A 56,905-nucleotide genomic window follows, 5' to 3' on the forward strand; every position below is an offset into this window, starting at 1 on the left:
GCTTGCGTGCTTACGTGGTTGCGGGCTTGTCGAAGCCGTCCCCGAAGGTCGCCGCTCCTCTTACCGGCTTGCCGACGACCGCCTAGCGCCCGCTCTCAACGAGCTCCTCGAAGTCGTCCTGTCGGTGGATCCGGCCTGCTGCACCGGCGAGAGCTGCCGTTGCGCATGACGACGACGCTCACCCCGGACCACCGGGACACGCTGCAGCGCCGCATCCGCTGGATCGTCGCAGCAACCATCGGCTACAACCTCATCGAGGCCGTTGTCGCCATCACCGCGGGCACCATCGCATCCTCCGGAGCGCTGGTCGCGTTCGGGCTGGACTCCACCATCGAGGTGCTTTCCGCCGCCGCGGTCGCCTGGCAGTTCACCCGGCACGATCCGGACCGCTGGGAGAAGCCCACCCTCCGCGTCATCGCGCTGGCGTTCTTCGCACTGGCTGCCTATGTCATCACGACGTCACTGCTGACTCTCATCGGCCGGGTCGAGGCCGAACACAGCACCTTCGGCATCGTCATCACCGTGCTCAGCGTGATGATCATGCCCTTCCTATCTCTGGCCGAACGACGCGCCGGCCGGGAACTCGGCTCCGCCACCGCGGTCGCCGACTCCAAGCAGACCCTGATCTGCACGTATCTGTCCGCAGCAGTCCTCATCGGTCTGCTCCTCAACACCTGGTTCGGCTGGTGGTGGGCCGACGCGATCGCCGGATTCGTCATCGCCGGATTCGCAATCCGCGAGGGCATCGAAGCCTGGCGCGGCGACGCATGTGCCACCTCTGTCGGGATGCTCCTCGAAGACGACCATGACGAGCAGGGCTAACGCCACCGGACTCGACGCGAGCGCATTGAAGCGCTGAGGACTACGCCGCGAAGCCCGGGACGCAGTCCCGCGCCATCGCTACGCTCTCGGCATCGAAGAGTGGATCGACTCCGCTGCCCTCGGGGCGTTCGGTTTCGAGGGGCGGATCTTCGGCGGCCGTCGGCGGACGCAAATCGTGTCCGAAAACCGCTAGCTCCAGTCGTGACATGAGCCAGCCATGTCGCAACAGGCCAGTTCCACACGGACGGCGATCCGCGGAAAATCAGGCCTCAAAAGGGGTCGAAATCGGCCTTAACTGTGCCAGTAGGTGTGTCACGCGACTTCGACGGGCGGAAAATCCCTTGAAAACACTGGGATCGGAGCGGCGGAGGATAGGGGATTCGAACCCCTGAGAGCTTTCACTCAACACGCTTTCCAAGCGTGCGCCATAGGCCACTAGGCGAATCCTCCGTGGCCCCGGAGGGCCGCAGACCATCCTACCTGGTCGCGGACGTGCTCCCCGCGTAGACGCTGCCCGGCCGCACGATGAGAGACCGCGGCGCCACGATGGCCAGAATCCGGCGCGCGGGGGGAGAGCCGGCGAGCAGCTCCGCGCTCACCGCGAGCGCGGCATCCGTCGCGACAGCGCCCATGCGATAGCCGCGCACACCCGGCGGGGCATACGAGGCACGCTCGATCGCGGTGACGAGCGTGATCATGCTGTCGGCTGAGACGCCGTGCTGCTCGACCAGGCGATGCGCGAACGCGCGCGGTGTCTCGGTCGCCGGCACAGCGATGCCGACGTCGATCGCGGCGTTCTGCAGCAGCGTCCACGCGGAGCCCGCGTCGCCCCCGTGACCCGCTTGGATGAGCTGCCGCCGGCGCACCTCGCGGAGCACAGCCGGAACCGCGAGGAGCAGTGCGATGGCGGTGATGATGCCGAGCATCGGCAAGGGGTTCGCGCCGGTGAGCGATCCGCCGCCGATCGCGTCGGCGCCCTCCTCCGTTCCGGTGTTCCGGTCGGCGGGAGCAGTCGAGGACGGCGCCGGAGTGGCGCCAGGGATCGGCGTGTCGGCATCGGCGTCCGTTCCGGGAAGGCCGGATGCGGGCGAGAAGGCCGTCGGCATTCCGAGCCCGGTGGTGGGCTCGAATGCCACCCAGCCGATGCCCTCGAAGAACACCTCGGGCCAGGCGTGCAGCTTCGAGCTGGTCACCGAGTAGACGGTCTCGGAGTCGACCACCTCGCCGTTCGCGACCCCGGGAAGGTAGCCGACGACGATGCGACTGGGGATGTGCAGCGTCCGGGCCATGAGCGCGAAGGCGGATGCGAAGTGGATGCAGTATCCCTCGCGCTTCTCGAGGAACTCGGCGACCGCCTCCGTCCCGCTCCCGTCGAAGCCCTCCTCGACCGGAGCATCGAGGGAGTAGCGGAAGTCGCCGGTGCGGAACCATCGCTGCAGCGCGATGAGCCGGTCGTAGTCGTTCGACAGCCCGGCCGTCACCTCGGCCGCGAGCTCGGTGATGATCGCGGGCGTGTCGGCCGGAAGCTCGGTGGTCTCGTCACGCTGTTCCGGGCCGGTGGAGCGGATCGCGCGGATCTGCTCGAGCGTCGGACGTGGCGGGCTGGTGACGACCTCGTACGTCTGCCCCTGCGACGAGGCTGACTCGGCGACGATCGTGCGGTTGTACGGCACTGCCGCCCAGTCCCCGTCGAGGCCGGTCACCTCGGTCGCCGGATAGGCGACAGGCAGCCAGGTCGATGCCAGATTCACGATCTCGACCGTGGTGATGTACTCGCCCAGGCGCACGTCGGACGCCACGCTGACCTCGCCGAGGGCGAGTTCGCTCTCGAGCGGAACCGTGCGCACCCGGTCGGGCTCCCACACGCCGCCCTCGAAGCGGGAGAGCGTGGTCGCCCTCAGATACGGCGTCACCGGCGCGTTGCTGCGCACCCGCAGCACCTCCACCTCCTGTGGGCGTCGCAGGTCGTCGCCGAGCTGAAGCGTCGCGTCGATCCCGGCACCCGGCCCGACGCCGGATCCCGGACGGACGCCCGGCTGCGGCAGCAGAGGAGTCGCCACGACGGCGACGACGATCGCGATGGCCCCGATGCCCAGTGCGGTCGCGGGAACCCCTGCGGTCCGCTCGGCATCCCGCTCCAGCGGCTTGTCCCGCGATCGCGTCTCGGCGCGCAGGAGGAACAGGATCGAGACGGCGATGATCACGAACCCCATGACGTCCACGCGCCCTGGCACGGCGATCGCCGGGATGAGGCCGACCGTGACGATTCCGACGGCGGCGAGCAGCGGCATCCGTGCCGTCAGCACCACGTGATCGACGATGATCGCGAGCAGTCCCATGGCGCCGACGATCAGCAGCCCCAGTGCGAGGGTCTCCTCGAGCGGGGCGGCCCCGAGCACGATCGACTGCATCGCGTCGTCGAACAGCTCGGGAAGCCGCCTCAGCGTCTCGGGCGTCGGAACGATCCAGAGCAGCGCCGTCTCGCGCAGGAAGACGATCGTCATGAACAGCACCCACACGCCGGCCTCGATGAGGCTCACCGCGACGGCGGGAAGGCGATAGCGCCGTGCGATGAAGCCCGCCGCCAGCACCAGCGCGGCGATCGCGACGGCGCCGAGCAGCCAGCCGCCCGGCTTGACCACCCGGACGACGGCGAGCAGCGCCGCGATGAGGGAGGCGAAGAGCGCGACCGTGAGGACGGCTTCGCCGCCGCGGCGACGCGGGTGCGACTCGGCGGCGTCAGACGCTGACATGGCTCGCACCTCGGCTGGTGGCGTTGGACCACGGCACGGCGAGGTCGCCCTCGGGATCGATCGCGCCCACGCACCACCCGGAGTCGGCGGCGCGTTCGAGGGCGTCTCCCAGGGGAGAGACGGCGAACACCATCGGCAGGGAGCTGTGGTGGGCGATCGGTCCGATCGCCTCGGCGTCGGCGGGGTCGAAGCGGCCGACGATGAGGATGACCGGTCCGGTCATGACCCCGGCGAAGAGCTTCGGCAGGCGGGCGAGGGAGTCGTCGCGCCGTGCCGTCAGCGTGGCGAACCCGCGGAGCATCGCCTCGACCTCGACCATGTCGCCGCCGTCGATGCGCTCGGCCAGCACGGTGCCGTCGGAGTCGATCACCTCGACGGCGTAGCCGTCGTGCACCAGGCGGGCCACGGCGGAGACGCACGCCGACACCGCGGCCTCGAATCCCGGGTCCGCCCCGGGAGCCTGGAGAGCCTCGGTCGCCCAGCGGAGCGCGCCGCGGTCGAGGACGACGCTGGCCTCGGGCGTGGACTCCTGCTCCTCCTGCCGGACCATGAGCTCGTCCCGGTGCGCACTCGCGCGCCAGTGGATGCGTCGCATCGAGTCGCCGGGAACGTAGGGCCGCGCGACGAGGTTGTCGGCGCCCTGCCCCAGCTGATTGGTCGTGGTGTGCAGCGTGCCGCCGGTCGCGCCGGCGAAGTCCGTGAGGGGCGGCAGGTCGACGAGGGCCGGCGCCACCGTCACCGGCGTGCGCTCGCCGAAGACGGTGCTGCGCCGGGCGAGCCCGAACGGATCGGTCGAACGGACCGCGAGGGGCCCGATCGAGTGGACGCCGCGCCGGACACCGGCCACCGCGTACGACAGCTCGACGACGCGCTCACCGCCGCGAAGCCCCGAGCCCATGCTGGGGAAGACGCCGTCCGATCGACCGCGCAGGCCCTTCGGCAGAGCGTCGTGCCAGGTGCCGGGCGGCGTCGGGACCGCGGTCCGCACGCCGACCCGCACGGTGACGAGGGACTCGCGTCCGACGGTGACGACGTCGGGCGCCAGCGAGCGCGCCACGACGTCGGATCGGCGCGTCAGGAACAGCGAGGCGATCGCGGCCAGGAGCACCGCCAGCAGCAGGAGCCCGAAGTAGACGAGCTCCGCGATGCCGAACTCGTTCGCCAGCACGAAGCAGATGACGGCCAGGATGAGCGCACCCGTGCCTCGCACGGTGAGCGGCCACAGGCGTCTCATGTCGTCACTGCCGGGGCGCGATGGGGACGCGCACGCTCGCGGCGATGCGCTCGAGGATCGTCGTGATGGCGTCCGCCGCGCCGCGCGCACGCGCACCGCCGGCAGACCGCGTCGGGATGAGCCGATGGGCGAAGACGGGCACGAGCAGGGCGGTGATGTCGTCGGGGATCACGAAGCTGCGCCCGTCGAGGGCCGCCCACACCTTGGCTGCCCGCACCAGCTGCAGGGTCGCGCGCGGGCTCGCGCCGAGCCGCAGTTCGGGATGCGTGCGCGTGGCGTGGGCGAGCGCGACGGCGTAGTCCTCGATCGGCGGAGCGACGTGCACCGCGCGGGCCCACGCGATGAGGGCGGTGACCAGCTCGCCAGAGACGACCGAGCTCAGCTGATCGAGCGGATTGAGCGTGTCGCGCTGGCGCAGCATGAGCGCCTCGGAGCGCTGATCCGGATAGCCCATCGAGATGCGCATCATGAACCGGTCGCGCTGCGCCTCGGGAAGCGCGTAGGTGCCCTCCATCTCGAGCGGGTTCTGCGTGGCGACGACGAGGAACGGCTCGGGCACATAGTGGGTGTGGCCGTCGACGGTCACCTGGCGCTCTTCCATCGCCTCGAGCAGCGCCGACTGCGTCTTCGGGGAGGAGCGGTTGATCTCGTCGGCGATGACGATGTTGGCGAAGATCGCCCCCTGCTTGAACTCGAACTCGCGATCGACCGGATTGAACACGCTCACGCCGGTCACGTCTCCCGGCAGCAGGTCGGGCGTGAACTGGATGCGGCGGACCGTGGCGTCGACGGAGGCCGCCAGTGCCCGCGCGAGCATGGTCTTGCCCACACCGGGCACGTCCTCGATGAGCAGGTGCCCCTCGGCCAGCAGGCACACGAGCGAACTGCGCACCGCTTCGGGCTTGCCGTCGATGACCCGGCTCACAGAAGCGAGGATCGCGTCGGTCGTGCGTGCGAACCCCTCGGCCGTGATCGCTCCGGTCGCATCGGCCACCGCGGTATCGGCCATCGAGACTCCCCTCGGGGCGGGCCCTACGGGTCGGACCGGCCACTGGCGTGCGGGCATCGACGCCCACACTCGTCGATCGTAACAACGAGGAGGGCGCAGCGGGCCGGGGAACCGGGTTAGACTTGTGGCAGCTCTCCGCGAGGCGGCATCCAGGCCAATTCCCCCAGGACGGAAACGTAGCAAGGGTAACCGGGCTCTGCCGGGTTCGCGGAGAGTCTTATTTTTGCCCGAACGGCCCCTCCAGCACGGCCCACTGCAGCAGCATGATGGTCTTCGCATCCTGGATCCGGCCGTCCCGCACCTGGGCGAGCGCCTCCTCGATGCCGAGTTCGAGCAGCTCGATGTGCTCCCCCTCCTGGGCGAGACCGCCGGTGTCGCCGGTGCGGTCCGAGCCGTCGTACGGCGCCGCGAAGAAGTGGATGCGCTCGGTCACCGATCCGGGGCTCATGAACACGTCCCACACATGGTCCAGCTCACCGATCTCGACCCCCGTCTCCTCGGCGGCCTCCCGCCGGATCGCCGTCGCGGGATCGTCGTCGTCGAGCAGTCCGGCGGCGGTCTCGATCAGCATCCCGTCGGGGTGTCCGTTGACGTAGACCGGATACCGGAACTGCCGCGTCAGCAGCACCGTGCGCCGCGCCGGGTCGTATAGCAGCACGGTGGCGCCGTTGCCGCGGTCGTACGTCTCGCGCTGCTGCGTCTCCCACTTCCCCGACGGCGTGCGGTACTCGAGGGTGGTCCGTCGCAGCACATGCCAGGCTGCGGCGACGAGCTCGACATCCGTCACCCGCACGTCGGGATTGCGGTCGAGCGAGCGGCCGGTCCGGTCGAGGCCCGTCCTGCCACGCTGGTCGGGAACGTCGATGCCGGGGCGGCCGGGGAGGGGATCGGTCATAGCGGGGGAGCCTACCGACCGCATCCGCGAATAGTGTGGGGCCGTGGCGCAGAGCATCTTCATCACGTCGGCAGAGGGTCACTCGGGCAAGTCCACCGTCGCGCTGGGCGTGCTGGACGCGCTGAGTCACGCGACCGCGCGCGTGGGGGTGTTCCGCGCGATCGCCCGCTCGACCGCCGAGCCGGACTATGTGCTCGAGATGCTGCTCGACCACGACGGCGTCGACCTGCCGTACGACGAGTGCATCGGCGTCACCTATGACGACGTGCGTCATGATCCGGATGCCGCGCTCGCGGTCATCGTCGAGCGCTACAAGGCCGTCGAGGCCCAGTGCGAGGCGGTCGTGATCCTCGGCAGCGACTACACCGATGTGGGCAGTCCGGCGGAGCTGGCCTACAACGCCCGCATCGCCGCCAACCTCGGGGCGCCCGTGCTGCTCGTGCTCGGCGGCCGGTCCTCCGAGGGCGCCACGCAGCCCGAGCAGCTCGGCTCCTCTCTGCCCCGCACGCCCGCGGAGATGGGGCAGATCGCCGATCTCGCGCTCACCGAGCTCGCCCACGGCCGCGCCGAGCTGTTCGCGGTGGTGGCCAATCGCGCGGATCCGGGGTTCGTCGCCGAGACCGTGGACGAGATCCGCCGGGTCGTGGCCGCCGCTGCGCGCCCCGGGGGCGCCGTCGTTCCGGTGTGGGCGATCCCGGAGGACCGCTACCTCGTCGCGCCGTCGATGCGCGGCATCCTGCGTTCCGTCGACGGCGCACTGCTCTCGGGCGATCCCGACCGGCTGACCCGGGAAGCGCTCGCGGTGGTGGTCGCCGGGATGTCGATGGTCAACGTGCTGCCGCGGCTGCTCGAGGGCGCCGTGGTCGTCATCCCGGCCGATCGCACCGAAGTGCTGCTGGCGACCCTGCTGGCCAATGCGTCCGGCACGTTCCCGTCGATCTCGGGCGTCGTCCTCAACGGCGGGTTCGAGATCCCGGAGCCGGTCACGCGGCTGCTCGACGGTCTCGGATCGAACGTCCCCATCGTGACGACCGAGCTCGGCACGTACGAGACCGCGCTGCGGATCATGAGCACCCGCGGCCGGCTGGCGGCCGACTCGCAGCGCCGCTACGACACGGCGCTGGCACTGTTCGAGCAGAACGTCGACACCGACGAGCTCCTCGCCTCGTTCGGCGTGGCCCGCGCGACGGTCGTCACGCCGCTCATGTTCGAGTTCCAGCTGATCGAGCGCGCGCGCACCCAGCGCAAGCGCATCGTGCTGCCTGAAGGCGACGACGACCGCGTGCTGCGCGCTGCAGCGACGGTGCTCAAGCGCGGCATCGCCGACCTCACGATCCTCGGAGAGCCCTTCGAGGTGCGCGCCCGAGCGATCGAGCTCGGCATCGACATCCAGGCCGCGGAGGTCCTCTCTCCCTTCGATGCGGTGCACGTCCACAAGTTCGCGGAGGAGTACGCGCGCCTGCGCGCCCACAAGGGGGTGACGCACGCCCAGGCCGCCGACACGGTGACCGACGTCTCGTACTTCGGCACGCTCATGGTCCACTTCGGCATGGCGGACGGGATGGTCTCGGGGGCCGCCCACACGACCGCGCACACGATCCGCCCGGCCTTCGAGATCATCAAGACCGCTCCCGGCGTCTCGGTCGTCTCCAGCGTGTTCCTGATGGCGCTGGCGGACCGCGTCCTCGTCTACGGCGACTGCGCGGTGATCCCGGATCCCACCTCCGACCAGCTCGCCGACATCGCAATCTCCTCGGCCGCGACGGCGACCCAGTTCGGCATCGACCCCCGGATCGCCATGCTGTCGTACTCGACGGGGGAATCCGGTTCAGGCGCGGAAGTCGAGAAGGTGAGGGATGCCACGGCTCTGGTCCGCGAGCGTGCGCCCGAGCTTCTCGTGGAAGGTCCGATCCAGTACGACGCGGCCGCTGACGCCGCGGTCGCGGCGGCGAAGATGCCGGGATCGGCGGTGGCGGGCCGCGCGACGGTGTTCGTGTTCCCCGACCTCAACACCGGCAACAACACCTACAAGGCGGTGCAGCGCTCGGCCGGCGCGGTGGCGATCGGGCCGGTGCTGCAGGGCCTCAACAAGCCGATCAACGACCTCTCCCGCGGGGCGCTGGTGGACGACATCGTCAACACCATCGCCATCACCGCGATCCAGGCTCAGGGGCTCACCGCATGAGCGTCGTCCTGGTCGTCAACTCAGGATCCTCGTCGTTCAAGTACCAGCTGATCGACATGGACACCGAGTCCACGCTCGCTTCGGGCCTGATCGAGCGGATCGGGGAGCGCACCGGCAGCGCCACCCACATCGTGAGAGCGCAGCCCGCGAACGGCCCCGCAGCGACGATGCTCGACGCGACCTACGTGCGGGAGCTTCCGATCCCCGATCACACGGCGGGATTCCAGGCGATGCTCGACGCGTTCGACGCGGACGGGCCGTCGCTGCGGGATCGCCCCCCGATCGCCGTCGGGCACCGGGTGGTGCACGGCGGTGCGCAGTTCATCGAGCCGACCCCGATCACACCGCTCGTGGAAGCGGCCATCGACGAGCTGTCGGTGCTCGCGCCGCTCCACAACCCGGCGAACCTCGCCGGGATCATCGCGGCGAAGAAGGCGTTCCCCGACGTGCCGCACGTCGCGGTGTTCGACACGGCGTTCCATCAGACGCTCCCTCCGGAGGCCTACACCTACGCGATAGACGCGGAACTGGCGGCATCGCACCGCATCCGGAGATACGGATTCCACGGCACATCGCACAAGTTCGTGAGCGAAGCCGCCGCCGCGTTCCTCGGCCGGCCGCTCGCCGAACTCCGGCAGATCGTGTTCCATCTGGGCAACGGGGCCTCCGTGACGGCGATCGACGGCGGCCGGTCCGTCGAGACCTCGATGGGCTTCACGCCGCTGGAGGGTCTCGTCATGGGGACACGCTCGGGCGACATCGACCCGGCGGTGCTGTTCCACCTCGCGCGGCGCGAGGGGATGTCGATCGACGACCTCGACGATCTCCTCAACAAGCGCAGCGGCATGCTCGGGCTGACGGGGTCCTCGGACCTGCGCGACATCCGCGAGGCGATCGCGGGCGGCGACGTCCAGGCGCTGCTCGGCTACGAGGTCTACGTGCATCGCTTGCGCGCCTATGCCGGCGCCTATCTGGCCCAGCTGGGCGGGGTCGAAGTGATCTCGTTCACGGCCGGGGTCGGCGAGAATGCGCCGCTGGTGCGCTCGGAAGCCCTCGAGACGCTGGGCTTCGCCGGGGTCGAGATCGACCACGAGCGCAATCTCGCGCCGGGGCGCGGCATCCGGATCATCTCGACGGATGCGTCGGCCGTGACCGTCCTCGTGGTGCCCACCGACGAAGAGCTGGAGATCGCCCGGCAGACGCTGACTGCGGCCCACGGCTGAGCCCGTCCTCGATAGCCTTAAGAGATGCCTACGGACGCTCTGCCCGATCTCACCGCCTACGACGCCGTGCTGTTCGATCTGGACGGCGTGCTGACTCCGACCGCGGAGGTGCATATGCACGCGTGGCAGACGATGTTCGAGGAGCTTTTCGCGGCGTGGGAGATCACCCCGCCGTACACCGAGCGCGACTACTTCGATCACCTCGACGGGAAGAAGCGGTACGACGGTGTCGCCGCGCTGCTGCGCTCGCGCGACATCGAGGTGCCGTGGGGCGACCCGTCGGATCCGGTGACGGCCGACACGGTGTGCGGGATCGGCAATCGCAAGAACGTGGTGTTCGAGCGGGTGCTGCGCCGGGACGGCATCGCCGCGTACCCGGGCTCGCTCGCCCTGCTCGATGCGCTGGCCGCGGCCGGTACGCGGGTGGCGGTGGTGTCGAGCTCGAAGAACGCCGAGGAGGTGCTCGACGTGGCGGGCATCCGGGACCGGTTCGACGTGGTGATGGACGGTGTCATCGCCGAACGCGACCACCTCGCCTCCAAGCCCGCCCCGGACGTGTTCGTCGAGGCCGCCCGGATGCTGGATGTCGACCCGGCGCGGTGCGCCGCCGTCGAGGATGCCCTCAGCGGCGTGGAGTCCGCCGCGGCCGGCGGGTTCGGCCTCGTCGTCGGGGTCGACCGCGGCGCCGGTGCCGAAGCACTCCGGGACGCCGGAGCCCATGTCGTCGTCAACGACCTCGAGGAGTTCACCGCATGATCGATCGCGACCGGTTCCCCGTCGACCCCTGGCGCCTCATCGAGAGGTCCAACGACCTCGCCGACGGCGGCGTCGCCGAGACGCTGTTCGCGGTCGGCAACGGCTACCTGGGGCTGCGCGGCAACCACGCCGAAGGGCGTGAGGCCCACGAGCACGGGACGTTCATCAACGGCTTCCACGAGACCTTCCCGATCCGCCACGCCGAGCAGGCGTACGGGTTCGCCGAGGTCGGGCAGACCATCATCAACGCCCCCGACGCGAAGGGCATGCGCGTCTACGTCGACGACGAGCCGCTCTCCCTCGACGTCGCCGACGTCCGCGAGTATGAGCGGGTCCTCGACATGCGCGAAGGCGTGCTGCGACGCCGCATCCTCTGGGTGACGCCTGCCGGCAAGCATGTGCGGGTCGACGACGAGCGGCTGGTGTCCTTCGACGAGAAGCATCTCGCGCTGCTGTCGATCGAGGTGACGGTGCTGAACGCGGATGCGTCGGTGACCATCAACAGCCAGATCCTCAACCGTCAGGACGGCGAGGACGTCTACGGCGGCACACCGCCCCGCACCCGGGCAGGGTTCGATCCGCGCAAGGCGGAGCGCATCAAGGATCGCGTGCTGCAGCCGCAGGAGTTCTGGCAGGATGCCGCGCGCTCCGCGCTGTCGTATCGGGTGGCGCAGTCCGGCATGACCCTCGCCGTCGCCGCCGACCACTACGTCGACACGGCGAATGAGTACGACGAGCGTCGCCTGGTCGAGCCGGACCGCTCGAAGAACGTGTTCCGCGTGCAGGCGAAGTCCGGCGCTCCGGTGCGGATCACGAAGATCGTGGCCTATCACACGTCGCGCGGCGTGCCCGCTCGCGAGCTCGTGGACCGCTGCCGCCGTACCCTCGACCGGGCCCGGACGCAGGGCGTGGACGGCATCCATGCGGCGCAGCGGGCGTGGCTGGATGCGTTCTGGGAGCGTTCGGATGTGCGTATCGGCGGGCACGACGATCTGCAGCAGGCGACCCGCTGGTGTCTGCTGCAGCTGGCGCAGGCGTCGGCGCGTGCGGACGGTCTCGGGGTGCCGGCGAAGGGCATGACGGGGTCGGGGTACAGCGGGCATTACTTCTGGGACACCGAGATCTACGTGCTGCCGTTCCTGGCGTACACCAGCCCGCTCGCGGCGCGCAACGCGCTGCGGATGCGGTACCTGATGCTGCCCGCCGCCCGCGGCCGCGCGTATCAGCTGAACGAGGCCGGGGCGCTGTTCCCGTGGCGGACCATCAACGGCGAAGAGGCCTCGGCGTATTACGCCGCCGGCACCGCGCAGTACCACATCAACGCCGACGTCTCCTTCGCCCTCGCGAAGTACGTCCGCGCCACCGGCGACAACGAGTTCCTCCACCGCGAGGGCGTGGACATCGCCGTGGAGACCGCCCGACTGTGGGCGACGCTCGGGTTCTGGCGGTCCGTGGACGGCGCCGGGGAGGAGACCTTCCACATCCACGGCGTCACCGGCCCGGACGAGTACACCACGGTGGTCAACGACAACCTGTTCACCAACGTGATGGCCCGGTTCAACCTGCGCTTCGCCGCCCGCACCGTGCGCGAGATGGCCGAGATCGACGGAGAGGTCTACCGCAAGATGGTCGACCGCCTCGGCCTTGACCCCAGTGAGCCGGACGCGTGGGAGCGCGCCGCCGAGGCGATGCACATCCCGTTCAGCGAGGCCCTCGGCATCCACCCGCAGGACCACGTCTTCCTCGAGCGCGAGATCTGGGACCTGGGGCAGACTCCGGCGGACCGCCGTCCGCTGCTGCTCCACTTCCACCCGCTGGTGATCTACCGCTACCAGGTCCTCAAGCAGGCCGATGTGGTGCTGGCGCTGTTCCTGCAGGGCAACCACTTCTCCGACGAGGACAAGCTCGCCGACTTCGAGTACTACGACCCGCTGACCACGGGGGACTCGACGCTGTCCGCGGTCGTGCAGGCGATCCTCGCCGCCGAGGTCGGGTATCAGGACCTGGCGCTGGAGTACTTCCGGCAGTCGATCTTCGTCGACCTCGCCGACCTGCACCACAACGCCGCCGACGGCGTCCACGTCGCCTCCGCGGGCGGTGTCTGGACCGCGCTGGTCTCGGGATTCGGCGGCATGCGCGACCACTTCGGCGAACTCTCCTTCGACCCCCGCCTCCCCGCGGACTGGCCCGAGCTGTCGTTCGTGCTGCACTGGCACGGCACCCGCCTGACCATCACCATCACCCGCGACCAGATGACCGTGGTCGCGAGCGACGGCGACCCCGTCGGGTTCAGCGTCCGCGGCACCGGCTACGTCGTCGGAGCCGGCGAAGAAGTCACCATCACGCTCCACGGCCAGGGCCCCGTCATCCCAGGACGCCCGTCGCTGCGCCAGATCACCGACGTGCGCCGCGAGGACGGCACCTACCTGTCGGCGTCGGTCCCGACCGTGACGTCATCGATGCCGATCATCACCGGGGCGGCAGACCTCGAGCACGGCGTCGATGCGTAGCCTCGACGGCCCCGTCGGCATGTCGCGGGCACGCCGTAGGCTGTGGGGGTGACCACCGCCCTCTACCGCCGATACCGGCCCGAGTCGTTCGGCGAGATGATCGGCCAGGCGCAGGTCACCGAGCCCCTCATGACCGCACTGCGCGGCGACCGCGTCGGCCACGCCTACCTGTTCTCCGGACCCCGCGGTTGCGGCAAGACGACATCGGCGCGCATCCTCGCCCGCTGCCTCAACTGCGCCCAGGGCCCCACCGACACCCCGTGCGGCACGTGCGACAGCTGCGTCGAGCTCGGGCGCGGCGGGGGCGGGTCGCTTGACGTCGTCGAGATCGACGCGGCGAGCCACAACGGCGTCGACGACGCCCGTGACCTGCGCGAGCGCGCGGTCTTCGCCCCGGCGCGCGACCGGTTCAAGATCTTCATCCTCGATGAGGCGCACATGGTCACGCCGCAGGGGTTCAACGCGCTCCTGAAGCTCGTCGAAGAGCCGCCGGACCACGTCAAGTTCATCTTCGCCACGACCGAGCCCGAGAAGGTCATCGGCACGATCCGGTCGCGCACGCACCACTACCCGTTCCGCCTCGTGCCCCCGGGCGCGATGCTCGAGTACGTGCAGCAGCTGTGCGAGCAGGAGGGCGTGCAGGTCGAGGCCGGCGTGCTGCCTCTCGTCGTGCGCGCCGGCGGGGGATCGCCTCGCGACACGCTTTCCCTCCTCGACCAGCTGATCGCGGGGTCAGAGGACGGCAAGGTCCGCTACGAGCGGGCCGTGTCGCTGCTCGGGTACACGCACGCGGAGCTCCTCGACGAGGTGGTCGACGCCTTCGCCGTCAGCGACGCCTCCGCCGCCTTCGCGGCCATCGACCGTGTCGTGCAGACCGGGCAGGACCCGCGCCGGTTCGTCGACGACCTGCTCGAGCGCCTGCGCGACCTCATCGTCGTCGGTGCGACCGGCCAGGGGGCCGCTGCCGTGCTCCGCGGCGTGTCGGCCGAAGATCTCGTGCGCATGCAGCGGCAGGCCGACGCGTTCGGTGTCGCGCGCCTCTCGCGCACGGCCGACCTCGTCATCGCGACGCTCGACGACATGACCGGGGCCACATCGCCCCGCCTGCAGCTCGAGCTCATGGTCGCCCGGGTGCTGACGCGGGGTGGGGACCCCGCCGCCGTTCAGCCGCAGCCGCAGGCGGCCGCCGCTCCGGTGCCCTCGGTCGTGAGTCGCCCGGCCGCACCGGTGGCCGAGGCTCCTCCGACCCGTTCCGCCGCTTCCGCGCCCGAGCCGTCGCCCGCCGCCGCGGCCGTCAAGGCATCCGTGGAGGCCGCCACGGCGGAGTCCGCCGGCGCGCCGCCCGCACCCGCCGCGCTAATCCCGGCACCCGAGCCCGCGCGTGCCGCCGAGCCTGCCCGTGCGCCTCAGCCCGGCCCGATCACCGTGGACCGGATGCGCGACGCGTGGCCCGAGGTGCTCGCCCGGCTCGAAGACATCAGCCGCACGTCGTGGCTGCTGGCCTCGACCGCCGACGTCGCGGGTCTCGACGGCGACGTCCTGACGCTCGCGTTCTCGAGCCAGGCGGACGTCGCAAAGTTCAAGCAGCGCGCCGCCGGTGGCGGCCCCAGCGAAGACCTGCGCCAGGCGATCCTGGCGGTGCTCGGCTTTCGGGTGAAGTACCTCGCGAAGCACGAGGGCGGCCCCGCCGACCGGCCGGCCGCACCGCCTCCGGCGCCTGCGGCGCCTTCAACCCCGCCGATCGCGGGATCGTCCGGTCCTGCTCCGTCGGCACCCGCCCCGCGCGCTCGCGCCGCAGCGCCCGCGGCGGCAGCGCCGGTGACGGAATGGGCCGTCGCGCCGATACCAAGCGACGCGGACGCTCCGCCGCCCGACCCGGGCCCCGCGGCGCTGGCGACTCAGCAGTTCGCCGTCGACGACGAGCCCGAAGACGCTGCCCGGACGCGCACGGCCACACTGGCTCCTGCGCGCGAGGGTGAGGTGCTTCCCGCCGGCGACGTCGAACCCTCGGTCGAACGCGACGAGGATGCCGAGCTCGGCAGCGCATCCGAGCCTCCAGCCGATCTCCCCGTTCCGCCGGTCGTGGCTCCGCCGCTGCCGCGGACGACCCCGCGGAGCGACGGCGTTCAGCGCTACGGCGAGGCCGTGGTGCGCCAGGTCCTCGGCGCGAACTTCGTCCGCGAAGAGCCGTACGAGCCCCCGACGAGGTTCAGCTAAGCCATGTACGACGGCATCGTCCAAGACCTCATCGACGAATTCGGCCGGCTCCCGGGCATCGGCCCGAAGTCGGCGCAGCGCATCACCTTCCACATCCTGCAGACGCCCAGTTTCGACGTCTCGCATCTGGCGCAGCTGCTGGCCGAGGTGCGCGACAAGGTCCGCTTCTGCGAGGTCTGCGGCAACGTTTCCGAGCAGGATCGCTGCTCTATCTGCCGCGACCCTCGGCGCACGCCCACCCTCATCTGCGTGGTCGAGGACGCCAAGGACGTCTCCGCGATCGAGCGGACCCGAGAGTTCCGCGGGCTCTATCACGTGCTCGGCGGTGCGATCAGCCCGATCGCCGGCATCGGACCCGACGATCTGCGCATCACGCAGCTCATGCAGCGCCTCGCCGACGGCACGGTGCAGGAGGTCATCCTCGCGACGAACCCCAACCTCGAGGGCGAGGCGACGTCGACGTACCTCAGCCGCCTGCTGCACACGCTCGAGATCAAGGTCACCCGCCTCGCGTCCGGCCTGCCCGTCGGCGGCGACCTGGAGTACGCCGACGAGGTGACCCTCGGCCGGGCGTTCGAGGGCCGGCGCACTGTCTGAGGTCCGCCGTACATTGGCGGTCGAGCGCATCGCGCCCGCGCTCCACGCCCTGCAGGCTGAATCCATGTGGAGAATCCCGTGACCGCTCTCGTCCAGCGCTTCGACGCCCGCGCGTGGATCCTGTTCGCCGCGATGGCGCTGCTCTGGGGCATCCCGTATCTGTTCATCAAGGTGGCGGTCGACTCGTACTCGCCGGCGGCCGTCGTCGCGGGGCGCACGCTGCTCGGCGCGCTGCTCCTCGTGCCGTTCGCACTCCGCCAGCGTGCGCTGCGCCCGGCCCTCGGAAAGATCGGCTGGGTGCTGGCCTTCGGCGCCATCGAGATGGCGGGCCCCTTCCTGCTCCTCGGACACGCCGAGCAGACCCTTCCGTCGGGTCTCACCGGGCTCCTCGTGGCCACCGTGCCGCTCTTCGCTGCCGTGATCGCACTCGGCGGCGGCGACCGCTCGGTGCTCCGGCCGTCTCGGGCGATCGGCCTGTTCGTCGGGTTCGTCGGCGTCGCGATCGTGGTGATCGGCCCCGGTCTTGCGGTCGAGGGCGGGGGAGGACTGATCGCCATCGGCGAGGTCCTGCTCGTGGCGCTGTGCTACGCGATCGCGCCGTTCATCATCGCGCGCAAACTGCAGGACGTGCCCGCGCTGGGCACCATCACCCTCTCGCTGGCGGCCGTCGGACTGTTCTATCTGCCGATCGGCTTCCTCACCCAGCACGAGGTGCCCACGATCCAGAGCACCGCCGCGCTGATCGCGCTGGCGGTACTGTGCACAGCGGTCGCCTTCATCGTGTTCTTCGCACTCATCGCGCGGGTGGGCCCGGTGCGGGCACCCCTCTTCACCTACGTCAATCCGGTGGTCGCGATCGTGCTCGGCGCGATCATCCTCGGCGAGGAGATCACGCTCGGCCTCATCATCGGGTTCCCGCTCGTTGTCTTCGGCTGCTGGCTCGCCGCGACCGGGGGCACGCTGCGCGAGCGCGAGCGTGAGCCCGCTGCCGTGCGCGAGCCCGACGCCGAGCTTCCTCCGGTCGCCCCCGGCTGATCGGTCAGCCGGACCGAAGCGTCCGCGGTCAGCGCAGCACTTCGACGAGCGCCACCCACGACACCACGATGGCCGAGACGATGGCGAGCAGCGCCGCGACGGCCGCGATCACCAGGCCGCCCGGCGCGCCGAGTACGAGCAGTGCCGCGGCCGCCGTGTACGCCAGCACGGGTGCGAACCCGAGTGCCGACTTGAGGAACCGGCCCGTGTGCTCGGGCACGGGGTCGCGCACGATGGTGATGGTGGCGTGCACCTGGAACGCCCCGGCAACCATCGTCGCGGCAGCGATCGCGATCCCGTACCAGAGGGTCCCGATGCCGGGCATCAGCCCGAGTCCGGCGACCACGATGGCGAGCACGAGCGCGGCGATCGCCGCCGCGAGTCGCGCCGTGAGCGTGCTGGACTTGATGATCTCCACGATGTTGACGCTCGACGCGACGATCACGAGACCCGCAAGGGCCGCGGTCGCACCGACCATCGCGACGTTGAACTCCGACCACGCGTCGAGTTGATCCATGTCCGGATGCTAGCGACGTGCCCGCCTGCGCGCAGCCGACGTTGACGGCAGCCTGGACGTCCGGTGTCACATGGCGGGGGAGGAATGACCGCCTCCGTAAGATGGACCCTCGGGCGCGGCATCCGATCGCGCTCGTGAGACTTGTGTGCCGCGAGGCGGCATTTCCCGGGAGTTCGAACGTGGCGCTGATCGTTCAGAAGTACGGCGGATCGTCGGTCGCCGACGCCGAGAGCATCAAGCGCGTCGCGAAGCGGATCGTCGACGCCCGCCGCGCCGGCCACGATGTCGTCGTCGCCGTGAGTGCCATGGGCGACACGACGGATGAGCTGCTCGACCTCGCGAACCAGGTCGCCCCCATCCCGGCCCCGCGCGAGCTGGACATGCTGCTCTCCAGCGGTGAGCGGATCTCGATGGCCCTGCTGGCGATGGCCATCCACTCCATGGGGTTCGAGGCGCGCTCGTTCACCGGCAGTCAGGCCGGCATGATCACGGATGCCACGCACGGCGCCGCCCGCATCGTGGACGTCACTCCGATCCGCCTCCGTGAGGCGCTCGACGAGGGCGCAATCGTCATCGTCGCCGGTTTCCAGGGCTTCAACCGCGACACCCGCGACATCACGACCCTCGGCCGCGGCGGCTCCGACACGACCGCCGTGGCGCTGGCCGCAGCCCTCGACGCCGATGTGTGCGAGATCTACAGCGACGTGGACGGCATCTTCACGGCCGACCCGCGCGTCGTGCCGAAGGCGCGCAAGCTCACCGCGGTCTCGTCCGAGGAGATGCTCGAGCTCGCGGCGAACGGCGCGAAGGTCCTCTACATCCGCGCCGTCGAGTACGCACGCCGCCACGGCGTGCTGATCCACTCGCGCTCCACGTTCAGCTCGAGCGTGGGCACCTACGTTCTCGGCCCGGGGATGACGCTCCCCGACGGCCAAAAGGGAGAAGACATGGAAGAGCCGATCGTCGCCGGAGTCGCGACCGACCTCAGCCAGGCCAAGATCACGGTCATCGGCGTCCCCGATGTGCCGGGCAAAGCCGCGGAGATCTTCAAGGTCATCGCCAAGTCCGGTGCCAACGTCGACATGATCGTGCAGAACGTGTCGGCGGCGACCACCGGCCGCGCCGACATCTCGTTCACCCTGCCCAAGACCGACTCGGCCATCGCCCTCCGGGCGCTGTCGGGCGACCAGGGCGAGATCGGGTACGAGAGCCTCGTCCACGACGACCAGATCGGCAAGCTCTCGGTCGTCGGCGCCGGCATGCGCACCCACTCGGGCGTCTCGGCGACGCTCTTCGAGGCGCTGAGCAATTCGGGGATCAACATCGAGATGATCTCGACGTCCGAGATCCGCATCTCGGTCGTGGTGCGCGGCGACGACCTCGCCGAGGCTGCACGCCTGGTCCACACCGCCTACGGGCTCGACGGCGACTCCGACGCCGTCGTCCACGCCGGCACCGGCCGCTGACCCCGGCCGCGAAGTTAGGATTCTGAAATGACCCGCATCTCCGATTCAGGACTCTCCGTCGCGATCGTCGGCGCCACCGGCCAGGTCGGCACGGTCATGCGCGAGATCCTGGCCGAGCGCAACTTCCCGATCGGGGAGCTCCGCCTCTTCGCGACTTCCCGCTCGGCTGGCACGACCGTCGAGTTCGCCGGCCAGAGCGTGGTCATCGAAGACATCGAGACGGCGGATCCCGCCGGCATCGACATCGCCCTGTTCTCGGCCGGTGCTACCGGCAGCCGCGCCCACGCCCCGCGCTTCGCGGAAGCCGGAGCGCTCGTGATCGACAACTCCAGCGCCTGGCGCATGGACCCCGAGGTCCCCCTCATCGTCAGCGAGGTCAACCCGCACGCGATCGCCGAGGCGAAGAAGGGCATCGTCGCCAACCCGAACTGCACCACCATGGCCGCGATGCCGGTCTTGAAGGTGCTGGATGCCGAGGCCGGCCTCGAGCGTCTCATCGTGTCGACCTACCAGGCCGTCTCGGGCTCCGGGCTCGCCGGCGCGCAGGAGCTGCTCGGGCAGGTCGAGGGTGTGCTCGCTCAGGGCAACACGCTCGATCTCGTCCACGACGGCTCCGCCGTGGACTTCCCCGCGCCGCAGAAGTACGTCGCCCCGATCGCCTTCGACGTGATCCCGCTCGCGGGCAGCCTGGTCGACGACGGGTGGAACGAGACCGACGAGGAGAAGAAGCTCCGCAACGAGAGCCGCAAGATCCTCGAACTGCCCGACCTCCGCGTTGCGGGCACCTGCGTGCGCGTGCCGGTCTTCACCGGTCACTCGCTGTCGATCCACGCCGAGTTCGCACGCGACATCACGCCGCAGCGCGCGCGCGACATCCTGGCGTCGGCGCCGGGCGTAGCGCTCGAAGAGGTGCCGACCCCGCTGCAGGCGGCCGGCAACGACCCGAGCTACGTCGGCCGCATCCGCGCCGACCAGTCCGCTCCCGAGGGCAAGGGGCTCGTGCTCTTCATCTCGAACGACAACCTCCGCAAGGGCGCCGCGCTCAACGCGGTGCAGATCGCCGAGGTCGTCGCGGCGTCGCTGAGCACGAACGCCTGATTTTCGCCGCGGGCAAGAACCGCGGGACTTTCGGCACGGCAGGACGCCGCCGGTCAGGGGCTCTTTCGCGCGCGCCTAGACTTGTCGGGTGACCGAAACGCCCGCCGACGCCCTGCCCCACCCCGATGACAGCGAGATGCCCGACGGCACCGTCGACGTCCTGCTGATCGGCGGCGGCATCATGAGCGCGACGCTGGGGGCGCTGCTGCAGGAGCTGCAGCCCACCTGGAAGATCGCGGTCTTCGAGCGGCTGCACGACGTCGCCCTCGAGAGCTCGAACGCGTGGAACAACGCCGGCACCGGCCACGCGGCGCTGTGCGAGCTGAACTACACGCCCGAGGCGAAGGACGGCACCGTCGACCCGGCGAAGGCGGTCTCGATCAACGAGCAGTTCCAGCAGAGCCGCCAGTTCTGGGCCACGCTCGTCGAGGAGGGCGTCCTCGACTCGCCGTCGACCTTCATCAACTCCGCCCCGCACATGACCTTCGTGCGCGGCGAGAAGGACGTCGCCTTCCTCAAGAAGCGCTATGAGGCGCTCCGCGAGCAGCCGCTCTTCGCGGGCATCGAGTACAGCGAGGACTCCCGCGTCATCAACACCTGGGCCCCCCTGCTCATGCAGAAGCGCCGCAAGGGCGAGCCGTTCGCCGCCACCCGTGTTCCGGCGGGAACCGACGTCGATTTCGGTGCACTGACCCGACAGCTGTTCGCTCACCTCGCCGACAACGGTGCGGATGTCCGCACCAACACCGAGGTGCGCCGGCTCAAGCGCCTGGCCGACGGCACCTGGCGCGTTCGGTACCGCCGGTCGATCGGCCGCACGCCCGGTGAGATCCGCGCAAAGTTCGTCTTCGTCGGAGCCGGGGGCTGGGCGCTCAAGCTGCTGCAGCGCTCGGGCATCCCCGAGATCTCCGGCTACGGCGTGTTCCCGATCGGCGGCCAGTTCCTCAAGACGACGAACCCCGCCGTCGTGGCTCAGCACAAGGCGAAGGTCTACTCGCAGGCTTCGGTGGGCGCGCCGCCCATGTCGGTGCCGCACCTCGACACCCGCGTCGTCGACGGCGAGGCATCCCTCCTCTTCGGCCCGTTCGCGACGTTCAGCCCGAAGTTCCTCAAGAACGGCTCGCTGTTCGACATCGTCGCTCAGGTCCGTCCCGGCAACATCGGGCCGATGCTCAAGGTCGCGTGGGACAACCCGTCGCTCATCACCTACCTCGTCGGCGAGCTGCTGAAGAACCACGCCAAGAAGGTCGACAGTCTCCGCACCTTCATGCCGACGGCCAAGGATGCCGATTGGGAGCTCATCCAGGCCGGCCAGCGCGCGCAGGTGATGAAGAAGGACCCCGAGAAGGGCGGCATCCTGCAGTTCGGGACCGAGGTCGTCACCGGCGCCGACGGCACCATCGCCGGCCTGCTGGGTGCCTCACCGGGCGCCTCGACCGCAGTCTCGATCATGCTCGGCCTGCTCAAGACCTGCTTCCCGCAGCAGATCGACGGCTGGGAGCCGCGGCTGCGCGAGCTCGTCCCGAGTTATGGCGAGACCCTCAACGCGCGGCCCGAAGCGGCGCGCGAGGTCCTCACCGAGACCGCTGCCGCCCTCGCGATCACGGCGTAACGGACCCAGGACACGCTGCTCGTGGCCAAGCTCTACTTCCGCTACGGCGCGATGAACTCCGGCAAGTCGACGTCGCTGCTGCAGGCGGCGTACAACTACGAGGAGCGCGGGCAGCACGTGCTGCTGGCCAAACCCGAGATCGACACCAAGGGCGCGGACCAGATCTCCAGCCGCCTCGGGATGCAGCGCGAGGTGGACTTCCTCATCGCGCCCGGCGCCGACCTGCGCGCGCTGTTCGCCGAGCATCGCGAGCGGGTCCGCGTCCACGCGGAGGAGGCGCTCATCCCCGAGGCCCGCACCGGCGACGCCCCTCCCGACGTGGCGTGCCTCCTCGTCGACGAGGCGCAGTTCCTCACTCCCGAGCAGGTCGACGACCTCCTGCGGATCGTGGTGCTCGACGGCGTCCCCGTCCTCGCCTACGGCATCCGCACCGACTTCCAGACCCATGCCTTCCCGGGGTCGCGCCGGCTGCTCGAGCTGGCCCACAGCCTGGAGGAGCTGAAGACGATCTGCCGGTGCGGCCGGAAGGCGCTCTTCAACGCACGACTCGTCGGCGGCCGGTTCGTCTTCGACGGCGACCAGGTGGCGATCGACGAGCTCTCCGCCGACCGGGTCACCTACGAATCGATGTGCGCGGAGTGCTACCTGCGCGAGTCCGGCGGGCGACTGCAATAGATCCGGATGCCGCATCCCCGGCGCTCTAGGCTGGAAACATGCGAGTACTCCTTGCCGGCGGCGCCGGCTACATCGGCGCGCACACCGCCGTGGCCCTCATCGAAGCAGGGCACGAGGCCGTCGTGCTCGACGATCTGTCGAACTCGTCCGCTGTGGCTGTGGAGCGGGTCGGGCGCATCACCGGCACGACCGTGCCTCTCGTGATCGGAGACGCGGCCGAGGACGCGGTCGTCGCCGCAGCCTTCGACGATCACGGTCCGTTCGATGCCATCGTCCACCTCGCGGCGTTCAAGGCCGTCGGTGAGTCGACGCAGAAGCCGCTGGAGTACTACGCCAACAACCTCGGCACCACGTACGCGCTGCTGCGGGTGGGCATCGCGCGCGGCATCCGCTCATTCCTCTTCTCCAGTACCGGCACGGTGTACTCGGACCCGGCCGATCTGCCGTTCACAGAGACCTCGACGACGAGCATCGACCTCTCGAACGCCTACAGCAAGTCCAAGCGGATGAACGAGGTCGTGCTCGAGGACGTGGCGCGCGTGAACCCTGCGCTCTCGGTCACGAGCCTGCGCTACTTCAACCCCGTCGGCGCTCACCCGAGCGGGCTCATCGGGGAGGACCCGACCGGCATCCCGAACAACCTGATGCCGTATGTCGCGCGCGTCGCGGTGGGGTCGCTCGAGCGCGTCGGAATCTTCGGCGACGACTACGACACTCCCGACGGCACCGGCCAGCGGGACTACATCCACGTCGTCGACCTCGCCGCCGGCCATGTCGCGGCACTCGAGAACGCACAGCCCGGCTACGACGTCTTCAACCTCGGGACCGGATCACCGGTGAGTGTGCTCGAGCTCATCGCCGCGTTCGAGCGCGCCTCCGGACGCGAACTGCCGCGCGAGGTGCTGCCCCGCCGGGCGGGCGACGTCGCTGCGACCTACTGCGATCCGGCGAAGGCCCAGGCGGAGCTGCACTGGCAGGCGACACGCACGATCGACGATGCCTGCCGGGACTCCTGGAACTGGCAGTCGCAGAATCCCGCGGGTTACGCGAGCGCCTGACCACCTGCCCGAGCGCGACGCCGCGGGAGCGGCACGAGCATCGACGTCGTGCGGCGGTACTCGGCGTAGGCGGGGTACTTCGACGCCGTGATCGACTCGGTGAAGATCGTCGAGCCGATGAACAGCAACGTGAGCAGTGCCGGTCCCGCGACGGTCCAGTTCAGCGCTCCGCCCCAGAGCCCGAGTCCGCTCGACACGGCCGCCGTGGCGCCGATCGCGTAGAGCGCCCACCACTGCGCCTGCTCGAAGAAGAAGTTGGGGTGGCGGCTGTAGGCGAAGAGTCCGGTGGTGACGAACCCGGGCTCGAGGGTGCCGCCGGCGGCGCGCTTCTGCCGGTGGAAGTCCCACTGCTGCTGGTCGGCGATCGTCTCACCGATGAGGAACGCAGCGAACACGACCGCGAAGACCCCGTCCCAGATCCCGACAGGGACCGGATGCTGCCACGCGACGTATGCCGGGAGTGAGATCAGGACCAGCAGGGCGTTCTGATAGAGCACGATGAAGAACAGGTTGAACACCTGGAACTGCCACGGCTTCATACGTCCGCGCAGGACCGCCCAGCGGTAGTCCTCCATGCCGGTGTAGCCGCCCTTGCGGGCGAAGTTGTAGGTGAGCCGGGCGCCCCATGCTGTCACCAGCACCGCCATGATCAGCAGGCGCGCGGCGTCGGCCCCGGCGATGAGCGCGTCGACCGCGAAGATCCACACGTAGACCACCGGCACGATCGACCACAGCCGGTCCACCCACGATGTGTCGTGCGTGATGAGCGAGGCGATCCAGCAGAAGGCACAGGCAGCACCTGCGACGAGGAGGACGAGGAGCAGGGGATCCATGCCGCTCACAGTAGCGGTTGCGTGTGGTCGGACCACACGGTACTGTGGTCCGACCACATCGATTCGAGGAGTTCTGTGGCCCCGTCGGCGCCGACCCAGACCACACGTGCGTGGCAGCTCGTGCTCGAGAAGATCGAGATCGACCTGCTCGACGGCCGTCTACGCCCCGGCGACCGCCTCGCGCCCGAGCGCGAGCTCGCATCGAGTCTCGGTGTCGGACGATCCAGCGTGCGCGAAGCGCTGCGCGTGCTCGAGGTCATGGGTCTCATCCGCACCGGTACGGGCTCAGGGCCCACGTCCGGCGCCATCATCATCGCGACGCCGCAGGGCGGCATGTCGGCGCTGCTGCGGCTGCAGGTCGCGGCACAGGGATTCCCGCTCGACGACGTGGTGAAGACGCGACTCGTGCTCGAATCCGCGGTCGTCGAAGCCCTCGCCGGTGACAGCGGCCGCGAGCTGTCCGCGGCGCTGGCCATCGTCGACGCCATGGAGGCTCCCGACCTCACGGCCGACGAGTTCCTCTCGCTCGACGCCCAGCTCCATCTGGCGCTGGCCGAGGCGTCCGGGAATGTCGTCATCGCGGCCATGATGGCGGGCCTGCGCACGGCCATCGAGTCGTATGTCCAGGCGGGTGCGGCGGGCATCTCTGATTGGGACGCCGCGGCCTCGCGCCTGCGCCGCGAGCATCGGGCGATCCTCAAGGCCATCGACGCAGGTCAGCCCGGCCCTGCCCGAACCCTCATCCACGACCACATCACCGGCTACTACGCCGAAGCGGGCCTCCCCCGCGCGAATGACTGAAGGAAGCCACACCATGGTCCAGCGCCAGCTGCCCAAGCCCTCGGAGCTCCTGGAGCTCATGCAGTTCAAGAAGCCCGAGCTCGACGGCCGCAAGCGCCGGCTCGACGCCGCGCTCACGATCGCCGACCTTCGCACGATCGCCAAGCGGCGCACCCCGAAGGCCGCCTTCGATTACACCGACGGCGCAGCCGACGGCGAGCTGTCGCTCTCGCGCGCTCGCCAGGCGTTCGAGGACATCGAGTTCCACCCCGGCATCCTCCGTCCGGCCCCCGATGTGGACACGTCCGTCGAGATCCTCGGCGGGCCGAGCGCGCTGCCGTTCGGCATCGCGCCGACCGGCTTCACCCGCCTGATGCAGACCGAGGGCGAGGTCGCCGGCGCATCCGCGGCGGCCGCCGCCGGCATCCCGTTCACCCTCTCCACGCTCGGCACGACGTCGATCGAGGACGTCAAAGCCGCGAACCCGCACGGACGCAACTGGTTCCAGCTGTACGTCATGCGCGACCGTGAGATCTCGTACGGCCTGGCCAAGCGCGCGGCCGAGGCCGGCTTCGACACGCTGCAGTTCACGGTCGACACGCCCGTCGCCGGCGCCCGGCTCCGCGACAAGCGCAACGGGTTCTCGATCCCCCCGCAGCTCACGGTGGGCACGATCATCAACGCCCTGCCGCGCCCGTGGTGGTGGTACGACTTCCTCACCACGCCCAAGCTGGAGTTCGCGTCGCTGTCGACCACGGGGGGCACGGTCGGCGAGCTGCTCAACGCCGCGATGGACCCGACGATCAGCTACGACGACCTGGCGATCATCCGCGACATCTGGCCCGGCAAGATCGTCGTCAAGGGCGTCCAGAACGTCGAGGACTCCGTGCGGCTGATCGACGCCGGCGTGGACGGCATCATCCTGTCCAACCATGGCGGGCGCCAGCTGGACCGTGCGCCCATCCCGTTCCACCTGCTGCCGAAGGTCGTCAAGGAGGTCGGCAAGGATGCGACGGTGATGATCGACACCGGCATCATGAACGGGGCCGACATCGTCGCCTCGATCGCTCTGGGTGCCAAGTTCACGCTCATCGGGCGTGCGTACCTCTACGGCCTGATGGCCGGCGGGCGTCAGGGCGTCGACCGCACGATCGCGATCCTTCGCAGCGAGATCGAGCGCACCATGCAGCTGCTCGGCGTCTCGACGCTGGCCGAGCTCGAGCCGAAGCACGTCACGCAGCTGCAGCGGCTCGTGCCGGTGGCGGCGCAGTCTGCTCCGGCGCGGGTCCCGCGAGCACGCACCGCCGCGAAGGCCTGAGAGTCCGTCAGGCCCGGGAGGGCAAGGTGGGCAGGAGCCGCTCGAGGAACTCGGCGGTCTCCTCCCAGCCCTCGACGGCCTGGCAGGCGACGCCCATGGCGAGGACCGGGTAATCGTTGCCGTCCGGGTCCAGGCGATCGCCGACGAAGAGCATATCGTCCAGCGGGATGCCGGTCTGCTCCGACAGCTGGCGCATGCCGAAGGCCTTGTCGATCCCGCGGTGCGTGATGTCGACCGACGTCGAGCCGCCCGAGCGCACCTCGAGATCCGGGATGCGATCCGCCACCGCGGCGCGCAGCGTGTTCTTCTTGGTGCCGGTGGGGTCCCACGCGACCTTCGCGGTGAGCGGGGCGCGCTGGCCGAGCGCCGAGAACGTGATCTGCGAGCCGCGGTCCTCGAGGATATCGCCCCAGGTCTCGGCTTCCCAGAGACCCAGACGGCGCGCCTCGCCCTCCACTGCCTCGAGTGCGCGCGACTTCTGGTCGTCCGTCAGGGAGTGCGCGTAGACGGTCGTGATGCCGTCCGGCGTCAGACGGTAGTACTGGGTTCCACAGGTCGGGAGCAGATGCAGCCTCGACAGCGCGTCGGGAGAGGCATCGGGAAGGCGGTCGACCACCTGTGACGTGAACTGCGCGAGCTGCCCGCCCGAGATGATGGCCACCTCGACGCGATCCGCCAGTGCGATCAGCAGTTCGCCGATGCGCGGATCGATCTCGCTCTTGGATGGAGCGAGCGTGTCGTCCAGATCGAACGCCACCAGACGGGGAGCGGACATGCGGCTGCTCATCTTCCTCGCTTGACTCATGGTCGGGGTGACAGGATTTGAACCTGCGGCCTCGTCGTCCCGAACGACGCGCGCTACCAAGCTGCGCCACACCCCGCTTTGCAACCCTCCGAGTCTACCCGATGGTCGGGGATGCTTCTGACACGGGAACCAGGGTCAGGAGGGAGGCCTCCGGTCGGCAGGCGAACCGGACCGGAGCATAGATGGAGTGCCCCAGCCCTGCGCTGACGTTCAGCGGGACCGTGCGGTTGTCGTGCCGCCAGTCGCTGAGACCGCGGGCCTGGCGAAGCGGGATGTCGCAGTTCGCCACGAGGGCCCCGATGCCCGGGACCCGAACCTGGCCGCCGTGGGTGTGGCCGCCGAAGAGGGCGTCCGCTCCCAGCTCGGTGAACCGGTCGAGCACCCGTCGGTACGGGGCGTGCGTCACGCCGATGCGAAGCGCAGCCGAGCGGATGCCGTCGAGGCCCGCGAGAGCGACGGGAAGATCCTCCAGGCGGTCCCACGAGCGATGGGCGTCGCTGACGCCGAAGGCGTCGATTCGCAGCCCTGCGATCTCGAGCGAGCCGGCGGCATTGTTGAGATTCAGCCACCCGAGCTCGTCTGTCAGATAGTCGTCGAGCGCCTCGGTGTCCAGCGGCTCGGCGATCCGCGTCCCCTTCGAGGGGCCGGTGAAGTACTTGAGCGGGTTCCGCGGCGAGGGAGCGGCGTGATCGTTCGATCCGTGCACGAACACCCCGGGGACCCCGCGCAGCGGGTCGAAGGCAGCGCGAAGGCCGAGCAGTCCGTTCCGGTGGCCCATGTTGTCGCCCGTGTTGACCACGAGGTCGGGCTGCAGGCCGGCGAGAGCGGCGATCCAGCGCTGCTTGCGGTGCTGCCACGGCGCCATGTGCGCGTCGGACAGGTGCAGGACGCGAATGGACGGCGCACCGGCCGGCAGCACGGCGACCTCGTGTCTTCGCACCGTGAAGAGGTAGCGTTCGATTCCAATGCCCCACACCGCCGCGGCTGCTCCGACCGCCCCCACCGCGCCGAGCGCGGTGAGGGCAGTGCGGGGAGCGCGCCGAGCGGCGGGCGCGGTCAGTCGTTGCACTCGCGACTGGAGTAGTTCACGAGGATGGCGGCATTGCGGTTGACCACGCTGCCGGCGGCCGGCGTGCTGCTCGTCGCGCGGTCCTGGTTCGGCGGGGCCGCCGCGTCGACGGTGCAAGTCCCGGGCTGGACGTTGCCGAACGAGCGTCTCAGCTCGGCGATCGCCTGGTCCAACGGGCGCCCGGCCACGTCGACGACCTTCAGTGCCTGACCGTTGCTCGGGCTGATCGTGACGACCGAGCCGCCCGCGACCTTGCCCGCGCCCGGGTTCTGCGCGGCGATGAGGCCCTCCGCGATGTCGGAGTCGACGGGCGGGCCGACCGCGACCGAGAAGCCGGCAGCCTCCAGGGCAGCCGTGGCCTCCGCGACGCCGAGACCGACGACGCTCGGGAGATCTGTCAGCACGAACTTGGTGAGCTCGGAGTCCGGCTTGGCGAAGGCGTCTCCGCCGTATGCGGCGTTGGCGGCACCCTGGACTGCCTTCGTGATGCGGAAGCGGATGTCGGAGAGCCGGGTTCCCTTGTTCGAGGTCTTGAAGATGTCGCCGCCGCCCTGGACGTTGCCGGCCCACGTCGCCGTGGCGACCTTGGTGCTCGACGCGATGAGCCAGGACTGGATCTCCTCGTGTGTGCCGGTCTTGCCGATCAGCGGAGTACCGTCGTTCGGATTGCCACCGCCGCCGGTGCCGCCCCGCATGACGCCCTGCAGGGCGTAGGCTGCGGTCGCCGCGACCTTCGGGTCGATCACCTGAGTGCAGGTGCGCGCCGGCTTGGGCAGGTCGACCCCCTCAGAGTCGGTGACGCGGTCGATCGCCTGAGGCTGGCAGTACATGCCGTTGTTCGCGATGGTGGCGTACGCCTCGGCCATCGCCAGCGGCGAGACGTTGGCTGTGCCGATGACCGAGTTGAGGTTGTCCATCGTGATCGGATCGCCGTTTCCCTGCTTGACGCCCATCTTCGTCGCGGCAGCAGCGACGTCGCAGAGGTCGAGCTTCTCGGCCATGGCGAAGTAGCCGGTGTTCAGCGACGAAGCGGTGAACTGCATCGGCGTCCCGACGCGTCCCCGGTCCTTGCCGAAGTTGTTCGTCGGCTTGGAAGACGGATTGGTCCACGTTTCGCCGCAGATGGTCATCTTCTTGAAGACGCGCAATGTGCCGTTCAGGGTCTCGTTGACGGAGTGGCCCTTCTCCAGCCAGTCGACCAGCGTGAAGAGCTTGAACGTCGATCCGGCGTTGAAGCCGGTCGAATTGCCGAACTGCAGGTCGCCCGCGTACACCTGCGCCGAGTAGTTCGGATCGGCGGCCAATGCGGCATCCTCACTGAACGCGGTGTTCTGCGCCATCGAGAGGATCCGGCCCGTCGTCGCCTCGATGCTTACCGTGGTCGAGCCGAAGCGGCCAGGCGAGGCCACGGTAGTGCCCTGAGCCATTCCGATGGACGTCGGTGCGTACTGCGCCATCGCGGTGTTGGCGGCCGTCTGGATGCGGGAGTCCATCGTGGTGTAGACGTTCAGGCCACCGCGCTGGAGCAGCTCGCGGCGTTCTTCAGCGGTCTCACCGAAGGCGGGGTCGTTGAGGATCACGTACTTGACGTACTGGCAGAAGTAGGCGGCACCCTGGGCGGCCTGGCAGCCGGTGACGGGCGGGCTGATGACCGGCGTGATCGGGGCGATGACCGCCTCGACGTACTGCTCCTGGGTGATCTTGCCGTCCTCGAGCATGCGTCCGAGCACGTACAGCTGGCGCACCTTCGTCGACGTGTAGCCGTCGGCAGCGGCGAGGTGCTGTTCGGGGGTGATCGTGCCCTCTTCCAGCATCTTGTCGAGGGAGCCGATGTTCGCGCCCTCGTCGATCACGCCGTCCGGCGCCTTGTTGAAAGTGGCACCGTCTGCGCCGGAGATCGATCCGGTCGGCTTGTCGATGCGGTAGTTGTTGGGGTTCTGCACCATGCCGGCGAGCGTCGCGGCCTGAGCCACGGTCAGGTTCGCCGCGGTCGTGCTGAAGTAGTAGCGCGCGGCCGACTCGACGCCGTAGGTGATGCCGCCGAAGTTGGCGATGTTGAAGTACCCGAGAAGGATCTCCTCCTTCGAGTACTTCTGCTCGAGGGCGACCGCATAGCGCATCTCCTGCAGCTTGCGCGTGTAGCCCTCAGTGCCCTCGGCCGTCGTCGCGTCGGACCAGCAGTTGGCGAGCGCCTGGCTCCGCGAGACCTTGACGACCTTCTGGCCGAGTTCGTCCAGGACCGGCTGCCCTGCGTCGTCGAGCTCGTACTCGTCTTCGGCGTTCTGCTCGCACTTCTGGATGAGGACGTTCTTCACGTACTGCTGGCTGATCGTGGACCCACCCTGCGTCTCGCCGCCGCCGCCGGCGTTGGAGAGGATGGCGCGCGTCGTGCCGATGAGGTCGACCCCGCCGTGCTGGTAGTAGCGCGGGTCCTCGCTGGAGAGGATCGCGTCGTACATGACCGGCGACACCTGCTCGAACTGCACCGGGGTGCGGTCCTGCTCGAGGAACTTCGTCATCAGGACGTCTTCGCCGGTTTCGGGGTTCTTCGCGTAGAAGTTGCTCGGCAGCATGAGCTTGTCGATCTCGAGCACGCTCGGAAGGTTGTCGAACATCGTGATCGCGCTGGTGGCCGCGGAGCTGGAGACAGCGATGGCGGGGGTGACGGTGGCGGCGATCAGGACACCCGCGACGGCGCTCAGGCCGACGAGGCCGAGGAGGCCGCCGAGCACGCCGCTAGCTGATCGATTGGTATCAGGCATAGGGTTGATCGTAAGGGAGATACCTGGGCGATTCCCTGACGGACGTGCGCCCACTGCGGTGTTTCCCAGCCTTCACCAGCCCAGTCCGCCGACTCGAGGAGCCGCGATGACGACGTGGGAATACGTCACCACGCCATTACTGATCCACAACACCGCCGCGATCCTCAACAACTGGGGTAAGCAGGGGTGGGAGCTCGTCCAGGTCGTGCCCGGGCCCGAGGGTGGACTCGTCGCGTACCTGAAGCGCCCGAGCGGCGGCGGAGCCGCCAACACCGGATTGGATGCCGCAGCTCAGGCCGCGAAGCAGTTCGAGGAGCCCGCGTCATGAGCGTCTCGCAGCGCCTGGACGAGCTCGGCATCGAGCTGCCCGAGGTCGTTCCTCCCGTCGCCGCGTACATGCCGGCGAAGGCGCACGGCGATCTGGTCTACACCGCAGGGCAGTTGCCTGTCGTCTCAGGGTCGCTGCTGGCGACTGGCAAGGTGGGGGACGCCGACGGGCTCATCGCCGCCGCCGACGCAAAGTCGTACGCCCGCCAGTGCGCCCTCAACGCCATCGCCGCCGCGGCCGCCGCGGTCGGCGGAGTGGATCGCCTCACCGGCGTCGTCAAGGTCGTCGGCTTCGTGGCCTCCGTGCCCGAGTTCACCGGCCAGCCGGTCGTCATCAACGGCGCGAGCGAGGTGCTCGGCGAGATCTTCGGCGATGCCGGCCGTCACGCCCGCTCCGCGGTCGGCGTGCCCGTGCTGCCGCTCGACTCGCCGGTCGAGGTCGAGGTCGTCTTCTCCTACGCCTGATCGTTCAACAGAGCAGAGCGGATGCCGCAGCCCCGGGCTGCGGCATCCGCTCTTCTGCTCTTACTTGACCTGCGCGGAGATGACGCTCATCACGGCCGTGTCGGCGAGGGTCGTGGTGTCGCCGACCTCACGGCCCTCGGCGACGTCGCGCAGCAGGCGTCGCATGATCTTGCCCGAGCGGGTCTTGGGCAGTTCGCCCACGATGTACACGTCGCGAGGGCGCGCGATCGGTCCGATCTGCTCGCCGACCCACGCGCGGAGCGTCTGCCCGAGGCCCTCGACCGGGTGCGCGTCGAGGTAGGACTGCTTGATGATGACGAAGGCGACCACGGCCTGGCCGGTGGTCTCGTCGGATGCCCCGACCACGGCGGCTTCCGCCACGGCGTCGTTGCCGACCAGGGCGGACTCGATCTCGGTGGTCGACAGGCGGTGCCCCGATACGTTCATGACGTCGTCGACGCGGCCCAGCAGCCAGACGTCGCCGTCGTCATCGAGACGAGCTCCGTCGCCCGCGAAGTAGTAGCCCTGCGCGGCGAACTTCGACCAGTAGGTCTCGACGAACCGCTCCGGGTCGCCCCAGATCCCGCGCAGCATCGACGGCCACGGCTCGGTCACCACGAGCAGGCCGCCGTTGCCGTTGCCGACATGCGTGCCGTCCTCGTCGACGACGTCGATCGAGATGCCCGGGAGCGGCACCTGCGCCGATCCGGGCTTGGTCTCGGTGACGCCGGGCAGTGCGGAGATCATGATGGCGCCGGTCTCGGTCTGCCACCAGGTGTCGACGATCGGCGCCGTCTTGCCGCCGATGACGCCGCGGTACCACATCCAGGCCTCGGGGTTGATGGGCTCTCCGACCGAGCCGAGCACCCGCAGCGACGAGAGGTCGAACTTCTTCGGGATCGCGCGGCCGAGCTTCATGAAGGAGCGGATCGCCGTGGGCGCGGTGTACAGCACGGTGACGCCGTACTTCTGGACGATCTCCCACCAGCGACCCGGATGCGGGGCATCCGGGGTGCCCTCGTAGATGACCTGGGTGGCCCCGTTGGCCAGCGGGCCGTAGGTGACGTAGGTGTGGCCGGTGATCCAGCCGATGTCAGCGGTGCACCAGTACACGTCGGTCTCGGGGTGGAGATCGTGGACGACGCGGTTGGTGAATGCCGACTGGGTGAGGTAGCCGCCCGACGTGTGAAGAATGCCCTTGGGCTTCCCCGTGGTCCCCGAGGTGTAGAGGATGAAGAGCGGGTTCTCGGCGGGGAACGACTGCGCCTCGTGCTCGGCCGCTGCGGCGGGCACGACGTCGTGCCACCAGAGGTCGCGCCCCTCTGTCCACTCCACGTCGTTGCCGCCGCGCTTCACGACGAGCACATGCTCGACGGTCTCCTGAACGCCCGTACCGCGATCGCTGAGGGCGAGGTCGACGGCGGGCTTGAGCGGCGAGACCTTGCCCTTGCGGTACCCGCCGTCCGCGGTGATGACGAGCTTCGCGCCGGCATCGTCGATGCGTGAACGCAGGCTGTCGGCCGAGAAACCGCCGAAGACGACCGAGTGGATCGCCCCGATCCGCACGACCGCGAGCATGGCGGCCACCGCCTCCGGCACCATCGGCATGTAGATGGCGACGCGGTCGCCCTCGCCGATCCCCAGTCCGGCGAGGACGTTCGCGAGACGCTTGACCTCGTCGGTGAGCTCGGCGTACGTGACACGGCGCTCATCGCCGGGCTCGCCCTCCCACAGCAGGGCGACGCGGTCGCCGTTGCCGGCTTCGACGTGACGGTCCAGGCAGTTGTACGCGACGTTCAGCTCGCCGTCGGCGAACCACTCGGCGAAGGGCGGGTTCGACCAGTTGAGCACCTCGGTGAAGGGCTTGTGCCAGTGAAGTTCGCGCGCCTGATCCGCCCAGAATCCCTCGCGGTCTTCAGCCGCCCGGTCGTAGAGCTCGCCGGTTGCGACGGCGTTCGCGGTGAAGTCGTCGGACGGCGCAAAACGGCGGTCCTCGTTCAGAAGGTGGTCGATCTGGCTGCTCATTGAGCACGCTCCTTCGCGGGCTTCGGGTGATCTCGGCACGGCGCCGAGCGCGCCGGTGGGTCTGTCACGAAATGTACTTTCCGGCGGCAGCTGTCACCACCCCCGAAAGGAGGGGGAGGAGCGTCTCCGTTTTCCGCCCGTCACCTGGGTGAGAAGGCTCTCATGATCTTTTTGCGCGCACCGCCTTCTCGCATATGCTGTCGAGCGGCCGAACATCGATTCTGGCATTGCAGCACCCGAATCACCCCCCGAAACGTGGTGCTGCGCGCGGCGGCATCCCATTCCCCCCATGGGATGCCGCCCTTCTTTCCGGAGGGCATCCGCCTCCTCCCCATCTCGGCGTCCCCGGACCGATCGCACAGTCCCGCGAGCCCGCCTCCAGCGGAGGCTCTGCGGCTCGTAGCGTCGACGCATGCGCGAGCCGTTCGTCGTCCGCCCCGGTGCCGCCGGATCGCCGTCGGGCGTGCGGCTGCGGGCCGCGGTGACGCGTGCGCGACGGGTGCACCCGGCGCTCGGGCCGCTGTCTCCCTACCTCGACGACCCGGCCGTCACCGACCTCTTCGTCAACGGGGCCGCCGGACTCTTCGTCGACCGCGGCGCCGGGCTCGAGCAGGCAGAGCACTGGCGGGCCGACGAAGACGAGGTGCGCGACCTCGCGATCACGCTCATCTCGCTCGGCGGCCGGCATATCGACGACGCCTCGCCCTGCGTCGACGTCCGTCTCGAGGGGGGAGTCCGCGTGCACGCCGTCCTCCCGCCGATCTCCGCCACGGGTACGGCGATCTCGATCCGGGTGCCGAGCCTCGACGAGCCCGACCTCGACGAACTCCAGGCGGCCGGCATGTTCGATGCCGCCGCGCGGGCTCAGCTCGACGACCTGGTCGCACGGCGTGAGAACCTGCTCGTCACCGGGGCCGCGGGAGCCGGCAAGACGACGCTGCTGGCGGCCCTGCTCGGTCAGGCTCCACCCCACGAGCGCATCGTCACGATCGAGGACGTCGCCGAGCTGCGCATCTCCCACCCGCACCACGTCCGCCTCGAGGCGCGGCAGCCGAATCTCGAAGGCGCGGGCGCGATCGGACTGGCGCGACTCGTGCGCGAGGCGCTGCGGATGCGTCCCGACCGGCTCGTCGTAGGCGAATGCCGGGGCGAAGAGGTGCGCGAGCTGCTGTCGGCCCTCAACACCGGCCACGACGGGGGAGCGGGCACGGTGCACGCGAACAGCCTTCGCGACGTCGCTGCCCGGCTCGAAGCGCTCGGGGCGCTTGCCGGCCTCGACGACCGAGCGCTCGCGCGGCAGGTCGTGAGCGCCATCGGCGCGGTCCTGCACGTCGAGCGCGGCCGCGACGGTGTGCGCCGTCTGGTCGCCGTCGGGCGACCGGTCGCCGACCAGTCCGGACGCTTGACCATGGCGGCGGCCGAGTGAGCGCCGCGAGAACCGACGAAGCCGCCGCGGACGCGGTGCTGCGGCTCGCCGTCCTGCTCCAGGCAGGGGTCGCGCCCGCGGGGGCGTGGAGGTTCCTGGCGGAGTCGGGAGACCCGACGGCGGTGCGCGTCGTCGCGGCGATGAACGAAGGGATGCCGCTGCCCGACGCGATCGCGAGGGCCGGCGCCCCGCAGTCCGCGCCCCGCCGGCGATTCGGTCGCGCCGCGCAGCCCGAGGGGGCGTCCGCCTGGGGCGACGTGGCCGCGGCGTGGCGGGTGGCGACCACCGTGGGGGCCCCGCTGGCCGAGAGTCTCCGCGGATTCGCCGGAGCGCTGCGCGACGCGCAGGAGGCGGCGGACGACGTCCGGGTGGCGCTCGCCGAGCCGGCCGGAACGGCGAGGCTCATGGGGTGGCTTCCGCTCGTGGCGGTCGGCCTCGGAGCCGCGCTCGGCTTCGACACCTTCGGCGTCTTGCTCGGCCACCCCGTCGGGCTCGCCTGTCTCGCGGCCGGAATCGCGCTCATCGTGGCCGCCGGCCGGTGGAGCGCCGCGCTCGTGCGACGGGCGCGGGCTGACGGCGGAGTCGCCGGTCACGGCGCCGAGCTGCTCGCGATCGCGCTGAGCGCAGGGGTGTCGATCGAGCGTGCGCTGGCGATCACCCGCCAGGCGGGGGCCGACTCCGACGAGTCGACGGATGCCGTGCTCGCCCTCTCCCGCACCGCGGGCGTTCCGGCGGTGGAGCTCCTCCGTGCGTCGGCGGCGATGTCGCGGCATCGTGCCCGGATCGACGGACGACTCCGCGCCGCCCGGCTGTCCTCACGGCTGCTGCTGCCGCTCGGGGTCTGCACCCTGCCTGCCTTCCTGCTGCTGGGCGTCGCGCCCATGCTGCTGAGCGTCATCTCCGCCATGCCCCAGTCGCTGTGATGCCCCGCCCTCCGATCCGCAAAGCCGTGCCCACGTGCCCGCCCTTCCACAAGACAGGAGTCGTCATGTCCTTTCCCGCCCTCACCCGCCGCCGCGCCGCCCGCCTGTTCACAGACGCTGACGCCGACGACACCGGCGCCGCGACCGCCGAGTACGCCATCGCCACGATGGCGGCGGTCGCGTTCGCCGGGCTGCTGGTGGTGATCATGCGATCGGACGAGGTGCGCGGCATCCTCACCGACCTGATCCGCCGCGCGCTCACGGTCGCATGATCCGCCGCCGGCTCGGCGACGACCGCGGTGCGGTCGTCGCCGAGTTCGCGGTGGCGCTGCCCGCACTCGTGATCGTGATCGTCCTCGCGATGGGAGTGCTCGGCGCCGGCGCGCGCGGCGTCCGGCTGCAGGATGCCGCGGCCGACGCCGCCCGGCTGGCCGCGCGCGGCGAACCGGCGGATCGGGTGCACGCGGCCGTGGCGCAGGCGGCGGCGGGCGCCTCCGCTCGGATAGAGCAGCGCGGTGACCTCGTGTGCGTGATCGCCTCGGCACCGGCAGGACTGCCGTTCACCTTGACCGCGTCCAGCTGCGCGCTCGCCGGGGGCCTGTGATGCCGGGCGCGGCGCTCGTGGTCGGCGCCGTCGGCTGTGCTGCCGCCCTCGCCGTCGCCCTGGCCGGAGCCTCGGCCGCGGCCGTCTTCGGGCAGCGCTTGGCCGGAGCCGCCGACGCGGCCGCGTTGGCCGCCGCCGACACGGCGTCCGGACTCGTTCCCGGCGTCCCGTGCGAGCGGGCGGCGGAAGTCGCGGCGACAGCGGGAGCGACCGTCGAGACGTGCGAGGTGACCGGGCTCATCGCCACCGTGAGCGTCTCGGCGAACTTCGGCGCGTTCCCGGCCACGGCCCGCGCACGTGCCGGCCCGCCGACATGAGAACGCGCTCACAGCTACCACTCCGGGAACCGACGTGTATGGTTTGCGACGACGAAAGGACGCCCCCGGTGGCAGAAGGCAAGAAGCTCGTCATCGTCGAGTCTCCGACGAAGATGAGGTCGATCCAGGGTTACCTCGGAGACGGCTACGAGGTGCTCAGCTCGGTCGGGCACATTCGCGATCTCGCGGACAAGAAGGACATCCCCGCCGACAAGAAGGCGGCGTACGGCAAGTACTCGATCGACGTCGACAACGGCTTCGACCCCTACTACGTCGAGAGCGAACGCGGCCGCAAGACCGTCGCCGAGCTCAAGCGCGCTCTCAAAGGAGCGGACGAGCTCCTGCTCGCAACTGATGAGGACCGCGAGGGCGAAGCCATCGCGTGGCATCTGCTCCAGACCCTGAAGCCCAAGGTCCCGGTCAAGCGCATGGTGTTCCACGAGATCACCAAGGACGCCATCCGCGCCGCCGTCGACCACACCCGCGAGCTCGATCTCGCGCTGGTCGACGCGCAGGAGACCCGTCGCATCCTCGATCGCCTGTACGGCTGGGACGTCAGCCCGGTGCTGTGGTTCAAGGTCCAGCAGGGCACCTCCGCCGGTCGCGTGCAGTCGGCGGCCACCCGGATGGTCGTCGAGCGGGAACGCGAGCGCATGGCGTTCGTCTCGGCCTCGTACTGGGACATCGAGACGCAGGCGGCCAAGGGCGCCGAAGCCTTCGCGGCGCGCCTCGCCCGTGTCGACGGTGCAGCGCTGGCACGCGGCACCGACTTCGATGACACCGGTGAGCTCAAGAAGGCCGTGCTGGTCCTCGACGAGACCCAGGCTCGCGAGCTCGCCTCCGCGATCGAGGCGGCGGCCGAGGCATCCGTATCGAATGTCGAAGCCAAGCCCGGAACCCGCAGCCCCCGCGCCCCCTTCACCACCTCCACCCTTCAGCAGGAGGCCGGCCGCAAGCTCTCGATGAGCGCCAAGCACGCGATGAGCGTGGCGCAGCGCCTCTACGAGAAGGGCTTCATCACCTATATGCGCACCGACTCCACCGCGCTGAGCACGCAGGCCGTGCAGGCCGCGCGCGAGCAGGCGGTGTCGATGTACGGCGAGAAGGCCGTCCCGCTCAACCCTCGGGTGTATGCCAGCAAGAGCAAGAACGCGCAGGAGGCGCACGAGGCCATCCGCCCGTCGGGCGAGACCTTCCGTACCCCCGCATCGGTCGCGGGCAAGCTCGACCGTGACGAGCAGCGCCTGTACGACCTCATCTGGAAGCGCACGATGGCGAGCCAGATGTCCGACGCCAAGTACGAGACGACGACCGTGACCCTCGCCGTCGACGCGGCCGGGCGCCGCGCGGAGTTCACCGCCTCGGGCACCGTCTACACCTTCAAGGGCTTCCTGGAAGCCTATGAAGAGGGCAAGGACGAGAAGCGCGGCGACTCCGACAAGTCCGACGAGCAGGCGCTCCCCGCGCTCGAGGTCGGCGATGTGCTCCGTCTGAAGGATGTCGAGGCCAAGGGGCACTCGACCAGCCCCAAGCCGCGCTACACCGAGGCGAGCCTCGTCAAGGCGCTCGAGGAGAAGGGCATCGGCCGCCCCTCCACGTTCGCCAGCATCATCGACGTGATCCTGAACCGCGGCTACGTCACCAAGCGCGGCCAGGCGCTCATCCCGACCTGGCTGGCCTTCAGTGTCATCCGGCTGCTCGAGCAGCACTTCGCCGATCTCGTCGACTACGACTTCACCGCGGCCCTCGAAGACGACCTGGATGCCATCGCACGCGGCGAGCAGAAGCGCGAGGACTGGCTGAAGGAGTTCTACTTCGGCTCGGAGCAGCAGGTGGGCCTGCGCAACATCGTCGAGAACCTCGGCGAGATCGACGCGCGCGCGCTGAACTCCACTCCCATCGGGGATGTCGCGGTCCTGCGGTTCGGCAAGTACGGCCCATACCTCGAGATCGCCGACGCCGAGAATCCCGACGCCGAGCCGCGTCGCGTGAACATCCCGGAGGATCTGGCTCCCGACGAACTCACCCCCGCCCGGGCGCAGGAGCTCATCGACGCGCCGGTCGCCGGTGACCGCGTCCTCGGCGAGAACGCGGCCAACGGCAAGCTCATCGTCGTCAAGGACGGCCGGTTCGGTCCCTACGTGCAGGAGATCGACCCGCCGGCCGACGAAGAGGTGGACGAGGCCATGGGCGAGATCGTCGAGCCGGAGCCGTCGCCGAAGAAGCGCGGCGCCAAGAAGGAGCCGGCGCCGCCGAAGCCCCGCACCGCGTCGCTGTTCAAGTCCATGGCCGTCGACACGATCGACCTCGACACCGCGCTGCAACTGCTCGAGCTGCCGCGTGTGGTGGGCATCGACCCCGAGACGCAGGCCGAGATCACCGCCCAGAACGGCCGCTACGGACCGTATCTGAAGAAGGGGACCGACTCGCGGACGCTCCAGGCCGAGCAGCAGATCTTCGACATCACGCTCGACGAGGCACTCGCCGTGTACGCGCAGCCGAAGTACGGCGCTCGCGGTGCGAGCAGCGCGCTCAAGGAGTTCGAGGCCGACCCGGTCAGCGAGAAGCCGATCAAGGTCAAGGACGGCCGCTTCGGTCCCTACGTGACCGACGGCGTCACGAACGTGACGATCCCGCGCGGGCAGACGCCCGACGACATCACGTACGAGATCGCCGTGCAGATGCTGGCCGACAAGCGCGCCAAGGGTCCCGCGCCCAAGCGCACCACGACGCGGAAGCCCGCGGCCAAGACGGCCGCCAAGGCCCCCGCTGCCAAGAAGCCCGCTGCCAAGAAGCCCGCCACGAAGAAGCCCCCGGCGAAGTGACCGGGGGAGACGTGACCGGCGGCGAGAGCAGCCGCGCCGGACTCTTCGTCACGTTCGAGGGCGGAGACGGCGCGGGCAAGACCACGCAGGCGACGCTGCTCGAGGAGTGGCTGAGGGCGGACGGTCGCGATGTGGTCCGGACCCGTGAGCCGGGCGGCACCGAGGTGGGCGTGCTGATCCGCGACATCGTGCTGCACCACCGTGGTGAGGTCGCGCCGCGCGCGGAGGCGCTGCTGTACGCCGCCGACCGCGCCCACCACATCGAGACGGTCGTGCGCCCGGCGCTGGACCGCGGCGACGTCGTCATCCAGGACCGCTATCTCGACTCCTCGGTCGCGTACCAGGGCGCGGGGCGCGTGCTCGGGCGCGACGAGGTGCGCTCGCTGTCGCTGTGGGCGACCGAAGGGCTGCTTCCCGACCTCACGGTGCTGCTCGACCTCGATCCCGCCGCCGCCCGGCTCCGGCTCGACGCCGACGACAAGCCGTTCGACAGGCTCGAGGCCGAGCGCGAGACCTTCCACGTACGCGTGCGCGAGGAGTTCCTGGCGCTCGCCGCGGCGGAGCCCGGGCGCTTCCTCGTGCTCGACGCTTCGCTGCCCGCGGGACAGCTCGCCGACGCCGTGCGCGAGCGCCTTCGGTCCCTGCTGGCCGCGGGCTGAACGTGCCGGTCATCGTCGGGGCCCGCCGTTAGGCTGGGCGGGATGGACGCCATGGCCCCCGCGCAAGGAACGGCTGCGCTCGACGCCGTGCCGTGGGGCGCCGTCTGGGGCCAGCGCGCCGCGGTCACGGCGCTGCAGGACGCGGCATCCGATCCCGCGGCCATGACGCATGCCTGGCTGATCACCGGCCCGCCCGGATCGGGCCGCTCCACGCTGGCCTACGCGTTCGCCGCCGCACTGATCGCCGAGCCCGGTGACGAGCGGGCGATGCGCCAGGTGCTCGCGGGCACGCACCCCGACCTCACCGCGCTGCGCACCGAGGGCGTCATCATCTCGATCAAGGACGCGCGTGCCCTCGTGGAGCGCTCGTACTTCTCGCCATCCCTTGGGCGGTACCGCGTCATCGTCATGGAGGACGCCGACCGCATGGCCGAGCGCACCTCCAACGTGCTGCTCAAGGCGCTCGAAGAGCCGCCCGAGCGCACCGTGTGGATCCTGTGCGCGCCGAGCGACGCCGACCTGCTCCCCACCATCCGCTCGCGCGTGCGCACGCTCCGACTGAGCGAGCCCGACGTCGAGGATGTCGCGCGGCTGATCGTCGAACGCACCGGAGTCGACTCGACCACCGCCGAGCAGTCCGCGCGGCACGCCCAGCGGCACATCGGCATGGCGCAGCGATTGGCGACGGATGCCGCGGCCCGCGCCCGGCGGGACGACACCCTCCGCGCCGTCCTGCGCGTGCGGGGCGTCGGCGACGCCGTCGAGGTCGCCGGACGCATCGTGCAGGCCGCCACCGAAGACGCCAAGGCGCTCACCGCCGAGCGGGACGAAGCCGAGCGGGCCTCGCTGCTGCGCACGATGGGCATCGCCGAGGGCGCTGCCGTCCCGCCGGCGGTCCGGTCGCAGCTCTCGGCGCTCGAGGACGACCAGAAGCGGCGCGCGACCCGCAGCCTCCGCGACGGCATCGACCGGGTCCTCACCGATCTCGAGTCGATGTTCCGCGACGTGCTGATGATCCAGTTCGGCCGCGGCGACGACCTCATCAACCGCGAGCTCGAGCCCGACCTGCGTGCGCTCGCCGCCGCCTGGCCGGCCGAGCGCACCCTCGTCGTGGTGGACCGGATCGGGCTGACGCGCGAGAACGTCGAGCTCAACGCCGCCCCCACCCTCGCCCTCGAGAGCATGCTCGTGACCGTCGCGAGCGGAAGGACTCCGTGAACGCTCCTCTTCGTCGTGGCCGGCGCACCGCCGCAGTGCTCGCCGGGCTCGTGGTGGCCGCGGTCACCCTGAGCGGCTGCCTCTACTCGATGATCCCCGAGGATGCGCCGCGGTCGACCGAGAGCGCCGTGCCGGATACGGAGGGCGTCTCCGCCGAGCTGCTCCCGTTCTACGGCCAGACCCTCGCATGGGAGGCGTGCGAGACGGGATTCGACTGCACGACGGTGACGGCGCCGCTCGACTGGGACGACCCCGGCGCCGGCGACATCGACCTGTCCGTCATCCGCAGCCGCGCGACCGGCGGCACGGCCATCGGCTCGCTGCTGACCAACCCCGGCGGCCCGGGCGCCAGCGGGGTGAGCCTCATCCGCGAGTCGCTGACCTATGCCGTGGGCGAGCCGCTGCGCGAGCAGTACGACGTCATCGGCTTCGACCCTCGCGGAGTGGGCGAGTCCACCGCGGTGCGCTGCTACGACGCCGACGACATGGATGCGTACCTGTTCGACGTGCCCGAGAACGAGCGGGGGTCGGATGCCTGGAACGACGAGCTCCTCGAGCGCCACCGTGCATTCTCCGAGGCGTGCGACGACAACAGCGACGGCATCCTCCCGTTCATCACGACCGAGAACGCCGCGCGCGACATGGATCTGCTCCGCGCGGTCCTGGGTGATCGTGAGCTGAACTTCCTCGGCTACTCCTATGGCACGTTCCTCGGAGCGACGTACGCCAAGCTCTACCCCGAGCGCGTCGGGCGGCTCGTCCTCGACGGTGCCATCGACCCGGCCGTCTCCGACCTCGACGTCAACGTGACCCAGGGGCTCGGGTTCGAGTCCGCCCTGCGCGCGTACATGGCCGACTGTCTCGCCGGCAGCGAGTGCCCGTTCCGCGGATCGGTCGATGACGCCATGGCCGACCTCAGCACGCTCCTCGAGTCGGTCGACCGCAGTCCTCTCCCGGCGGCGGACGGCCGCCGGCTCGGCGCCGACTCGCTCATGACGGCGATCGTGGCCGCGCTGTACTCCGAGGACAGCTGGTCCTACCTCTCGCTCGCGCTCGAGGAGGCTCTCCAGGGCGGCGCCGATACGGCGTTCCTCCTGGCCGACTTCTACTACAGCCGCGAGGGCGGCGTGTATCTCGACAACCAGACCGAGGCCTTCCGCACCTACAACTGCATGGACTATCCGTCCGAGGCACCCACCCAGGAGCAGCTGGACGCCGCGGAGGCGCTGCTGGCCGCCGAGGCGCCCACGGTCGCACCATACTGGTGGGGTCCGAGCCCGTGCGCCGACTGGCCCTATGCCCCCACGGGGGTCCGCGAGCCCATTACGGCCGAGGGCGCCGCGCCCATCGTCGTCGTCGGATCGACGAACGATCCTGCGACGCCCTACGAGTGGTCGGTGTCGCTGGCCGAGCAGCTGGCGTCCGGCGTGCTCGTGACGCGCGTGGGCGAGGGGCACACCGGCTACAACAAGGGGAACGCGTGCGTCGACCAGGCCGTCGAGGCCTACCTGCTCGACGGCACCGTGCCGCAGGACGGGCTGCGCTGCGAGTGACGTGCCGGCGGCGATCAGACCGGTTCGCGGGTGCCCCGGCGACACTGTAAGATCGTTGATCGTGCATCGCTTCCAGCGAAGCGCGCCACCTTAGCTCAGTCGGCAGAGCGATTCACTCGTAATGAATAGGTCAAGGGTTCGATTCCCTTAGGTGGCTCCACCGGAGAGGCCCGCTTCTGGCGGGCCTCCTGTGTATCCCGCCCAGGATGAGGACCCAGATGGATTCTGCGATCGACGCCCTCGTCGAGATCTTCGCCTGGGTCGGCTTCGGTCTCGGAGCGCTGCTGGCGGGCATCGCGCTCCTGATGTACCTCTTCGACGGCACCTGGGTGCCGACCCGCGGCGTCCTCGAGACCATCGAGCACGGCCGGCTCGTGCGGTGGTTCGACGAGGACGGGAACGTCAACGAGGCGCACCTCAGCCACGACCAGGAGCGAGCACTGGCGGGCAAGGACATGGCCGACATCTTCTACCGCCGCGGCGGCCGAGGACGCATGCGGCTGTCGCAGGGTTCCCCGGGTGTGCGGGCGGTGGCGCTGCTGGCGGTCGGCCTTCTCGCCCTCGGCCTGGTCTCACTCATCCTGTCGTGGGTGCTCCTCTTCGCCCGAGGGTGATCCGGGCCGGCCGCGGCGTCAGTTGAAGGCGAGCAGTGCGCCCGCCGTCAGCGCGAGCGCGAGCCCGACCCACTGGACCAGTGCGACGCGCTCGCGCAGCACGACGGCCGCGAGCAGGATGGTGCCCGCCGGGTAGAGGGCCGTCAGGGCGGACACGATCGACAGCTCGCCCAGCCGCAGGGCCACGAGCGCGAGGGCGTTCGCCGCGGCGTCTAGGGCCCCGCAGGTGATCGCGAGCCACCATGCATGCCTGGGCGACGGCGCGGGCGTCGCCTCCGGTGCGGGGGACGCGGGGGCGAAGAACACGGATGCCGCGGGCCGGCGTCCCCGCGCAGCGACGATCGCGATCCCCGCGACGACCACCGCCGTCGCGACCGCCGTCGTCGCGCGACTGGCGACAAGCGGCAGCAGGCCGCTCCCCGAGGAGGTCTGGTCGATCACGATGAGGAAGCCGCCGATCGCGAGGCCGGCGCCGATCGCCATCACGATTCCGCGGACGCTCGGACGCACCACCTTCTCGCCGGGGACGAAGCCCACCAGGACGACCGCCACCACCGCCACGCCCAGTCCGGCGTAGCCGACGGCGGTGAGCTGCTCGCCGTAGACGAGCAGTCCCCACAGCATCGGCGCGACCGCTGCGACGACGGCCGTCAAGGGCGAGAGGATGCTCATCGGGCCGAGCGCGAGGCACGCGTACAGCAGTGCCACCGCTGCCGCACCGATGAGCCCGGCCAGCACTCCCCACGCCAGGTCGCCCTCGCTCCACGAGCCGCCGGCGAAGAGCCCCGCAAGCAGCAGGAACATCATCCCGGAGAGCGCGGAGACGACGGTGACCACGACCGCGCGCAGCCGACGTGCGGCAAGCCCGCCGAAGAAGTCGGCGGCCCCGTAGATCAGGGCGCCGACGAGCGCCACGGCGGCGGGAAGCATCGGACCCACTATAGGGAGATGGTCGCGCTGAACCATTTCGCTAGATAAACTAGCGAAATGACCACTCCTCGCCACGCGAACCGTCAGCCCGCCCGATGGCTGAGGATCGGCATCCCGGCTCTCCTCGTCCTGGTGTGGCTCGCTGTGGGCTCCGCCGGCGGGCCGTACTTCGGCAAGGTCGACGAAGTGTCGACGAACGACCGTTCGTCGTTCCTGCCGGAGAGCGCGGACGCGACCCAGGTCAACGAGCGGCTTCCGGAGTTCCTCGGTGACGACAGCATCCCCGCCGTCGTCCTCGTGACCGGAGAAGGTGAGCTCACCGAGGACCAGCTGGCGGACGTCCAGGCGCTCGCCGACGACATCGCCGGCATCGACGGCGTGCTCGATGGCGTGTCGCCGCCGATCGTCTCGGACGACGGCGAGGCCGCGCAGATCTTCGTGCCGATCGACGCGTCCGGCGAGGTCGGCGAGGTGGTCGGGGAGATCCGCACGATGGTCGACGAGGATCTTCCCGACGAGATGGAGGGCTGGGTCACGGGCCCGGCGGGCTTCACCGCCGACCTCGTCGAGGGGTTCCTGGGCATCGACGGTCTCCTGCTCGCGGTCGCGCTCATCGCCGTGTTCGTGATCCTCGTGATCGTCTACCGGTCTCCGCTGCTGCCGGTGCTGGTGCTGATGACCTCGGTGTTCGCGCTGTGCGTGGCGCTCCTGACCGTCTGGTGGCTTGCCAAGGCCGGGATCGTGGTCCTCAACGGCCAGGTGCAGGGCATCCTGTTCATCCTGGTGATCGGAGCCGCGACCGACTACGCCCTGCTCTACGTGGCGCGGTTCCGCGAGGCGATCGCCGACGGTGCGGAGCGATGGGAGGCCACGACCCGGGCGTGGCGTGGGTCCTTCGAGCCGATCATCGCTTCGGGTGGGACGGTCATCGCCGGGCTGCTCTGCCTGCTGCTCTCCGATCTCGCGACCAACCGCGCCCTCGGCCCCATCGCCTCGATCGGCATCGCGTTCTCGGTGCTCGCAGCGCTGACCTTCCTCCCCGCGCTGCTCGCTCTCTTCGGTCGCACGGCGTTCTGGCCCTTCATCCCGAAGAAGCCGCTCGCGACCATCCCCGATGACCTGACCCAGCCGGTGAAGGGCCTCTGGCCGCGTCAGGCGAGGTTCGTGGCGCGCCACGCGCGGTCGGTGTGGGTGGTCTGCACCATCGTGCTGCTCGCGGGGGCGGTCGGCATCACCCAGCTGCAGGCGGACGGCGTGCCCTCCAGCGACCTCGTGCTCGGTACCTCCGAAGCCCGCGACGGACAGGACCAGCTCGCCGAGCACTTCCCGGCCGGCTCCGGAAGCCCCGTCTACGTCATCGTGCCCGAGGACGAGCTCGCCGCCACCGTCGAGGTGCTCGACGTGTCCGAGGGAATCGACTCGGTGTCGGTCGCCAGCGAGGATTCGCCGACCGGTCAGGCGGCCGTCGAGCTCGAGGACGGGGAGGCCGTCTTCACGGCCGTCGGCCCGCCGGGCACGCCGGCGCCGGAGCCGACCACGTCGGAGGGCGACGTGCTGGTCATCGGCACGCTCACCGATACGGCCGACTCCGCCGCGGCCGAGCAGACGGTGCGCGAGCTGCGCGCGGATCTCGACAGCGCCCTGGGCGCCGGCACGGCGATCGTCGGCGGCGAGACGGCGACCGACATCGACTCGAACGACACCTCGATCCGCGACCGCACGGTGATCATCCCGGTGATCCTCGTGGTCATCCTGCTGATCCTGATGCTCCTGCTGCGCTCGATCCTCGCCCCCGTCATCCTGATCGCGACCGTGATCCTGTCGTTCGCGACGGCTCTCGGCGTGAGCGCGCTCGTGTTCAACAACGTGTTCGGCTTCCCCGGAGCAGACCCGGCCGTGCCGCTGTACGGATTCGTGTTCCTCGTCGCCCTCGGTGTGGACTACAACATCTTCCTGATGTCGCGGGTGCGCGAGGAGTCGCTCGTGCACGGCACCCGCCGCGGCATCCTGAGGGGTCTCGTCGCCACCGGCGGCGTCATCACCTCCGCCGGACTGGTGCTCGCGGCGACCTTCGCGGCTCTGGGCGTCATTCCGATCCTGTTCCTCGCGCAGATCGCGTTCATCGTCGCCTTCGGCGTGCTGCTGGACACCTTCGTGGTCCGCTCCCTGCTCGTCCCCGCCCTGTCGTACGACATCGGCCGGGCGATCTGGTGGCCGTCGAAGCTCTGGCGAGACGGGATCGAGAAGGAGGAGCGGATGCCGGATTCCTCCGCCGAGCTCGTCTCGGAGGACGCTCACCCGCTGACCCGCGAGGAGTACCGGCGTACGCTCGGATCATGAGCAAGGCACTGTTTCTGGTCGACGTTCAGAACGACTTCACGGAGGGCGGCGCGCTCGGCGTCGACGGCGGCGACGCCGTGGCCGAGCGCATCACCCGGTACCTCGCCGATCATGCGGGGGAGTACGCCCTGATCGTGGCCTCGCGCGACTGGCACGACGCCGAAGGCGACAACGGGGGCCACTTCCACCCGGAGCCCGACTTCGTCGGGACGTGGCCCGTCCACTGCGTGGCCGGCACGGAAGGCGCCGAGTACGATCCCGGCCTCGACACCTCGACGGTCACCCATCACGTCAAGAAGGGGCAGGGCAAGCCCGCCTACTCGCTGTTCGAGGGCACGACGGACGACGGAGCGACGGTCGCGCATCTCCTCGAGGAGCACGGCGTCGTCGACGTCGACGTGGCAGGCATCGCGACGGACTACTGCGTGCGGGCCTCGGCGCTCGACGCCATCGAGCACGGTCGTCACGTGCGCATCCTCACCGACCTGGTGGCCGGTGTCGCGGCCGAGTCCAGCGACGCCGCACTCGCCGAGCTGGCCCACGCTGGAGCAGAACTCACCCGGACCGGTGTCTGAGGTCCACATCCGCCGGGTGCTCGCCACCGACGGCGAACGCGTCCGAGCGCTCCGGCTCGAGGCGCTCGACGATCCCGCGGCCGGCATCGCCTTCCTCGAGTCGCGGGCCGACGCCCTGGCTCGTCCGCGGTCCTTCTGGGACGAGCGCGCGGTCGGGGCGGCGCTGTCGGGATCGGTCGCGCAGTTCGTCGCTGAGACCGGATCCGCCTGGGTCGGGACGGTGACGATCCTCATCCCCGAGCCGGATGCGCCGGACTACTTCGGCAGGCTCCGCCCCGAGGGCACGGCGCTCGCGGTGGCGGTGTATGTGAGCCCGGCCCATCGTGGCCGCGAGGTCCTGGACGATCTGTTCGAGGCCGCCTCGCAATGGGCGCTCGATCACGGATGCACCGACCTCGTGCTGGACGTGCACCAGGACAACGCCCGCGCCCAGGCGGCCTACGCCCGGCTGGGGTTCACTCCCACCGGCGGCACGATCGACGGCCAGAACGGCCGCGAGCTCGAGATGGCTCGCCGGATCGGTCATGCCTGAGCCGACCGCCGCTGGCGTGCGCAGCGCGCTGGAGGCTGCGGCATCCGTCGACGAACGCGCCAAGATCCGCAGACGCGTGACGGACGGGACCGAGGTGATCGGCGTGCGCATGGGCACCGTCTTCGAGATCGCGAAGGCGAACGAGCGGATGCCGCTGCCCGACGTCGATGAGCTCCTCCGGTCCGACACCTACGAGCTGCGGATGGTCGCGGTGTCGATCCTCGACTTCCAGGCGCGCAGGCCGGGGGCGGACCGCGAAGCGCTGTACACGCTGTGGATGCGGCGGATCGACCGCATCGACACGTGGGACTACATTGACCGTGCCGCTCCGCGGGTGCTCGGGTGGTATCTGCTCGACAAGCCGCGCGACGCCCTGTTCGACCTGGCCCGCTCGGACGACCTCTGGCACCGGCGCATGGCCGTCACCGCGGCGTTCTGGATCATCCGCGCCCGCGACCTCGACGACCCGCTGGCGCTCTGCGAGATCCTCGCCGCCGATCCCGAGCACGTCGTGCAGACCAACGTGGGCGTCGCGCTGCGCGAGGTCGGGAGGGTCGACCCCGAACGGCTGGCGCAATTCCTGGAGCGGCGGGGTGCGGACCTCAGCGCCCATGCGCGACGTACCGCGCGCACCGCGCTGGGATGAGGGAGCGCGAGCCCGCTCACTTGACCTGGACGAGGGTGCGCTGCCAGCCGGATGAGCCGTCGGGTGCGATCGGCGCGCGCTCCTGGATCTGAAGGTCGCCGTTCCGGTTGACGGCCCGCACCGTGATGAAGTGGCTGCCGGGCGCGGCATCCCAGTCCACGAACCACTGCACCCACGTGTCGTCGTTCACCGGTGACGAGAGCGTGGCCGCCTGCCACTCGCCGTCGTCGATACTGACCTCCACGCGCTCGATGCCGACGGTCTGCGCCCACGCCACTCCGGCGATCGGGACACGGCCGGCAGCGACGGCGGTGCCCGTACGGGGTGTGTCCAGGCGCGACGAGAACTTGATCGGCGCCTGTGCACTGTAGCCGCGGGGGGTCCAATAGGCCTCGTCGTCCGCAAAGGTCGTGACCTTGAGCTCCGTGAGCCACTTCGTCGCAGAGACGTAGCCGTAGAGGCCGGGGACGACCATGCGCACGGGGAAGCCGTGCTCGAGCGGCAGCGGTTCGCCGTTCATCGCGACGGCGAGGATCGCGTCGATTCCGTCGTCGGTGAGCGAGGTGATGGGAGTGCTCGCGGTGAAGCCGTCGACGCTGCGCGAGAGCACCATGTCCGCTCCGGATCGCACACCGGCCAGCTTCAGCACGTCGCGCACCGGCACGCCCAGCCACTTGGCGTTGCCGAGCAGGTTTCCGCCGACCTCGTTGGACACACAGGTGAGGGTGATCGAGTACTCGTCGAGGCCCATCCCCACCAGTTCGTCGAAGGTCAGCTCGACGCGCTCGTCCACCATCCCGTCCACGACGAGCCGCCAGGTCTCCGGATCGATCGACGGCACCGTGAGCGCCGTATCCACGCGGTAGAAGTCGGCGTTCGGCGTGAACAGCGGCGAGAGCCCGTCGATGTCGAGTTCCGCGCCTTCCGGCACGACGACCGTCGACCGGGGAGCGGGCAGGTTGAGCGCCTTGCGCACGCCCGCGATCGACGATGTCGTGGCGTTGACCAGTCGGGCGCCGATCCCGACGACGACGGCGGATGCCGCGGCGATCGCCGTGACCCGGAAGAACGACCGCCGGTCCAGGCCGGAGGCTCCCCGGTCGCCGGCTGCCGCGTCCGGAGACACGCTCGCCCAGCGGCGGAGTCGGGCGACGAGGTAGGTGAGGAGGACGCAGCCGCCCAGCGTCCCCGCGATCGGGGGGAGCGAGGCGAGGGGAGTCGCTCCGGCCCGCGTCACGATCGCGGCGACCGAGAGCCCGCCGGCCACCACGAGAAGGACCACACCGAGCGGGGGTCTGATGAACTGCGCGATGCCGGTGATCGCGGCGGCGACGACGACCGCCAGACCGAGGCCGACGAGAAGAGCGATCTTGTCGTACTCGCCGAATGTGGCGATCGCGAATTCTTTGAACGGCTGCGGCACGATGTCGATGATGAACGAGCCGATCGCGAGGATCGGACTGCTCTCGCGCGCGACGACGAGTGCCACGAGCTCCGCGACAGCGAGGAAGACCGCGGCGCTCACCACCCCCGCGAGCGCCGCGAGCGAGAGGAACCTCAGACGATCTCTGCGGCTGGTCGCCATGATCGGGCCTTCCCGCGCAGGGGCGTTCCCGGCGTCGCAGTGTTGTTCGCGACGGCGGCGGCTTCGGATTGGCGAGCGGGAGGTATCAGGGCGCGAGCGTGCGGCTCTCGTCGGCAGAGCGCACGCGTCGTCGGCGAATGGTCTCGACGCTCGCCCAGGCGAGGATCCCCACCGCCACGCCCAGGAAGATGCCGCCGATGACGTCGGTCAGCCAGTGCGCCGCGAGATACGTACGGCTCCACGCCATCCAGATGACCCACACCGCGCCGATCACCCACCAGATCCAGTGTCGGAACAGCAGAGCCAGGACCGTCATCATCGCCGCGGCGAATGCGACGTGGCCGGACGGGTAGGACGTGTGCACCACTTCCGCCAGCGAGTCCTCCGGCCGGATCCTGGCCACGATCCTGGCGAGCGGAGCGGCGATGGCGATGCACAGCACCAGCGCCGCCGTCACGGTGATCGCGGCCCACCACCACCGGAGGATCAGGAGGGTCCCGACGATGACCGCTCCCGTCGTGGCCGCGAGGACCGGGCCGCCCAGATGGCCGGGGATCCACGCCAGCACCAGTCCGGCATCCGTCCGGTTCTCCACCATCAGGTCGTGCCACCACACGTCCACGGGGAACGGCTGGTCGCGCCTCACGGAGGTGACCACCCAGAGCACGATGATCGCGACGATGGCGGCTGCGGCGCCGATGATCAGGGGATAGAGACGTGAGAGGTCGGGGCGTTCGTGGGGCGGTTGCACGTGGCAATCCTGGCAGTGGGCGACGCGCCGAGGGAGGGGATTGCGCAAGTCCCTGTCCGCATGGTCGCGGACTCGATACGCTTCGGCCGGAGCCGGCGCTGATGACAGCGTCGCAACAGGGGGAGCCGATGTCGAAGAAGAAGAAGGCGACGAAGTCGTCCGTCAAGCGGATTCCCAAGGGTCCGTATGAGGCCGAGCTGGAGCGTCTGCAGATCGAACTCGTGGAGATGCAGCAGTGGGTCGCTGCAGAGGGTGCGCGCGTCCTCGTGATCTTCGAGGGCCGCGACGCCGCCGGAAAGGGCGGTGCGATCAAACGCGTCATGCAGTACCTCAACCCCCGATTCGCGCGTGTGGTGGCCCTGCCGAAGCCGTCGAAGAAGGAGCGCGGCCAGTGGTACTTCCAGCGCTACATCGAACGACTGCCCACTCGGGGAGAGATCGTCCTGATGGACCGGTCCTGGTACAACCGGGCCGGGGTCGAGCGTGTGATGGGCTACTGCTCCCCCGAGCAGTACGAGCTGTTCATCCGCCAGGCGCCGGTCGTGGAGCGGCTCCTGATGGAGGACGGGATCATTCTGCTCAAGTACTGGTTCTCGGTTTCCGACGAGGAGCAGCAGGTCCGTTTCGCATCCCGCCTGGCGGATCCGATGCGCCGGTGGAAGCTCTCGCCGACCGACCTCGAGTCGATCATTCGCTGGGAGGATTACTCGCGCGCGAAGGACGCCATGTTCGCAGCGACGGACACGGCGGATTCTCCGTGGTGGACCGTCGAGAGCGATGACAAGCGGAGCGCCCGCCTGAACGTGATCAGCCACCTGCTGAGCAGCATCCCGTACCGGCGGCTCGAGCCCGAGAAGGTCTCCATTCCCGACAGGCCGGATTCGAATGCGTACGAGCGACCGCCGGTCGAGCAGTTCAGCTACGTTCCGGACATCGCGGCCGAAGTCGGCGGCAAGGCGCAGTAGCCCGGAGCACCCTCGATCGCCCCGTCGCTAGGCTGGCCGCGTGACGCAGTCCTCGCAGTGGCAGCCGGACGTGCTGGGCGAGCCGTTCGAGCAGCTGACGCTTCCGCTGGATGACGACGACGAGGGTCCCGTCGTCGCGACGCTCGTGCGTTCGCTCGCTCGACATGAGTGGTGGCGCGTGCCGCGGCCCGCCCTCGAGGACCTCGACGTGCTGTATGTGCACGGCTGGTCGGACTACTTCTTCCAGCGCAGCCTGGCCAAGTACTGGACCGACCGCGGCGCGGACTTCTACGCGCTGGACCTTCGCAAGTACGGCCGCAGTCTTCGTCCGGGGCAGACGCCCGGGTACATCACCGACCTCGACTCCTACGACGACGACATCGCCGCCGCGCTCGCGGCGATGGGGCGGCCGCTGGACGGAACGGAGCACGAGCGTCGCCTGGTGCTCGTCGGCCATTCGACGGGAGGGCTCGTCCTCAGCCTGTGGGCCGGACGCCACCAGGGAGAGGCGGATGCCGTCATCCTGAACAGCCCGTGGCTGGAGTTCCAGCTGAGCGCGCTGACGCGCGTCGCCGTGGCGCCCATGGTGGGCCTGCAGGCGCGGCTGAGTCCGCTCGAGACCCTGCCTCAGGTGGACCTCGGCTTCTACACGCGCGCGCAGCGTGAGGCCCGCGGCGCAGACCTGGATGTGCGGCCGGAGTGGCGGCCCGAACAGTCCTGGACCGCCCATACCGCGTGGCTCAACGCCATCCTCGCCGGCCACGCGCGGGTGGCGCTCGGCCTGGGGATCGACGCGCCCGTGTGCACGCTGCTCTCGGCGAAGTCGGCGGTGCCCACGAGGTGGTCCGATGAGCTCACCCGCGCCGACAGCGTGCTCGTGGTCGACGACATCGCCCGGGCGTCGCTGAAGCTCGGTGTATCCGTGACGGTCGAGCGCATCCCGGGCGCGCTGCACGACGTGTTCCTGTCGCGCGCCGACGCGCGTGATCTCGCCTACGAGCGGCTCGACCGCTGGGTGATGGGATGCCTCGGCACGAAGCGTCTGCCACTGTCGCCGGGCAGCTACGACTGACGACGCCGGTGACAGCGGAAGCCGACGAACGGCACCTGCGTGCTCGGAGTTGTGAGAGTGGGCCCCGTGGGGCTCGAACCCACGACCCGCGGATTAAAAGTCCGATGCTCTACCGACTGAGCTAGAGGCCCTCGGGTTCCAGCCTACTTGGCGTAAGGACCCGGCTCAGCCGCCGTTGCTGTTCCCGTTTCCGCCGTTGCTGTTCCCGTTTCCGCCGTTGCCGTTGCCGTTCCCGTTCCCGTTTCCGTTGTTGTTGCCGGGTCCGCTGTTGTCGCCGCCGTTGTTGTTGCCCGGTCCGCTGTTCTCGCTCCCGTTCCCGTTGCCGCCTTCGTCCTGCACCGGAACGGGCGCGGGCTCGGTCGGAGTGAGGCTCGGGGCGATGGAAGGCTCCACGACGACGGGAGTCGTCTCGTCCGGACTCGGGACAGCTGCGAGGGAGGCCGACCAGATCGCGGCGACCAGGATGCCGGTCACCGCGAGGGCGGCGATCACCCAGACGACCGCGGCGAGGCGTCCCCTCCGCGGGCGCGATCTTTCGGCCGCCTGGCTGCGGCGGGTGATCGGCGCATCGAGGACCGCGGGTGCGACCGCGGTCGGCGGGTGGTCGGTCCTCGGAGCCTCACCCTGCACCGCTGTGTCGGGCGCTCCCGGGGCCGGGATCAGCATCGTCGGTCGTGTGGGGGTCGCGAGCGCGACAGTCGATTCGGAGACCGAGGCGAGGCTCACCGGCACCGATCCCTCGCCGGTCAGAAGGCGCGATGCCGTCAAAGCGACCTCCAGCGCCGTCGGACGGTCATCCGGGCGGGTGGCGGTCATGCCGCGCAGCAGACCCTGCCATGCCGGATGAAGGGAGTCCGGAATCGGGGGAGGAGCCGCGAGACGGGCCATCACGGCGCCGATCCCCTCGGCCTCGGCGAACGGACGGGTGCCTGTCAGCGCCTCGATGAGCAGGATGCCGAGCGCGTAGATGTCGGCCGGAGGCGCCGGGACCTCGCCGCGGGCCTGCTCGGGCGCGATGTAGGCGACCGTCCCGATCATGAGGCCCGGGGTGGTCAGCCGCGGCGAGTCGAGCAGGTAGGCGATGCCGAAGTCCGCGAGCTTGGCGCGCCACTCCCGCCCGGGCAGAGGAGACCTCCACAGCAGGACGTTGGAGGGCTTGATGTCGCGGTGCACGACGCCGGCGGTGTGGGCGACGTGCAATCCTTCGGCGATGTCGACGGTGATCGAGGCCATCTCCTCGGGGCCGATCACCCCCCGGGCGATGCGGTCGCGCAGCGTGATGCCCTCCACGTACTCCATCACGAGATAGCTCGAGTCGTCGCCCGAGATGTGCGCGTCGAACAGCGTCACCAGGGCGTGGTGGTTGAGCGAGGCGAGCACGGTCGTCTCGGAGAGCGCCCGCTCGACCGATCCGACGCCGTCCATGGGACCCCGCAGCACCTTCACGGCCACGGTCCGCTGCAGAGCGTCGTCCTCAGCCCGGTATACGCGCGCCATGGCGCCTTCGCCGATGCGCTCGATCAGCCGGTATCGACCGTCGAGAATCTCGCCGGTCGAGAGCTCGCCGGCGCTGCGCAGGTCAGTCATGGTCCTCCTGCCCGGGCGATGCACCCCTCCGGCACGGGGCCCGGACAGGCACACGTTACGGGCTGCGCCCCTCGAACCCATGCCCCTTGACGGAGAGGGACTTCCGGTGCAAGCATCCCGACACGACGAGACCGCCGGCACCACCTCGCAGGTGCCGGCGGTCTCGCCTTTTTCCCCGTTGGCCGGATGTGCCGGCCGGTGGCCGGCAGATCCGGCCGTCGGTCACTGTGCCGGAGGCATCAGGACCGCGTCGATCAGGTACACGGTCGCGTTGGCCGTCTGGACGCCGCCGCAGATGACGTTGGCGTCATTGACCATCAAGGCGTCGCCGCTGCCGGTGACCTCGAGGTCGCTGCCCTGCACGGTCGTGTGCATGCCGGCGATGTCGTCGGGCGCGACCTGCCCGGGAACGACGTGATAGGTCAGGATCGCGCTGAGCGTGGCGGTGTCGGTCTTGAGCGCCTCGATCGTGGCGGGGTCGATCATCGCGAACGCCTCGTCGACGGGAGCGAACACAGTGAACTCGTCGCCGTTGAGCGTGTCGACGAGGTCGACCTCGGGGTTCAGCTGGCCGCTGACCGCGGCGACCAGGGTCGTCAGCAGCGGGTTGTTCGACGCGGCGACGGCGACCGGGTCGGCCGACATCCCCTCGATGGATCCGCCGCCGTCCGGAACGGCTTCGGCATAGGCGGCGCAGCCCGGACCGACCAGGTTGGCCGCGGGGTCCATCTCCATGGCTTCCTCGGTCTCCTCGACCGCGGGGGTCGACGGCTCTTCCGACGGCTCGGCGGTGGAGCCGCCCATGGAACAGGCCGACAGCGCGAACGTTGCGGCGACTGCCAGGGCCAGCCCCGCCGAGACGCGCCTCTTGGTGATGCGAGACATGACTTCCTCCTCTGTGTGGTTGCCGCAGTGGCGGCTACAACGGGATGTTCGGAGGTCCCGGGGGAATGGATTGGAATTCGCGTGAATGGATTCGACGGGCAATCCGAAGCGGCATCCGACACGAACAAACCGCAGAGGGGATCACGCGATGTGCGCGCGGGGAAGTACGGCGGGGGCAGGGGAGTAAGGCATGCTGGTGGACATGGTGATCGACGGGATCGACGTGCCCGAGGACGGCGCGATCCCCATCGACCATGCCGGCGAGCTGCTGCAGCGGGTTGCGAACGGCGATCAGGCCGCATTCGCCCGCCTCTACGACATGCTCGCCCCCCGAGTCTTCGGTCTTGTCCTGCGGGTGCTCGTCGACCGTTCGCAGAGCGAGGAAGTGCTCCAGGAGGTCTTCCTCGAGATCTGGCAATCCGCGTCTCGCTTCGCTCCGAACAGAGGACAGGCGAGATCGTGGATCCTCACGATCGCACACCGGCGGGCCGTCGACCGAGTGCGCTCGTCCCAAGCCAGCACCGACCGCGACGTTCGGGCCGGCTTCCGTGATCTGGACGTCGCCCACGATTCTGTCGTGGAGCAGGTGGAACTGCGCATAGAGGGTGAGAAGGTCACGGCAGCCCTCTCGAGCCTTCCCGAGGCGCAGAAGGAAGCGCTGACCCTGGCCTATTACGGCGGTTACAGTCAGAGCGAGATCGCGGCGCTCGTGGGCGCGCCGCTGGGGACGATCAAGACGAGGATGCGGGACGGATTGTCCCGCCTGAGAGCAGAGATGGGGGTGACCGCGTGATGAACGAACAGGAGTTCGCCGAACTCGCCGCAGGCGAAGCGCTGAACGCGCTGTCGCCC

51 protein-coding genes, 4 tRNA genes and 1 other RNA gene (2 of these 56 running past the window's edge) are annotated in these 56,905 nt (G+C 69.9%); 38 read left to right on the forward strand and 18 right to left on the reverse strand.

All coding sequences use genetic code 11. The features are described 5' to 3' along the window. Both ASD56_RS12520 and ASD56_RS12525 read left to right on the forward strand, forming a co-directional pair. A protein-coding gene (locus ASD56_RS12520; protein WP_055966204.1) for an ArsR/SmtB family transcription factor crosses the window boundary here: on the forward strand, positions 1-169 show its 3' portion. Its footprint begins 164 nt before the window's first position; only the last 169 of its 333 coding nucleotides appear in the window; the start codon falls outside the window, past its left edge; it ends in the stop codon at positions 167-169. Further along, positions 166-822 (forward strand): cation transporter, encoded by a 657-nt coding sequence (locus ASD56_RS12525; RefSeq protein ID WP_055966209.1) that lies wholly within the window; start codon positions 166-168, stop codon positions 820-822. Before ASD56_RS12520 ends, ASD56_RS12525 begins: the two co-directional genes overlap by 4 nt. 365 nt (positions 823-1,187) lie before the next feature. Here ASD56_RS12525 and ASD56_RS12530 read toward each other — a convergent pair. The 4 genes from ASD56_RS12530 to ASD56_RS12545 all read right to left on the reverse strand — a co-directional run bounded on the left by ASD56_RS12530 (position 1,188) and on the right by ASD56_RS12545 (position 5,818). After that, a tRNA-Ser gene (locus tag ASD56_RS12530) sits at positions 1,188-1,272 on the reverse strand. Positions 1,273-1,298: 26 nt separating this feature from the next. Next, positions 1,299-3,575 carry a transglutaminase family protein gene (locus ASD56_RS12535; RefSeq protein ID WP_055966211.1) on the reverse strand — a complete coding sequence of 759 codons (2,277 nt, stop codon included), beginning with the start codon at positions 3,573-3,575 and terminating at the stop codon, positions 1,299-1,301. Continuing rightward, positions 3,562-4,809 carry a DUF58 domain-containing protein gene (locus ASD56_RS12540; protein WP_055966214.1) on the reverse strand — a complete coding sequence of 416 codons (1,248 nt, stop codon included), beginning with the start codon at positions 4,807-4,809 and terminating at the stop codon, positions 3,562-3,564. The genes ASD56_RS12535 and ASD56_RS12540 overlap by 14 nt, the downstream gene beginning before the upstream one ends. 4 nt (positions 4,810-4,813) lie before the next feature. Next, positions 4,814-5,818: an AAA family ATPase gene (locus ASD56_RS12545; protein WP_055966215.1), complete on the reverse strand. Its 1,005-nt coding sequence runs from the start codon at positions 5,816-5,818 to the stop codon at positions 4,814-4,816. 126 nt (positions 5,819-5,944) lie between these two features. Between ASD56_RS12545 and ffs the strand changes: the two genes are divergently transcribed. Continuing rightward, positions 5,945-6,041: signal recognition particle sRNA small type (gene ffs / locus ASD56_RS16060), an RNA gene on the forward strand. On the opposite strand, the gene ASD56_RS12550 is transcribed toward ffs, so the two are convergent. Further along, positions 6,036-6,713, reverse strand: a complete 678-nt coding sequence (locus ASD56_RS12550) for an NUDIX domain-containing protein (RefSeq protein ID WP_055966217.1) — start codon at positions 6,711-6,713, stop codon at positions 6,036-6,038. The genes ffs and ASD56_RS12550 overlap by 6 nt on opposite strands. Positions 6,714-6,756: 43 nt before the next feature. On the opposite strand from ASD56_RS12550, the gene pta reads away from it, so the two are divergent. The 7 genes from pta to ASD56_RS12585 all read left to right on the forward strand — a co-directional run bounded on the left by pta (position 6,757) and on the right by ASD56_RS12585 (position 17,236). Then, a complete protein-coding gene (pta, locus tag ASD56_RS12555; RefSeq protein ID WP_055966219.1) occupies positions 6,757-8,898 on the forward strand; it encodes a phosphate acetyltransferase in 2,142 nt (713 codons plus the stop codon). Further along, positions 8,895-10,121, forward strand: a complete 1,227-nt coding sequence (locus tag ASD56_RS12560; protein ID WP_055966221.1) for an acetate/propionate family kinase — start codon at positions 8,895-8,897, stop codon at positions 10,119-10,121. The genes pta and ASD56_RS12560 overlap by 4 nt, the downstream gene beginning before the upstream one ends. 24 nt (positions 10,122-10,145) lie before the next feature. Beyond that, a complete protein-coding gene (locus ASD56_RS12565; protein WP_055966223.1) occupies positions 10,146-10,877 on the forward strand; it encodes an HAD family hydrolase in 732 nt (243 codons plus the stop codon). Then, the gene (locus tag ASD56_RS12570) at positions 10,874-13,387 is read left to right on the forward strand and encodes a glycoside hydrolase family 65 protein (protein WP_055966225.1); all 2,514 of its coding nucleotides are present in this window, start codon (positions 10,874-10,876) and stop codon (positions 13,385-13,387) included. Before ASD56_RS12565 ends, ASD56_RS12570 begins: the two co-directional genes overlap by 4 nt. 48 nt (positions 13,388-13,435) lie before the next feature. Beyond that, positions 13,436-15,604: a DNA polymerase III subunit gamma and tau gene (locus ASD56_RS12575; protein ID WP_055966227.1), complete on the forward strand. Its 2,169-nt coding sequence runs from the start codon at positions 13,436-13,438 to the stop codon at positions 15,602-15,604. A 3-nt stretch (positions 15,605-15,607) separates the two neighbouring features. Then, complete coding sequence (recR, locus tag ASD56_RS12580) at positions 15,608-16,201, forward strand: recombination mediator RecR (protein WP_055966229.1); 594 nt, start codon at positions 15,608-15,610, stop codon at positions 16,199-16,201. Positions 16,202-16,279: 78 nt separating this feature from the next. Then, positions 16,280-17,236: a DMT family transporter gene (locus ASD56_RS12585; protein WP_235565698.1), complete on the forward strand. Its 957-nt coding sequence runs from the start codon at positions 16,280-16,282 to the stop codon at positions 17,234-17,236. Between the two features lie 28 nt (positions 17,237-17,264). Here ASD56_RS12585 and ASD56_RS12590 read toward each other — a convergent pair whose 3' ends face one another. Then, positions 17,265-17,753: a hypothetical protein gene (locus tag ASD56_RS12590; protein ID WP_055966231.1), complete on the reverse strand. Its 489-nt coding sequence runs from the start codon at positions 17,751-17,753 to the stop codon at positions 17,265-17,267. 179 nt (positions 17,754-17,932) lie between these two features. Here ASD56_RS12590 and ASD56_RS12595 point away from each other — a divergent pair, with 179 nt between their 5' ends. The 5 genes from ASD56_RS12595 to galE all read left to right on the forward strand — a co-directional run bounded on the left by ASD56_RS12595 (position 17,933) and on the right by galE (position 23,662). Further along, positions 17,933-19,219, forward strand: a complete 1,287-nt coding sequence (locus tag ASD56_RS12595) for an aspartate kinase (protein ID WP_055966232.1) — start codon at positions 17,933-17,935, stop codon at positions 19,217-19,219. A 27-nt stretch (positions 19,220-19,246) separates the two neighbouring features. Continuing rightward, positions 19,247-20,317, forward strand: a complete 1,071-nt coding sequence (locus ASD56_RS12600; RefSeq protein ID WP_055966234.1) for an aspartate-semialdehyde dehydrogenase — start codon at positions 19,247-19,249, stop codon at positions 20,315-20,317. 136 nt (positions 20,318-20,453) lie between these two features. Then, entirely contained in the window at positions 20,454-21,929 is a 1,476-nt protein-coding gene (locus ASD56_RS12605) for a malate:quinone oxidoreductase (protein ID WP_055967152.1), read from the forward strand. Positions 21,930-21,950: 21 nt separating this feature from the next. Then, entirely contained in the window at positions 21,951-22,604 is a 654-nt protein-coding gene (locus tag ASD56_RS12610; RefSeq protein ID WP_055966237.1) for a thymidine kinase, read from the forward strand. Between the two features lie 38 nt (positions 22,605-22,642). Then, positions 22,643-23,662 (forward strand): UDP-glucose 4-epimerase GalE, encoded by a 1,020-nt coding sequence (galE, locus tag ASD56_RS12615; protein ID WP_055966239.1) that lies wholly within the window; start codon positions 22,643-22,645, stop codon positions 23,660-23,662. Here galE and ASD56_RS12620 read toward each other — a convergent pair. Then, the gene (locus tag ASD56_RS12620) at positions 23,647-24,495 is read right to left on the reverse strand and encodes a DUF1295 domain-containing protein (RefSeq protein ID WP_055966241.1); all 849 of its coding nucleotides are present in this window, start codon (positions 24,493-24,495) and stop codon (positions 23,647-23,649) included. The genes galE and ASD56_RS12620 overlap by 16 nt on opposite strands. A gap of 75 nt (positions 24,496-24,570) precedes the next feature. Here ASD56_RS12620 and ASD56_RS12625 point away from each other — a divergent pair, with 75 nt between their 5' ends. Both ASD56_RS12625 and ASD56_RS12630 read left to right on the forward strand, forming a co-directional pair. Beyond that, positions 24,571-25,296 (forward strand): FadR/GntR family transcriptional regulator, encoded by a 726-nt coding sequence (locus ASD56_RS12625; RefSeq protein WP_055966242.1) that lies wholly within the window; start codon positions 24,571-24,573, stop codon positions 25,294-25,296. A gap of 13 nt (positions 25,297-25,309) precedes the next feature. Further along, the gene (locus ASD56_RS12630; protein WP_055966243.1) at positions 25,310-26,593 is read left to right on the forward strand and encodes an alpha-hydroxy acid oxidase; all 1,284 of its coding nucleotides are present in this window, start codon (positions 25,310-25,312) and stop codon (positions 26,591-26,593) included. A gap of 7 nt (positions 26,594-26,600) precedes the next feature. Here the strand turns inward: ASD56_RS12630 and ASD56_RS12635 are convergent, their stop codons facing one another. The 4 genes from ASD56_RS12635 to ASD56_RS12650 form a co-directional block, all read right to left on the reverse strand. After that, the gene (locus tag ASD56_RS12635; RefSeq protein WP_055967155.1) at positions 26,601-27,368 is read right to left on the reverse strand and encodes an HAD-IIB family hydrolase; all 768 of its coding nucleotides are present in this window, start codon (positions 27,366-27,368) and stop codon (positions 26,601-26,603) included. Between the two features lie 29 nt (positions 27,369-27,397). Further along, positions 27,398-27,474 (reverse strand) — tRNA-Pro (locus ASD56_RS12640). Between the two features lie 18 nt (positions 27,475-27,492). Continuing rightward, a complete protein-coding gene (locus tag ASD56_RS12645) occupies positions 27,493-28,467 on the reverse strand; it encodes a metallophosphoesterase (RefSeq protein ID WP_235565699.1) in 975 nt (324 codons plus the stop codon). Then, entirely contained in the window at positions 28,455-31,229 is a 2,775-nt protein-coding gene (locus ASD56_RS12650; protein ID WP_055966245.1) for a transglycosylase domain-containing protein, read from the reverse strand. Before ASD56_RS12650 ends, ASD56_RS12645 begins: the two co-directional genes overlap by 13 nt. Positions 31,230-31,335: 106 nt before the next feature. Between ASD56_RS12650 and ASD56_RS12655 the strand changes: the two genes are divergently transcribed. Both ASD56_RS12655 and ASD56_RS12660 read left to right on the forward strand, forming a co-directional pair. Next, positions 31,336-31,557: a DUF4177 domain-containing protein gene (locus ASD56_RS12655; protein WP_055966248.1), complete on the forward strand. Its 222-nt coding sequence runs from the start codon at positions 31,336-31,338 to the stop codon at positions 31,555-31,557. After that, entirely contained in the window at positions 31,554-32,021 is a 468-nt protein-coding gene (locus ASD56_RS12660; protein ID WP_055966252.1) for a RidA family protein, read from the forward strand. Before ASD56_RS12655 ends, ASD56_RS12660 begins: the two co-directional genes overlap by 4 nt. 60 nt (positions 32,022-32,081) lie before the next feature. Here ASD56_RS12660 and acs read toward each other — a convergent pair whose 3' ends face one another. Further along, positions 32,082-34,046 carry an acetate--CoA ligase gene (gene acs, locus ASD56_RS12665; RefSeq protein ID WP_055966255.1) on the reverse strand — a complete coding sequence of 655 codons (1,965 nt, stop codon included), beginning with the start codon at positions 34,044-34,046 and terminating at the stop codon, positions 32,082-32,084. Between the two features lie 412 nt (positions 34,047-34,458). Here acs and ASD56_RS12670 point away from each other — a divergent pair, with 412 nt between their 5' ends. From ASD56_RS12670 to ASD56_RS12720, 11 genes are all read left to right on the forward strand, one after another. Further along, complete coding sequence (locus ASD56_RS12670) at positions 34,459-35,472, forward strand: TadA family conjugal transfer-associated ATPase (RefSeq protein WP_082541464.1); 1,014 nt, start codon at positions 34,459-34,461, stop codon at positions 35,470-35,472. After that, positions 35,469-36,395, forward strand: a complete 927-nt coding sequence (locus tag ASD56_RS12675; protein WP_055966259.1) for a type II secretion system F family protein — start codon at positions 35,469-35,471, stop codon at positions 36,393-36,395. The genes ASD56_RS12670 and ASD56_RS12675 overlap by 4 nt, the downstream gene beginning before the upstream one ends. Before the next feature lie 65 nt (positions 36,396-36,460). Continuing rightward, positions 36,461-36,667, forward strand: coding sequence for a DUF4244 domain-containing protein (locus ASD56_RS12680; protein ID WP_055966262.1), 207 nt, complete (start codon positions 36,461-36,463; stop codon positions 36,665-36,667). Then, positions 36,664-36,999 carry a TadE family type IV pilus minor pilin gene (locus ASD56_RS12685; protein WP_055966265.1) on the forward strand — a complete coding sequence of 112 codons (336 nt, stop codon included), beginning with the start codon at positions 36,664-36,666 and terminating at the stop codon, positions 36,997-36,999. Before ASD56_RS12680 ends, ASD56_RS12685 begins: the two co-directional genes overlap by 4 nt. Continuing rightward, a complete protein-coding gene (locus ASD56_RS12690) occupies positions 36,999-37,316 on the forward strand; it encodes a hypothetical protein (protein ID WP_055966268.1) in 318 nt (105 codons plus the stop codon). The genes ASD56_RS12685 and ASD56_RS12690 overlap by 1 nt, the downstream gene beginning before the upstream one ends. A 68-nt stretch (positions 37,317-37,384) precedes the next feature. After that, positions 37,385-40,141: a type I DNA topoisomerase gene (gene topA / locus ASD56_RS12695; protein ID WP_055966272.1), complete on the forward strand. Its 2,757-nt coding sequence runs from the start codon at positions 37,385-37,387 to the stop codon at positions 40,139-40,141. Next, positions 40,138-40,800 carry a dTMP kinase gene (gene tmk, locus ASD56_RS12700; RefSeq protein ID WP_235565700.1) on the forward strand — a complete coding sequence of 221 codons (663 nt, stop codon included), beginning with the start codon at positions 40,138-40,140 and terminating at the stop codon, positions 40,798-40,800. Before topA ends, tmk begins: the two co-directional genes overlap by 4 nt. A 42-nt stretch (positions 40,801-40,842) precedes the next feature. Next, the gene (locus ASD56_RS12705; protein ID WP_055966273.1) at positions 40,843-42,018 is read left to right on the forward strand and encodes a DNA polymerase III subunit delta'; all 1,176 of its coding nucleotides are present in this window, start codon (positions 40,843-40,845) and stop codon (positions 42,016-42,018) included. Further along, a complete protein-coding gene (locus ASD56_RS12710; RefSeq protein WP_055966277.1) occupies positions 42,015-43,571 on the forward strand; it encodes an alpha/beta hydrolase in 1,557 nt (518 codons plus the stop codon). Before ASD56_RS12705 ends, ASD56_RS12710 begins: the two co-directional genes overlap by 4 nt. An 84-nt stretch (positions 43,572-43,655) precedes the next feature. Then, a tRNA-Thr gene (locus ASD56_RS12715) sits at positions 43,656-43,731 on the forward strand. Between the two features lie 58 nt (positions 43,732-43,789). Then, entirely contained in the window at positions 43,790-44,185 is a 396-nt protein-coding gene (locus ASD56_RS12720) for a hypothetical protein (RefSeq protein WP_055966279.1), read from the forward strand. Positions 44,186-44,203: 18 nt separating this feature from the next. Here ASD56_RS12720 and ASD56_RS12725 read toward each other — a convergent pair whose 3' ends face one another. Continuing rightward, on the reverse strand, positions 44,204-45,115 hold the full coding sequence (locus tag ASD56_RS12725; protein WP_055966282.1) for an EamA family transporter: 912 nt from the start codon (positions 45,113-45,115) through the stop codon (positions 44,204-44,206). A 57-nt stretch (positions 45,116-45,172) separates the two neighbouring features. Here ASD56_RS12725 and ASD56_RS12730 point away from each other — a divergent pair, with 57 nt between their 5' ends. From ASD56_RS12730 to ASD56_RS12745, 4 genes are read left to right on the forward strand one after another with little or no spacing between them, the layout of a single operon-like run. Then, entirely contained in the window at positions 45,173-47,455 is a 2,283-nt protein-coding gene (locus ASD56_RS12730; protein WP_055966284.1) for an MMPL family transporter, read from the forward strand. Next, entirely contained in the window at positions 47,452-48,030 is a 579-nt protein-coding gene (locus tag ASD56_RS12735; protein WP_055966287.1) for an isochorismatase family protein, read from the forward strand. Before ASD56_RS12730 ends, ASD56_RS12735 begins: the two co-directional genes overlap by 4 nt. After that, complete coding sequence (locus ASD56_RS12740) at positions 48,023-48,562, forward strand: GNAT family N-acetyltransferase (RefSeq protein WP_055966290.1); 540 nt, start codon at positions 48,023-48,025, stop codon at positions 48,560-48,562. The genes ASD56_RS12735 and ASD56_RS12740 overlap by 8 nt, the downstream gene beginning before the upstream one ends. Continuing rightward, on the forward strand, positions 48,555-49,208 hold the full coding sequence (locus ASD56_RS12745) for a DNA alkylation repair protein (RefSeq protein ID WP_055966293.1): 654 nt from the start codon (positions 48,555-48,557) through the stop codon (positions 49,206-49,208). The genes ASD56_RS12740 and ASD56_RS12745 overlap by 8 nt, the downstream gene beginning before the upstream one ends. A gap of 16 nt (positions 49,209-49,224) precedes the next feature. On the opposite strand, the gene ASD56_RS12750 is transcribed toward ASD56_RS12745, so the two are convergent. Both ASD56_RS12750 and ASD56_RS12755 read right to left on the reverse strand, forming a co-directional pair. Continuing rightward, positions 49,225-50,793, reverse strand: coding sequence for a molybdopterin-dependent oxidoreductase (locus ASD56_RS12750; RefSeq protein ID WP_055966295.1), 1,569 nt, complete (start codon positions 50,791-50,793; stop codon positions 49,225-49,227). Between the two features lie 85 nt (positions 50,794-50,878). After that, on the reverse strand, positions 50,879-51,544 hold the full coding sequence (locus tag ASD56_RS12755) for a phosphatase PAP2 family protein (RefSeq protein WP_055966299.1): 666 nt from the start codon (positions 51,542-51,544) through the stop codon (positions 50,879-50,881). 128 nt (positions 51,545-51,672) lie between these two features. On the opposite strand from ASD56_RS12755, the gene ppk2 reads away from it, so the two are divergent. Together ppk2 and ASD56_RS12765 are read left to right on the forward strand one after the other, a co-directional pair. Beyond that, the gene (ppk2, locus tag ASD56_RS12760) at positions 51,673-52,509 is read left to right on the forward strand and encodes a polyphosphate kinase 2 (protein WP_055966302.1); all 837 of its coding nucleotides are present in this window, start codon (positions 51,673-51,675) and stop codon (positions 52,507-52,509) included. A gap of 40 nt (positions 52,510-52,549) precedes the next feature. Next, a complete protein-coding gene (locus ASD56_RS12765; protein WP_055966305.1) occupies positions 52,550-53,581 on the forward strand; it encodes an alpha/beta hydrolase in 1,032 nt (343 codons plus the stop codon). 58 nt (positions 53,582-53,639) lie between these two features. Here the strand turns inward: ASD56_RS12765 and ASD56_RS12770 are convergent. The 3 genes from ASD56_RS12770 to ASD56_RS12780 form a co-directional block, all read right to left on the reverse strand. After that, positions 53,640-53,712 (reverse strand) — tRNA-Lys (locus ASD56_RS12770). A 34-nt stretch (positions 53,713-53,746) separates the two neighbouring features. Then, positions 53,747-55,168: a serine/threonine-protein kinase gene (locus tag ASD56_RS12775; RefSeq protein WP_055966308.1), complete on the reverse strand. Its 1,422-nt coding sequence runs from the start codon at positions 55,166-55,168 to the stop codon at positions 53,747-53,749. Positions 55,169-55,390: 222 nt separating this feature from the next. Next, positions 55,391-56,053 (reverse strand): fasciclin domain-containing protein, encoded by a 663-nt coding sequence (locus ASD56_RS12780; RefSeq protein WP_055966309.1) that lies wholly within the window; start codon positions 56,051-56,053, stop codon positions 55,391-55,393. A 190-nt stretch (positions 56,054-56,243) separates the two neighbouring features. Between ASD56_RS12780 and sigK the strand changes: the two genes are divergently transcribed. Continuing rightward, a complete protein-coding gene (sigK, locus tag ASD56_RS12785; protein WP_200947524.1) occupies positions 56,244-56,846 on the forward strand; it encodes an ECF RNA polymerase sigma factor SigK in 603 nt (200 codons plus the stop codon). Beyond that, on the forward strand, positions 56,846-56,905 hold the 5' end (the start) of the coding sequence (locus tag ASD56_RS12790; RefSeq protein ID WP_055967177.1) for an anti-sigma factor. The gene runs 789 nt beyond the window's last position; 60 of the gene's 849 nt are visible here — the first part of the coding sequence; the start codon lies at positions 56,846-56,848; its stop codon lies off the right edge, out of view. The genes sigK and ASD56_RS12790 overlap by 1 nt, the downstream gene beginning before the upstream one ends.

The sequence above is a fragment of the Microbacterium sp. Root166 genome (genome assembly GCF_001427145.1).
Taxonomy (GTDB): Bacteria; Actinomycetota; Actinomycetes; order Actinomycetales; family Microbacteriaceae; genus Microbacterium.

What these genes read in the sequence shown, in the direction of transcription:
- ASD56_RS12525 (WP_055966209.1), top strand. Translation starts at nt 166, where the DNA reads ATGACGACGACGCTCACCCCGGACCACCGGGACACGCTGCAGCGCCGC.
- ASD56_RS12535 (WP_055966211.1), bottom strand. Translation starts at nt 3,575, where the DNA reads ATGTCAGCGTCTGACGCCGCCGAGTCGCACCCGCGTCGCCGCGGCGGC.
- ASD56_RS12540 (WP_055966214.1), bottom strand. Translation starts at nt 4,809, where the DNA reads ATGAGACGCCTGTGGCCGCTCACCGTGCGAGGCACGGGTGCGCTCATC.
- ASD56_RS12545 (WP_055966215.1), bottom strand. Translation starts at nt 5,818, where the DNA reads ATGGCCGATACCGCGGTGGCCGATGCGACCGGAGCGATCACGGCCGAG.
- ASD56_RS12550 (WP_055966217.1), bottom strand. Translation starts at nt 6,713, where the DNA reads ATGACCGATCCCCTCCCCGGCCGCCCCGGCATCGACGTTCCCGACCAG.
- ASD56_RS12560 (WP_055966221.1), top strand. Translation starts at nt 8,895, where the DNA reads ATGAGCGTCGTCCTGGTCGTCAACTCAGGATCCTCGTCGTTCAAGTAC.
- ASD56_RS12565 (WP_055966223.1), top strand. Translation starts at nt 10,146, where the DNA reads ATGCCTACGGACGCTCTGCCCGATCTCACCGCCTACGACGCCGTGCTG.
- ASD56_RS12570 (WP_055966225.1), top strand. Translation starts at nt 10,874, where the DNA reads ATGATCGATCGCGACCGGTTCCCCGTCGACCCCTGGCGCCTCATCGAG.
- recR (WP_055966229.1), top strand. Translation starts at nt 15,608, where the DNA reads ATGTACGACGGCATCGTCCAAGACCTCATCGACGAATTCGGCCGGCTC.
- ASD56_RS12590 (WP_055966231.1), bottom strand. Translation starts at nt 17,753, where the DNA reads ATGGATCAACTCGACGCGTGGTCGGAGTTCAACGTCGCGATGGTCGGT.
- ASD56_RS12600 (WP_055966234.1), top strand. Translation starts at nt 19,247, where the DNA reads ATGACCCGCATCTCCGATTCAGGACTCTCCGTCGCGATCGTCGGCGCC.
- ASD56_RS12605 (WP_055967152.1), top strand. Translation starts at nt 20,454, where the DNA reads ATGCCCGACGGCACCGTCGACGTCCTGCTGATCGGCGGCGGCATCATG.
- galE (WP_055966239.1), top strand. Translation starts at nt 22,643, where the DNA reads ATGCGAGTACTCCTTGCCGGCGGCGCCGGCTACATCGGCGCGCACACC.
- ASD56_RS12620 (WP_055966241.1), bottom strand. Translation starts at nt 24,495, where the DNA reads ATGGATCCCCTGCTCCTCGTCCTCCTCGTCGCAGGTGCTGCCTGTGCC.
- ASD56_RS12630 (WP_055966243.1), top strand. Translation starts at nt 25,310, where the DNA reads ATGGTCCAGCGCCAGCTGCCCAAGCCCTCGGAGCTCCTGGAGCTCATG.
- ASD56_RS12635 (WP_055967155.1), bottom strand. Translation starts at nt 27,368, where the DNA reads ATGTCCGCTCCCCGTCTGGTGGCGTTCGATCTGGACGACACGCTCGCT.
- ASD56_RS12650 (WP_055966245.1), bottom strand. Translation starts at nt 31,229, where the DNA reads ATGCCTGATACCAATCGATCAGCTAGCGGCGTGCTCGGCGGCCTCCTC.
- ASD56_RS12655 (WP_055966248.1), top strand. Translation starts at nt 31,336, where the DNA reads ATGACGACGTGGGAATACGTCACCACGCCATTACTGATCCACAACACC.
- ASD56_RS12660 (WP_055966252.1), top strand. Translation starts at nt 31,554, where the DNA reads ATGAGCGTCTCGCAGCGCCTGGACGAGCTCGGCATCGAGCTGCCCGAG.
- acs (WP_055966255.1), bottom strand. Translation starts at nt 34,046, where the DNA reads ATGAGCAGCCAGATCGACCACCTTCTGAACGAGGACCGCCGTTTTGCG.
- ASD56_RS12670 (WP_082541464.1), top strand. Translation starts at nt 34,459, where the DNA reads ATGCGCGAGCCGTTCGTCGTCCGCCCCGGTGCCGCCGGATCGCCGTCG.
- ASD56_RS12680 (WP_055966262.1), top strand. Translation starts at nt 36,461, where the DNA reads ATGTCCTTTCCCGCCCTCACCCGCCGCCGCGCCGCCCGCCTGTTCACA.
- ASD56_RS12685 (WP_055966265.1), top strand. Translation starts at nt 36,664, where the DNA reads ATGATCCGCCGCCGGCTCGGCGACGACCGCGGTGCGGTCGTCGCCGAG.
- ASD56_RS12690 (WP_055966268.1), top strand. Translation starts at nt 36,999, where the DNA reads ATGCCGGGCGCGGCGCTCGTGGTCGGCGCCGTCGGCTGTGCTGCCGCC.
- ASD56_RS12705 (WP_055966273.1), top strand. Translation starts at nt 40,843, where the DNA reads ATGGACGCCATGGCCCCCGCGCAAGGAACGGCTGCGCTCGACGCCGTG.
- ASD56_RS12720 (WP_055966279.1), top strand. Translation starts at nt 43,790, where the DNA reads ATGGATTCTGCGATCGACGCCCTCGTCGAGATCTTCGCCTGGGTCGGC.
- ASD56_RS12725 (WP_055966282.1), bottom strand. Translation starts at nt 45,115, where the DNA reads ATGCTTCCCGCCGCCGTGGCGCTCGTCGGCGCCCTGATCTACGGGGCC.
- ASD56_RS12730 (WP_055966284.1), top strand. Translation starts at nt 45,173, where the DNA reads ATGACCACTCCTCGCCACGCGAACCGTCAGCCCGCCCGATGGCTGAGG.
- ASD56_RS12735 (WP_055966287.1), top strand. Translation starts at nt 47,452, where the DNA reads ATGAGCAAGGCACTGTTTCTGGTCGACGTTCAGAACGACTTCACGGAG.
- ASD56_RS12745 (WP_055966293.1), top strand. Translation starts at nt 48,555, where the DNA reads ATGCCTGAGCCGACCGCCGCTGGCGTGCGCAGCGCGCTGGAGGCTGCG.
- ASD56_RS12750 (WP_055966295.1), bottom strand. Translation starts at nt 50,793, where the DNA reads ATGGCGACCAGCCGCAGAGATCGTCTGAGGTTCCTCTCGCTCGCGGCG.
- ppk2 (WP_055966302.1), top strand. Translation starts at nt 51,673, where the DNA reads ATGTCGAAGAAGAAGAAGGCGACGAAGTCGTCCGTCAAGCGGATTCCC.
- ASD56_RS12775 (WP_055966308.1), bottom strand. Translation starts at nt 55,168, where the DNA reads ATGACTGACCTGCGCAGCGCCGGCGAGCTCTCGACCGGCGAGATTCTC.
- ASD56_RS12780 (WP_055966309.1), bottom strand. Translation starts at nt 56,053, where the DNA reads ATGTCTCGCATCACCAAGAGGCGCGTCTCGGCGGGGCTGGCCCTGGCA.
- sigK (WP_200947524.1), top strand. Translation starts at nt 56,244, where the DNA reads ATGCTGGTGGACATGGTGATCGACGGGATCGACGTGCCCGAGGACGGC.